The organism is Mycolicibacterium chubuense (genome assembly GCF_001044255.1).
Lineage (GTDB): Bacteria > Actinomycetota > Actinomycetes > Mycobacteriales > Mycobacteriaceae > Mycobacterium > Mycobacterium chubuense.
On the sequence record NZ_JYNX01000011.1, the window covers coordinates 1 to 55,415 of the forward strand.

A 55,415-nucleotide genomic window follows, 5' to 3' on the forward strand; every position below is an offset into this window, starting at 1 on the left:
CGCCGGGCCCGCCGCTGCCTGTGGGTCCGCCGGGGATCGCACCGCCCCCACCGTCGGCGCCGCCGCCACCGGTCGCACCGCCGGGAGCGGTTCCGGTGCCGCCGCCCGGAGCCGGGCTCGTGCTCATCGACGGCGCGGTGCTCGTCGACGTCGGGGCCGTGGTGGTGGCGCTGGTGGTCTCGGTGGTGCTCGAGGTGCTGGTCGATTCACCGCCGTCACCGCCGCCGCAACCCACGGCGAACACGAGCAGGGTCGCACCGCCGAACACGGCGAGAGCGGTCCTCGGATGGGATTTCATGGGCCACCTGACTGTCGAAGGGTGTCCCGCTGGTACCCGAGCGCCGTGCGCTCGAAACGCCCGGACGGTTCGTCAGGCCGAGGGCGCGTCGCTGTCGTCGCCCCGCGCCGACGGTGCCGCCGAGGACGTCGACGGCCCGGTGTCTCCCTGCGAACGCTCGACGCCGGCGGTCTGATCGTCGGCCGACGCGCCGGACGCGGCCTCACCGTCGTCGCCGGACGTCGACGGCGCCGGGGCGTCGGCATCGTCGGACGCGGCGGGGAGGTTCTCATCGGCGTGAGGCCTTCCGCTCGCAGGAGCGGCGGGGCGGTCGTCGTCCGGGGTGGCAGGCTCGGGATCGGCGGGCTCGCGATCGGCGGCCGGCGCTGTCACCGTCACCGTCGGCGATCCGAGGTCCGGGACCACGGCCGGACCTGCCACCGGCGTCGGCGACGCCGGGGCCGAGGAGGAGATGGTGTCGCCGATGCCCTGCAGCGAATGGATCAGGTAGTCGACCGGCCCGGAGATCTGTTCGGAGACAGGCGCTTCCACCATCTTGCCCAGCAGCCCGAAGTACTCGTCGTGCTGTCCGTCGACGCGGCCGTTGAGCAGTCCGTCGGCGATACGGGCCGGAACGTTGAGCAGCCCACTGACGGCGTTGACGAGATCGAGGTCGGCGAACGCCTTGACCACGTCGGTCATCGCTGCGCCGGCAGCGAGCACGCCGCTGACCACCGGAAGTGCCAGCCGGACCAGCATGCTGCTCGCGGTCTCGAACGGTTCCCCGCTGCCCACCACTTTCACCACGCCGGTCACCGGCTGGCTGATCGCGGCGACGACGGCGCGCACGAACGCGCCGGGATCGAGCGCGGCGGCCGCGTCGACGACGTCGGCCAGTGCTCTGTTCTGGTTGTCGGCGATGGCGCGCACGATGGGGAGGGGATCGGCGAGATACTCGCGGACCAGGTCATCGGCGTTGGACGCCGAGCGCTGCAGCACCTGCGGGTAGTACTCGAAGGGGCTGGGCGCTTTCTCGACCAGTACGGCCGCATTCTCCACGCGCACATCGGATTTCGCGGCCGGCTCGAGCGGGGCCACCGAGACGGCGCCGACACCGACGATCGCCACAGCCGCCGTGAGCCACGGACGGACGGACTTCGGCATGTCGCACCCCCTGCTGGCGATGACGCGTCGCGCTGCCCCCCGCATGTGGCGACCGGTGGTCATCTCTGCGCAAACTAGCATGTCTGCAGGTCAGAGGGCGATCGATTACCGCGTGTCGGGCGCGCGGGACGGCGTGTCGGCGGTGTGGCCCCGTGGCCGGCCCGAGTCGACGCGCCGCCCGGTACCCTTCGGGCCATGACCGCAGAAGCGATCAGAGGTATCCGATGAGTGGGGGGCTGTTCGCCCTGCTCGACGATGTGGCGGCGCTGGCCCGATTGGCGGCCGCCTCGGTGGACGACCTGGGCGCCGCGGCGGGCCGGGCGACGGCCAAAGCCGCAGGGGTCGTCATCGACGACACGGCGGTGACCCCGCAGTACGTGCACGGCATCACCGCCGACCGGGAACTGCCGATCATCAAGCGCATCGCCATCGGCTCCCTGCGCAACAAGATCGTCTTCATCCTGCCGGCGGCCCTGCTGCTCAGCCAGTTCGCGCCGTGGGCGCTCACCCCGATCCTGATGCTCGGCGCCACCTATCTCTGTTACGAGGGCGCCGAGAAGGTCTTCGGCCGTCTCCTCGGCCACGCGGCCCACGACACTCCGGCAGCGGCCGAAGGTCCCGACGCCGAACGCTTCATGGTGACCGGCGCGATCCGCACCGACTTCATCCTGTCGGCGGAGATCATGGTCATCGCGCTCAACGAGGTGGCCGACCAGTCGTTCTGGCCGCGACTGATCATCCTGTTCGTCGTCGCGATCGTGATCACCGCGGCGGTGTACGGGGTGGTCGCCGGCATCGTAAAGATGGACGACGTCGGGTTGAGCCTGACGCAGCGATCGAGCGGACTGGCCAAGAAGATCGGACGCGGCCTGGTGGCGGGAATGCCGAAGCTACTGAGCTTCCTGTCGGTCGTCGGCACGGCCGCGATGCTCTGGGTCGGCGGCCACATCCTGCTCGTCGGCACCGACACTCTCGGCTGGCACGCCCCCTATGGCCTGGTCCACCACGCCGAGGAGTACGTGCACCATGTCGCCGGCGTGGGCGGGGTGCTGGCGTGGCTGGTCAACACCGCCGCGTCGGCGGTGATCGGACTGATCGTCGGCGCGCTGGTGGTCGGCATCGTGTCGGTGCTGCCGTTCGGCAAGAAGAAGTCGCACGCCTGAGGCGTGCCGGCCGTCACTGCGGGAACGGCGCGAACCGCACGTCGTAACCGGTTTGGCGCCTCGCGAGTTGAGCAGCCCGCTCCGCCGCGGTGAAGGCGGGGGTGCCGGCCGGGAGCACGTCCGGAAGCTTCTCAAGCGGCACGAGCACGGCCCGCACGGTCGGTGAATCCGGCGAGGCGGGGTCCAGATCCTGGAAACGCAGCGACAGGGTGCCCCGGTTCAGTCCGCCCGTCGACACCCAGTTCTCGACGCCGGGGTCGGTCGGAGAGATCACCAGCGTGTACGTCCCGTCGGCGTTGGGCCGCGCCTGAGCGTTGTTCAGACTCGTCTGCTCGTTCCGGTAATCGCCGGTGATCGTCCACAGATCGGTCACGGGCACAGTGAAGTACCCGGCGTTGCCGGGATCGACGGTGACGACCAGCGCCTGGTCGTCGGCGATGTCGAAGTAGCCGGCACTCTGCAGTTGAGTGGCCAGGAATTCGGCGTTGCGCGACGGGTCGCGCAGCACGTTGGGGGTGACGCGCTCGCCCGTCTGCGGGTCGGTGGTGGCGACCTTGATGTAGGTCGCCTCGCGGGACAGGCCCAGCGCCATCACCACCGCGGTGAGCGTGCCGCGCAGGATCCGCGGCGGGTTCTTCATCGGCGGAATCACCGACACCAGCGTGGTGAGCAGACGGCTGCTGCTCACGGTCGGGCCGATCACCGGGATCGCGAAACCTCCCAGCTGGGCGAACAGGCTGTCCCGGGGCCCCGAGACCCGGTCGACCGACAGCTCCATCGGAGGCTGAGAGTTCCAGTCGGACAACGTGTTCCGCACCGCCACCAGGGTGGAGTCCGCGGTCAGCTGCAGGTGGTTGCGCTCGCCGGGTGCGGCCGGATCGCCGCTGAGCGTGATCGTGAACCTCCCGTCGTCGTCGATCTGCAGATCGCGCGCGCTCAGCACCGCCGCGGTCGTGCCCGACAACCCGGTCAGCACGCTGAACGTGGTGTCGGCGGGCATGTCGCCGGTGAAGCGTCCCGAGAGCACGTATGTCGAGGTCTTGTTGACCGCGGTGAACCGGTAGATCGTGTCCGGGTTGTCGTAGAGGATGCGCGAACCCGGCACCTCGTTGCCGTACCAGGTGTGCGGAGGCGCGACCTGCGCGACGACCGTCGGCCGCATCGGGTCGAGCAGCTGCTGCTGGAACGCCGCGCCCATCGCGTACTCGTCGACGGCCTTGTCGAGGCGGGCGAGGTTCTCGGCGTCGACGCCGCCGTCGTACTCCCGTTCGGCGGTGCGGAGCCAGGCCTTCCGGAGTACCCGCTTCATCACCTTCACCGGCAGGGTCTGGACGGTCTCGGCGGCCACCTGCTCGGCCTCCAGCTGCTGCTCGGTGCCCAACGGCGACGTGCTGCCAGCGGCGTCGATGCCGAGTTCGCGGCGCGCCGCCCCGGCCAGGGCCCACACCGCGGGAGACGCGTCCGGAGTGGCCGGCCGGGACGGTGCATCGTCGGCCGCCGTCCGGGTCAGCCGGGCGCGCGGACGCAGCGGGACGTCGGCACGGTCGGACTGCGTCCTGGCTTGATGCCTCTTCGGGCGACTCTGCGGGTCGGCGTCCCGGTCGGCGGTCCGTGGATTGGAGGCCGGCGTCGACGCCGCCGCGGTGTCGTCGGCGACTGCGACGCCGGGATGCTGGGCGATCGCCACGCCGATGCCGAGCGCGACGGCCAGTGCGCCGACCCGTCCGATGACCTGTGCCGACAGTTGCTGAGTGCGGGCCACGGCGGCGTCCTCTCCGAGCGTTGCGGGAGCCGAAGCCGCCGCAATCGACGGGCCACTCCCGCGGACACGGTAACGCCGGTCTTTGCCGGCGGGGCACCGAATGCGCGGAAAAGCAGGTCAGTCCTCGCTGCTGTCCCGGTCGGCGAGATAGGCCAGCAGACGCGCGTCGGCACTGGTGAAGCGGGCCGCCTCCTCGCCGCCGTCGCAGCGCAGCAGCGCGACCGTCACCGACTCGGCCGAGCGGGAGAGGACCCGCCACACCGCGCCCGCGTCCTCCCAGCGCTGCAGTTCGGCGACGCGGTCCATCACCTCACCCTGCCACCGTAGGCTCCGGGTGTGCACGCTGGTTCTGCCGTCGCGGCCGCGGCGACGTTCATGTGGCTGGGCATGGTGCTGGCGATCTCGTTCCTCGAGGCGCCGCTGAAGTTCCGCGCGCCGGGGGTCACCCTGCAGGTGGGACTCGGCATCGGGCGCCTGGTGTTCCGGGCGCTCAACGCCTGCGAAGCGGTGCTCGCCGTGGTGGTGATCGTCGGCCTGCTGGTGGGGCGCACGGCCGCGGACGCCGTCGTGGCCGCCGCCGTCGCCGTGGCGATGCTCGCCGTCCAACTGGTGTTCGTCCGTCCCGCGCTGACCCGCAGATCGGATCGGGTGCTCGCCGGCGCGGACGGGCCCCGCTCGCGCGCGCACCTGGTCTACGTCGGCGTCGAGGTGGTGAAGGTGGCCGCGCTGATGGTCACCGGCGTGCTGCTGTTCACCGCGGCAGCGTAGGCGACCCGGCCGCCGGCCACTGCGCTAGGCTCTGCGGTCACGATGAGTGACGTCCTGCCGATCCTGCCGCGCGAGCTGACCGACCTCGGTGACGACGTCCGTGCAGTGCCGGCGCCGCCGATCCCGGATCTGGCCCCGCCCTTCGCGATTCGCGCCGCCGACCCCGACGCGGACGCGGACATGATCGCCGAGTGGATGAACCGCCCGCACCTCGCCGAGGCGTGGGAGTACGACCGGCCGGCGCACTGGTGGCACGGCTATCTGCGGGCACAGCGGGCAGGCACGTACTCGCGCCCGCTGATCGGCAGCTACTCCGGTGTTCCGTACGGCTACGTCGAGGTCTACCGCGCAGCCAAGGACTCGATCGCACCCCGTTACGACGCCGATCCCTACGACCTCGGATTGCACGCCGCGATCGCCGACGTGGACGTCGTCAACCGCGGTTTCGGCCCGATTCTGTTGCCGCGGTTGGCCGCCAGCTTATTCGCGATCGAGACACGCTGCCGCAGAATCATGTTCGATCCGGACCATCGCAACACCGGCGCTCGTCGGCTGTGTGAGTACGCCAAATGCGAATTCCTCGGCGAACACCAGATGAGCAACCGGCGGATGGCGTTGTATGCCCTGCACCGCCCTACAGCGCCGCGTCCCTGACCATCTCGGCGTAACCGTCGACGTCGGGTTTCATCCCCGCGGCCACCAGCTCCCACAGCACCTCGTCGGTGCCTCCGCCGACCCGTGCCAGCTTCATGTCCCGCCACCACCGACCCAGCGGCGTCTCGTCGACCAGGTATCCCGAGCCGCCGAACAGATGCATGCATTCGGAGAGCACCTCTTCGCCCAGTCGTGCGGCGGTCACCTTCACCGCCGCCGCCGCACGCAGATCGAGCCGGCCGGCCGCGGCGATGCCGTCGAGGCCGTGCCGCAGGAGGTCCACGCGCGCCTGCAGGTCGGCCATCCGCATCCGCAGCGCCTGATGCTCGAACAGTGCCGCTCCGAACTGCTTGCGCGCCAGCATGCGTGCGTGAGTGACGCCCAGTACCCGCTGACACGACGACGCCACCTGCCCCGCGATCGACATGCGTTCGTGGGCCAGCCCCCACGAGATCGCGGCGAGCCCGGTGCCCGCCCGCGCGACCAGATGATCGGCGGGCACCCACGTGTCGATGTGCACGGCCGCCGTATCCAGGGGGCCCGCACCGACCTTGCGCCACGGGGTCTGCACGTCGACCTGCGTGGTCGGGACCGCGATCACCAGCACGTTGCCGTGCCTGCTGGCGGGGTCGGCGTCGACGCTGCGCGCCACCACCATGATGTGATCGGCGATGGGGGACAGGGACACGAACTTCTTGATGCCCCGGATCGCGAAACCCTCGCGCTCGCTGCGCACCTCGGTCTCGACGATCTGCAGGTCCGAGCCTCCGGACTCCTCGGAGGCGCCGATACACAGCACCGCCTCGCCGTCGATGGCCTGTTCGCAGATCCGCTGCAGGTGAGCGGATCTGCCGAAGCGGCGCAGGATCGCGATCGCCGAGTCGTGCAGGCTGACGCCCACCCCGATGCCCGCCGAACCGAGGCGACCCAGCGCGAACGCGAGCGCATTGAGCCGGGCGACGTCGGGATGCTGGCCGCCCTCGGCGGGCCCCCACTTTCCACGAAAGACTCCGTGGGCGCCGAGATGTTCGATCAGCTCCCGCGGGAACCGTTCGGCGGCTTCGGCTTCCGCGGTCCACGTGGTCACCTGGCCGTCGAAGACCCGGCCGAGGAGGGCCTGGTAGCCGGCCAGGTCAAGGTCGAGGTGGGTGGTCATGCGCGGGCCGCCTCGAGGTTCTGCCGGACCTGGAGCCGCCGCAGCTTGCCCGACGACGTCCGCGGCAGTGTGCCCGGCGCGACGAACACCACCTCGGCCGGCACCACGCCACACTGGGAGGCGACGCGTGCCACCACGTCCCGGCGCGCCGCGGCTTCGTCGGGTCCCCTGAACTCCGCGGCGATCAGCAACCCCTGACGTGCCCCGTCCGCGCCGACCGCCACCACGGCGCCGTCGCGCACGCCGCGCACCTGTGCGGCGATCCGCTCGACCTCCGTGGGGAAGATGTTGCGGCCGGCGACCGTGATGAGCTCTTTGACCCGTCCGCACACCACGAGCCCGGCGTCGTCGAGATAGCCGAGGTCCCCGGTGCGAAACCACCCGTCCATCGGCTCCTGCCCGAGGTAGCCCGACATCATCGATGTGCCGGAGATCTCGATCTCGCCGACCTCGCGGTCCCCGCTCGTGGCGTGGTCGCCCGGAACGATACGTATCCGCATCCCGGGGATGGGCTGCCCCAGGACGGCGTGCCGGCGCACGGATCCCGTTGCCGGGTCGACGGTCTCGTCGACGATCAATCCCGTGCCGGGGACAGGTGCGGTGACCGCGCACGTCGCCTCGGCCAGACCGTAGGACGGTGCCGCGGCGCTGCCGTCGAGTCCGAAGCGGGCCAGTTCGGTGAGGAACAGCTGGTAACCCTCGCAGTCGATCGGCTCACCGCCGTTGAGGGCGAAGCGCACCCGGCCGAGGTCGACGTCGGGGATCCGGCGGGCGTACCTGCCGATCACCGAGTAGGCGAAGTTCGGGGCGGCGGTGAGGGTGGCCCGGCTCTGCGACAGCCACGTCAGCCATCGGAACGGTGAGGCGGCGAAAGCGGCCGTCGGAGCGAGCCATATCTCGGTACCACTCATCATGCCGCTCAGCAGGAACACCAGCCCCATGTCGTGGTAGAGCGGCAGCCACGTGCATCCGACGTCCTCGGTGGGCCGCACGCCCACGTGGTCGATGAGCCCCGTGACATTGGCCCGCACAGCGTCGGGGGAGAGCGCAGCGGTGCGGGGCACACCGGTCGACCCGGCCGTGCCCTGCAGCACCGCGGGGGTGCCCGCAGGCGCCGTCGCCGGCGTCAAGCTCGTCGACCGCCTGGCGTGTCCGGCGGCTGCCACGTCACCGATGGCCTGAGAACTGTTCGTGTGCAACAGGTCTCGCTGGGATCCATGGCTGAAGACCTGCGAGACGCCGATCCCGGTGAACCGCTCGAGGGTGGCCGAGGCCCACTGCCCGTCGTCGGCGCCGCGGACGGGCCCGGGAAGGATCGACAGCGCACGGCCGGCCAACCAGGCGCCCTGGATGGCGGCGACGAACTCCACGGTGGGCTCGCCCACCAGTCCGACGGCGCCGCCGGGTCCCTCGGCGATGCGTTCGGCGACGTTCTCGGCGCGGGCGTGCACCTCCTGCCAGGGGTGGCGGATCCACTGCCCGCTCGCGCGGTCGAGCAGGACGAGGTCGTGGGCCGACCCGGTCATCGCCTCGGTGAGCGCGGTGGCGAGGCTGCTCACCGGCCCGCGGGCGCCTTCGCCGCGATCGCCGCCTCGAGATCGCCAACCGTGTTGCAGGACAACAGATCCTCTTCTGACAGGGCGATCCCGAGCTTGTCCTCGATCGCCACCATCCCGACGGCGAAGGCGACGGAGTCCAGCCCGACGTCGTCGATGAGCCGGGACTCGGGCGTCACGCGGCGGGTGTCGATGTTCAGGTCGTCGCGCAGGATCTCCTCGAGGGCCGCGCTGACGGCGTGCGGGGATGACGTGTCCATGCGCCGGGACGTTACACCCAGAAGTTAAGCAAGGCTATGCTTACCTCGTTGGCCTCAGTCGAGGGTCAGGCTGCCCCTACGCTTGTCGCCGTTCACCGCGATCAGTGCGGGGACCGGTTCGCAGGTGACCACGCCGTGCTCGGCCGTGACCGCGTCGACGATCCCGTAATCGGCGGCCATGGTCTCCGCGGTGTCGACGAGGACCGTCGTGACCGGCACCCGGCGGCCCAGCTGCAGGAAGCGGTCGCCGTGCGGGCGCTGCGATCCGCGGAAGCCCCAGAGGCCACGCAGCGCTGTCGCCCCGCCGGCGTGGTCGGTCGCCCGCAGGCGTGCCATCAGCGCCCGGTGCACCGGGCGTCCCTCGTGACGGGTGTCCTCGGAGGTGTGCACGGTCAGCTTCTGCACCGGCCAGCTGCGCGGGGGAGTCGCCAGGGTGCGGCCGTCGATCTTGCACACCACGACGGGTCGCAGACTGAACAGCGGAGAGGCCAGCATGCCGGTGAGCTCGTCGACCGCGGCGAGTGCCTGGGTGCGCGTGCCGATGCCGGTGATGAGGACCGGCACGTCGGTGTTGTGGCTGAAGAAGCGAGCCCGACGGCGCTCGCCGGCGACCGTGCCGTCGACGCCGAGGAACACGTCGGCGGCGACGAATCCGAGGCGATGCAGCACCTCACACACCGCCACGTACCCGGGGACGCCGGCGACCGGTTGCTTGCGGCCGAGATACAGCGACAGACGCACCCACCCGTCGAGGTCGGCGGGGAGTGATCCGGGCAGCAGCCAGGCGCGTTCGAGCGTGATGAGGCCACGTCGGGTCAGGCCGACCGCGGCGTCGGCGAGTGTGCGGATCCGGTCGGGGAGGTCGACGGCGGTGACGGTCACCGGCGGATCCTCCGACAGGGTCAGCGAGCGGTCGGTGCGCAGGACGTGGGTGGTGCCGAAACCGGCGATGCCGCGCAACATCATGCTGGCGGCGACGCCTTCCCGTTCGAACAGGTCGAGCATGGCGTCGGCCAGGAAGCGCTCGCCGCTGCGTTGCCGTTCGGCGAAATAGGCTGTCAAAGAGAGGATTTCGGTCACATTCCGGCCCCCAGATGTTGTCCCAGCCAGGCCGCGAGGAGACCCAGCGCGACGCTGACCCCGATGTTGGCCGCCGCCGAGACGAGCTGCCGTTCCTCGGCGAGCCGCTGGGTTTCCAGCATCCAGGTGGAGAACGTGGTGTACGAGCCGACGAACGCGGTGCCGGCCAACAGCGCCAGGTGCGGGCTCAGAGCCAGTCCGCCGAGGAAGCCCAGCAGGAATGCGCCGCTGATGTTGACGGCCAAGGTGCCGAAAGGGAAGGGCCGCGACACCCGGCGCGACACCGCCTTGTCGACGGTCAGCCGGGCGACCGCGCCCACGCCGCCGATCAGCATGACGCCCAGCCACACCAGTGCCGTCGTCATCGGCGGGTCCGCACCCGGCGCACCAGCGCCGTGGCCAGATACACGGCGGCCAGACCCGCGACCAGACTCGCCGCGGTGTAGGCGACCGCGAGGCCGTAGTGACCGTGCTCAAGCATCTTCACGGTCTCGACCTGCATCGTGGAGAACGTCGTCAAACCGCCGCACAAACCGGTGCCCAACAGCGGCCGCCGATAACTCGACACCGGCAGGCGTTCGAGCAATCGGGTGACGAACAGGCCGAGCAGGAACGCGCCGACGATGTTGACGGTGAAGGTCGGCCAGGGCCAGCGGGCCGGGTCGGACACCGCGAGTTCCTCGAGGCCGGCCCGGGCCAGCGTGCCCACCGCGCCGCCGGCGAACACCGCGGCCAGTTCGCGCCGGTCAAGGGGCATGGCCGAAAGTATGCCGATTGCTCACCGGTCCAGTGTTCTGTGGGGGCGGCTGACGGGGCAGAATCGAACCCATGGCGGCGAACCCCCGTGCCGGTAAGCCGGCGCAATCCGAAGACCTCATCGACATCGCTTCGGTGGTGACGTCCTACTACACCGTGATTCCCGATCCGGACGACATCGACCAGCAGGTCGCCTTCGGTACCTCGGGCCACCGCGGATCAAGCCTGGACGCGGCGTTCAACGAAGCCCACATCCTGGCCACCACGCAGGCGATCGTCGAGTATCGGGCTGCGCAGGGCACCACCGGACCGCTGTTCATCGGCCGGGACACCCATGCCCTGTCGGAGCCGGCGTGGGTGTCGGCGGTCGAGGTGCTGGCCGCCAACGACGTCGTCACGATGATCGACTCGGCCGGTCGGTACACCCCGACGCCGGCGGTGAGCCACGCGATCCTGTCGTACAACCGCGGTCGCGACACGGCGCTGGCCGACGGCATCGTCGTGACCCCGTCGCACAATCCGCCGCGCGACGGCGGGTTCAAGTACAACCCACCCAACGGCGGCCCGGCCGACACCGACGCGACGAAGGTGATCGCCGCGCGGGCCAACGAACTGCTGCGCGACGGGCTGCGCGGGGTCAAGCGCGTCCCGCTGGCACGGGCGATGAGCAGCACGCAGCGCCACGACTATCTGGACGCCTATGTCGCGGACCTGCCCAACGTCGTCGACATCCACACGATCGCGGCCGAGGGCATCCGCATCGGCGCCGACCCGCTCGGCGGGGCCAGCGTCGACTACTGGGGTGCGATCGCCGAACGGCACAACCTCGATCTCACCGTGGTCAATCCGCTCGTCGACGCGACATGGCGGTTCATGACGCTCGACACCGACGGCAAGATCCGGATGGACTGCAGTTCGCCGAACGCGATGGCGTCCCTCATCGCCAACCGCGACTCCTATCAGATCGCGACCGGCAACGACGCCGACTCTGACCGGCACGGCATCGTGACCCCGGATGCGGGGCTGCTCAACCCGAACCACTATCTCGCGGTCGCGATCGAGTACCTGTTCACGCACCGGCCGGAGTGGGCCGCGGAGACGGCGGTCGGCAAGACGGCGGTGAGTTCGTCGATCATCGACCGGGTGGTCGGCGGGTTGGGACGCAAGCTGCTCGAGGTGCCGGTGGGCTTCAAGTGGTTCGTCGACGGATTGGTCGGCGGCACCATCGGTTTCGGCGGCGAAGAAAGCGCCGGGGCATCGTTTTTGCGCCGCGACGGTTCGGTGTGGACCACCGACAAGGACGGCATCATCCTGGCGCTGCTGGCCTCGGAGATCCTCGCGGTCACCGGATCGACGCCGTCGCAGCGGTACGCCGAACTGGCCGACAAGTACGGTGCGCCGACGTATGCCCGCATCGACGCGCCCGCCAACCGGGAGCAGAAGGCGCGGCTGGCGAAGCTCTCGCCGGAGCAGGTCAGCGCGACCGAACTGGCGGGCGAGCCGATCACCGCGAAGCTGACCACCGCTCCGGGCAACGGCGCTGCCCTGGGCGGACTCAAGGTGACGACGGAGAACGCGTGGTTCGCCGCCCGGCCGTCGGGCACCGAGGACGTCTACAAGATCTACGCCGAATCCTTCCGCGGCCCTGAGCATCTCGCCGAGGTGCAGGAGGCTGCCCGGGAAGTGGTGTCGGCGGTCATTTCGTGAGTTCGGTCGCCGACGGCGACTGTCGGGAAGCGACCAAGCCGCGGCTGCCGCGCGAGGTGTGGGTGCTCGTCGCCGCCAACGTGGTGGTGGCGCTGGGCTACGGCGTGGTGGCTCCGGTGCTGCCGCAGTACGCCCGGCACTTCGGCGTCAGCATCAGCGCGGCGACGTTCGTCATCACGGCGTTCGCGGTGATGCGCTTGGTCGGAGCACCGCCGGCGGGTCTGCTCGTGCAGAGGCTGGGGGAGCGACGGATCTACATCAGCGGACTGCTGATCGTCGCCGTGTCGACCGCGGCCTGTGCGTTCGCCCAAACCTATTGGCAGTTGTTGATTTTCCGGTCTCTCGGCGGGGTGGGATCGGCGATGTTCACGGTGTCGTCACTCGGGCTGTTGATCCGTATCTCCCCGCCCGACGCGCGGGGCCGGGTGTCCGGGCTGTTCTCGTCGGGGTTCATGGTCGGCTCGGTCGGCGGGCCGATTCTGGGCAGTCTCACGGTCGGGCTCGGCCTGTCGGCGCCGTTCGTCATCTACGGCATCGCGCTGTTGGTCGCGGCGGCAGTGGTGTTCGTCAGCCTGCGCAACTCCACGGTGGTGGGCCGGTCTGACGACGACGACGCGACGCCGGTGTCGTTCCGGACGGTGATTCGGCACCGGGCCTACCGTGCCGCGTTGTTCTCGAACTTCGCGACCGGGTGGGCGTCCTACGGGCTGCGGATCGCGCTGGTGCCGCTGTTCGTCGTGGAGGTGCTCGGCCGGGGGCCGGGTGCGGCCGGGGTGGCGCTGACGGCGTTCGCGGTGGGCAACATCTCCGTGGTCATTCCCAGTGGGTACCTGTCGGATCGCCTGGGCCGGCGCAAGCTGTTGATCTTCGGGCTGAGTCTGGCGGCAGTCTCGACCGCGCTGGTGGGTTTCACCACGTCGTTTCCGGTGTTCCTGGTGGCGGCCTACGTCGCCGGCGCGGCCACCGGCATCTTCGTGTCGCCGCAGCAGGCCGCGGTCGCCGACGTGGTGGGAAACAAGTCGCGAGGCGGGACGGCGGTGGCGACGTTCCAGATGATGGCGGACTTCGGCTCGATCGGCGGATCGCTGCTGGTGGGTCTCATCGCGCAGTACACGTCGTTCGGGTGGGCGTTCCTGGTCAGTGGGATCATCCTCGGGGTGGCCTGCATCGGATGGGTGTTCGCGCCCGAAACCCGCCCGCGCGTCGCCCGGGAGCGCACCGAGGTCCGCCCGCTCGGCCCGGAGGCCGGCGGAGAATGCCCGTGACCTGGGATTTTGAACGGCAACCCGTCGTGGTGTAGCTTCGATGAGCACAACAAGGGGCTATGGCGCAGTTGGTAGCGCACCACACTGGCAGTGTGGGGGTCAGGGGTTCGAATCCCCTTAGCTCCACTTCGATAACGGTAAGGGTCACCCTCTCAGACCCGGCGCGGTGATCGTGGCAATCAGCCCTGTGCGTCCGGAGATCACGTCACTTGGACCTGCCGACGCTGCTGCTGGCTCCCCGGTACCGTGCACCGCAACAGCAAGTGTGAACCCCTGACAGGGTCCTGCTGAGGTCACCTGGTGCCGTAGCAACCCACAGACTGGTCTCAGATCTGAGATGCGGTTACGTCTTACCGTCAGACCATGCTCAAGCGCTGGCCTGACACTTTCGCCCGCTGGTATGACGCTCAGGACATTTTCATCAGATTCGTGTTCTGGCAGAGCTTGATCTCCCTGACCATCCTGACGTCGGTGCTCAGCGCCCCGCTCATCACCTACGTGTTCGAGGGTGAGTGACTTCAGACCGCAGAAGATAGCGTCGGTCCATGGGGAAGCTCAAAGGGTGGGGAGATTCTTTTGCTCGCTGGTATTACGCCCAGGGGAAGGGCACACAGTTCGCCCTCTGCTTCGGCCTGTTCTCGATGATCGTCCTCGGCTTGGTGCTGATCGCACCGATGAAGCCGGAGGCGAAGGAGGTGGAAGTGTGGTGTTCACCCGACGGCTCATTCAAGGTCTTCCTCAGTCCCGATGATCCTCGATTGCAAGCTGTAGGGCCAAACGGGGAGCTTGGGCTTGGTGTCAGTCTGTGCGACCTCACCATGTGACCCCAGAAGCGGAAAGCCCCGCCCTGTAATCCCGGACGGGGCATTTCTGCGTTGCGGGCCCAGCGGCTGATGCCGTGCGCCAAGGAGACCTCGCAAAAGCCCTCGGTGCCGGCGCCGCCACGATGCCGCGATGGTCGATCACGTAGCGGGTTCTGGCGCGGACAGGGGTCAGACCCTTTGGCGAAACACGGCGTGGGCTCGCGTAGGTTCTAGAAGACCCAGCCCGAGAACACACCCAACGAAAGCCGTCATGCCCGAGGATCACACCACAGACGTTCCGCCGAACCACCTTTCCATCGATCCACGCAGCCCCTTCTACGACGAAGAGGTGCTCCGTCGTGATGTGGGTGTCCGCTTCAACGGCGTCGAGAAGACCAACGTGCACGAATACAACGTGGACGAGGGCTGGGTGCGGGTCGAAGTCCCTACGGCCAGGGACCGCCGCGGGAATCCCATGGTCGTGAAAGTCAGTGGCACCGTCGAGCCCTACTTCCGCTCGCCGGAGTGAAGCGCGCCTGACGCGTCGGTGATCAGTGGCGGCCTTCAGGCCGCCCGGCCGTCCGGGGGTGCGGGTCCACCGGGTTCTGCGGGGTCGTCGGCCGAGGTGGGTGGTTCAGCGTCGGTCGGTTCGACCGGCTCGCCTGGTGGCGCGGGCGGGGCGGTTGCCGGTGGTTCGTCGTCGGGTGGGCGCAGCAGCACCTCGGGGCGGTGGTGGGTGTTGACGCGGGTTTGGCCGGTGTCGAGGTGCGGTGGTGGGGTCCATTCGACCTCGTGACGCCCGTTCATCGCGGTGCTCCAGCCGCCTTTCTTAACCGCGCGGTTGTCCGGGGGGCAGGCCAACCCGAGGTCGTTGATGTTGGTGTTCCCGCCGGCGGCCCAGTCGCTGGTGACGTGATGCGCCTGGGTGCCGTAGGCGCCGACGGTGCAGCACGGTTTGGTGCAGCCGCCGTCGCGGGCGATGAGCATGATCCGCTGCGCGGGGGACGCGACCCGTTTCGTGCGGAACAGGTCCAGCGCCGACCCGGTGGCCCGGTCGAACACGGCGAGGTAGTGGTTGGCGTGGCCGGCCATCTTGATGACCTCGGCGATGGGGAGGCGGGTGCCGCCGCCGGTGACGCCGATCCCGGCCCGGGATTCGAGGTCTTGGAGGGTGGTGCGGATGATCACCGATACCGGTAACCCATTCAACTGACCGGCCTCGCCGCTCATCAACGCGATGCGTCCGACGGCGAGCAGGGCGTCGTGTTGGCGTTGGGCCAGGCTGCGGTGATCGTTGTCGATCTGGGCTTGGGTGGGGGTGCCGGAGGTGCACGGCTGCGGGTCGTCGGGGTTGCACATGCCGGGTGCGGCGTATTTGGCGAACAGCACTTCCCACACTGCCCACGCTTCGGGGGTGAGCCGGGCGGTCAGGTCGGTCATGGCGTCGCGGCGCTGCGCGTGTTTGGTGACTCCGCGTTGGCGGGCGCGGTCGTGCTCGTCGGGGGCGGGGCCGTCCTGATCGAGCTTGAACAACGTCAGGTCGGCGGCGTCGCGCAGCTCTTTGGGTCCCACCCCGACCGCGGTGCGGACCAGGTCGACCTCGAACTGGTCGCGGGTGGTGGTGTCGACGAAGCCGGGGAGTTTGTCGACGGATTTGCGGATCACCTCGACATGCTCGGCGTTGATCAACCCCAGCTGTTGGGCGACCGCGGTGGCATGCAAGACCGGCGGCAGCGGGGGTCCGGTGACGGGTTGGCGCGGCGCCAACAGCGCGGCGTCGGTGAGGCGGCGGTGGGCTTCGCCGGTGGAGATGCGCCACCGGATGGCCAGGACGTCTTTCCAGTTCTTGGCGCCCATCTGCTGCGGGGTGGTCTCCACCTGCAGCCGCGCCAACAGCCGGTGCCGCAGCGCGGGCAGCCGACACCTCACCGTCTCCAAATCATCGAGCACGTCGACGAGTTCGGCGCGGGTCGCCAGGTCGGCATCGCAGGCGGTCAGTTCGTCGACGGCGGCCACCAGCGCGGCCACCGCGGCTCGCAGATCCCCCGTCGACATGATTCGAACATACATTCGATCACCGACAAATCCACTGACTCAAAACTTTCTGTCAGGGTCGCCGAGCCGAGGGGTGCCTAGTGATTCAGCGATCCTGGCAGCCAGTCGACGCCGATCTCGTCGCAGATCGGCGGAATGATGATCAGCGCCCCACGTGGGCTGCAGAACGGCGTTCCGGGCGGCGGTCCCGGCGGCGGTGGCGCCGGTGTGAACACCGGAGCGGGACCATCGGCGTAGATCCAGCTGTCGAGCGCATCCCCGTTCAGCGCAACCATTTTCACGTTTCCTTTTCCGGATGGGACGGTGTACCACGTGTGGCAGGTGTTCATGTCCCAGCGGATCATCGGAAACGGCAACGCCTGACCCGGGCACCAGTTGTTCGCCGGAGGACTGAACGGCTGAGCCTCGGCCGCGCCCGCGGTGACGAGGAGGGCGGCTGCTGCGGCGGCGGTCGTCGCCACCAGTCGTCGGACGTTCATGCGGTCTTCCTTCGTCGGCCGACGTCGTCGCGTGTCGGAGTGCACCGAGTACACGGCGTCGTGGCGGCTACCGATCCCAGGATTATGTTCCCGAACAGGCCCCGCTGCGGCCGGAATGCGCAGGCTGCAGCGCGATCGACGTCGGACTGCAGAACTCGCGGGGTTTGCCGACCGATTCCTTCGTCGGGTAATACGATGTCGCCTCGGGGAAAGGCGGGCCGTGTGCGATGAACGCTTCGGGTATCGGTCGGGTGGGGGCGCTGGCGGTCTTCTTAGGAGTCGGGGCCGCGGTCCTGATTCCCTGTGCGGTGGCGTCGGCGGCTCCTGACTCATCCACCTCCGCGTCGCAGTCGGCGGCGAGTGACCCGACGCCGCGCACCCATGCGCGCACAAGGCCGGCGGAGGAGACCGATGCCGTCTCTGTTCGATCGACGACGTCACGAAGCGACAGAGATGGCCGGCGGCGAACCCGCGAAGCCAGGGTGCAGGCGCGTGAAGAGCGGCGCCAGGCGGCGCAAGAACGTCGACTGACGGCGGAACAACCATCCGAGTCGGAACACGTTGCGCCGCAAACCCAGACGTCCACCATCTCCGTCAAGCGCACCCCGCTGTCGGACCGGACCGCCGCGCGGGCGCACCGTGATCCTGTCCCTCCCGGGGTGGTGAGCCTCGCGCTGACATCCGCGCTCGAGATCGCGGTCGCGGTGTCGGCGTCGATCCTGAACTTCGCGCCGCCCAGCCCGACGGCGGCGCCGCCGAGGCTGAAACTCCACGGATACAGCCTGGTGCCCAGTTCCACCGAAGAGGTCACCTCGTTCTACGGGCAGTGGACATATCTGCCCGGCGCGCCGAGCCTGGTGCAAGGCACCCAGCACTTCGACATCGTCGACCCCCGCACGAAGGACACCGTGGGGGATTTCGACGCGCTGGTGAGCAGGGGTAACGGCTACAACTACACCTCGCTGCTCGTCACAGCCAACGACGGCACCGATGTCGGCACCGCGGCCGGGCAGGTGCCGCCGGTCGGCTCCCTGATCGCGACCTTCCGGTTCGGGCCCGTCGGTTGGGCGTACTCCGACATGCCCTCGCCGTCGGGGAACGTCATCTCACTGGCCTTGGTGACGCCCTTCGGGAACATCCCGCTGCGCAGTACATTCGACGGCGCCAAGGGCATCGCCGACCACACAGTCGACGACAGGCCGGTCAGGCTCACCAACGGCTACAGCATCGCGCCGTCCGATCCGCTCGGCGAAACCATCACGGCGACAAGCGGAGTGCTTCCACTGTGGACCTCCGTGCAGGGCCACCAGGTGTTCGGGATCTTCGACCAGACTGGCACGCAAGTCGGAAGCTTCGACGGGGTCTTCACCACCACCTCGGACATTCTCGGCACCTACACGCAGGCCATCCTGGTGACCGACAACGACGGCGTCAACGTCGGCACGGGCGCGGGGCAGGTGCCCCCCGTCGGCTCCGTCTACAACGTCGTCTACGCCGGTGCCGACACCGACTACGTGCTCTACACGTCGATGCCATCGGCGGGTGGCGATGTCGTCACCGTCGAGCAGGTGAACTCCGGCACGGTTCAGACGAGCCCGCGAACGTTCATCGACGCGTCGGAACCGCAGTCGACGCAGCCGCTGTCGATCTCGCGCGGCCTGACCCTTGTTCCTGTGTCACCGCTACAGCGCACGGGAATCAACGGTCTGCCACCCAGGGAAGTGCAATACCAGGGCTACCAACAGTTCGACGTTTACGACGCAAGGGGCGCTCGCATCGGAAGCGTCGACGCAACAGTCTTCACCCAGCACGATCTGTTCGGCATCCAGAGTCGGGCCGTCCTGGTCACCGACGTGACCGACGGTGTCGCCGGGATCACGCGGGGCGACGTGCCGCCCGTCGGATCGGTGTTCAACGTGATGTTGCTGGGAGACAGTGGATTCGGGACCGTGCAGTCTGTTCTGCCCACGCCGTCGCGAGACGTGAAGACGTTCGCGTTCGCGACGCCACTGGGCGAGATCCCGGTGTTCCATGCCCGCAAGCGGGTGCCTGATCGCATCGACGTCTCGTTTTTCGACCCCTTTGTCGAGGTCTGAGGGGGTCGTCGCTCAGCCGGCGTGCTGGTCCGCGACGTCCAGCGCGGCGTCGAGGATCCGAAGGCCTTCTGCCACTTCGTCATCGGTGACGTTGCACGGCGGCACCGCGTGGATGCGGTTGAAGTTCGCGAACGGCAGCAGACCGCCGGACTTGCACGCCGCCAGCACCGCCGCCATCGCAGGGCTGCTCCCGCCATAGGGCGCGAGCGGCTCGCGGGTCGCCTGATCGGCCACCAATTCGATCGCCCAGAAGACGCCCAGTCCGCGGACTTCCCCGACGCTGCGGTGCCGGGCGGCCAGTTCGCGCAGACCCGGACCGAGCACGTCGGCGCCGATGCGCGCCGCGTTGCCGACCATGCCCTCGTCGTCCATCGCGGTGATGGTGGCCACCGCGCAGGCGGTCGCCAGCGGATGACCCGAGTACGTCAGGCCGCCCGGATAGGCGCGGTCGGCGAACGTGGCGTAGATCGCGTCGTTGATCGCCACGCCGCCGAGCGGGACGTAACCGGATGTGACGCCCTTGGCGAAGGTGATCAGGTCCGGGACGACGTCGAAGTTGTCGATCGCGAACCACTTCCCGGTCCGGCCGAAGCCGGCCATCACCTCGTCGGCGATGAACACGATGCCGTAGCGGTCACAGATCTCGCGCACGCCGGCCATGTATCCCGGCGGCGGCACCATGATGCCCGCGGTGCCGGGCACGGATTCGAGGATGATCGCTGCGAACGAGTTCGGGCCCTCCATCTGGATGAGCCGCTCGAGATGCTCGAGCGCCCGCTGCGTCTCCTGCTCCTCGGTCTCGGCGTGGAACGCCGAACGGTAGAGGAATGGACCGTGGAAATGCACGACGCCGCTGCTGGCATAGTCGTTCGGCCAGCGGCGCGGATCCCCGGTCAGATTGATCGCGGTGTCCGTGCCGCCGTGATACGAGCGGTACCGCGACAGCACCTTGTACCGGCCGGTGTGCAGCCGGGCCATCCGGACCGCATGCTCGACGGCGTCGGCGCCGCCGTTGGTGAAGAAGATCCGGTTGAGGTCACCGGGGGTGCGCTCGGCGATCAGCCGGGCTGCTTCCGAGCGCGCGTCATTGACGTGCTGCGGCGCGACCGTGCACAGCGTCGCGGCCTGCTCGGCAATGGCCGCAACGACTTTCGGGTGCTGATGGCCGATGTTGGTGTTCACCAGCTGCGACGAGAAGTCCAGCAGCCGGTTGCCGTCACCGTCCCACAGGTAGGAACCCTTGGCGGCGAGAACCGTCATCGGGTTGATCTGTTCCTGCGCCGACCACGAATGGAAGACGTGCTTGCGGTCCAGCTCGTAGGCGCGCCGCCCCCGCGCGATCGCGGTGTCGATGTCCTCGCCGGTGGGAAGGCCGCTCAAAGTCGTTGTCATCGTGAGGTTTCCTGAAGACTCAGTTGGTGGGGAAGCCGAGGTTGAGGCCGCCGTGGCTGGGGTCGAGCCAGCGGGCGGTGATGGCTTTTTGGCGGGTGTAGAAGTGGATGCCGTCGAGGCCGTGGGCGTGGCTGTCGCCGAAGAGGGAGGCTTTCCAGCCGCCGAAGCTGTAGTAGGCCATGGGTACGGGGATGGGGACGTTGATGCCGACCATGCCGACTTCGACTTCGTTTTGGAAGCGGCGGGCCGCACCGCCGTCGTTGGTGAAGATGGCGGTGCCGTTGCCGTAGGGGTTGGTGTTGATCAACTCCAGGGCTTGGTCGTAGGTGTCGACGCGTAGGACGGAGAGGACGGGGCCGAAGATCTCGTCGGTGTAGACGCTCATGTCGGGGGTGACCTGGTCGAGCAGGGTGGGGCCGAGCCAGAATCCGCCGGGTTCGCCGGCGGGGGTGACCTGGCGGCCGTCGAGGACGACTTTGGCGCCGGCGGTTTCCCCGGCGTCGATGTAGCCCGCGACTTTGTCGCGGTGCGCGGCGGTGACCAGGGGTCCCATGTCGGCGTTGCGGGTGCCGTCGCCGGTGGTGATGGTGGCGGCGCGTTCGGCGATTTTGGCGACGAGGTCATCGGCGATGGGGCCGACCGCGACGGCGGCGGAGATGGCCATGCAGCGTTCACCGGCGCTGCCGAAGCCGGCGTTGACCATGGCGTCGGCGGCCAGGTCGAGGTCGGCGTCGGGCAGGATCACGGCGTGGTTCTTGGCTCCGCCGAGGGCTTGGACGCGTTTGCCGGCGGCGGTGCCGGTGGTGTAGACGTACTGGGCGATGGGGGTGGATCCGACGAACGACACGCTCTTGATCTTCGGGTTGGTGAGCAGTTCGTCGACGGCGGTTTTGTCGCCGTGTAGGACGTTGAACACCCCGGCGGGCAGCCCGGCTTCTTTCCACAGCGCGGCCAGCCACAGCGAGGCGGAGGGGTCTTTCTCGCTGGGTTTGAGGACGACGGTGTTGCCGGTGGCGATGGCGATGGGGAAGAACCACATCGGGACCATGGCGGGGAAGTTGAACGGGAGCGGAGGGGTCTTTCTCGCTGGGTTTGAGGACGACGGTGTTGCCGGTGGCGATGGCGATGGGGAAGAACCACATCGGGACCATGGCGGGGAAGTTGAACGGGGAGATGATGGCGACCGGGCCCAGGGGTTGGCGCAGGGAGTAGACGTCGACTTTGGTGGAGGCGTTCTCGGTGTAGCCGCCTTTGAGCAGGTGGGGGATGCCGCAGGCGAACTCGACGACTTCCTGACCGCGGGACACTTCGCCNCGTCGACTTTGGTGGAGGCGTTCTCGGTGTAGCCGCCTTTGAGCAGGTGGGGGATGCCGCAGGCGAACTCGACGACTTCCTGACCGCGGGACACTTCGCCGAGGGCGTCGGAGACGACTTTGCCGTGTTCGGCGGTGATGATCTCGGCCAACTCGGTCTTGCGCTCGTTGAGCAGTTCGCGGAACCGGAACAGGATCTGGGTGCGTTTGGCCAGCGAGGTGTCCCGCCAGGCGGGGAACGCTGCGGCGGCGGCGTCGATCACGTGGCGGGCGTCCTCCACGCTGGCCAACGCGACCTGCCCGGTCACCACCCCCGTCGCCGGATTCGTCACCGGCGCCGTAGCACCACTAGAACCAGCAAAAACCTCGTCATTGACCCAATGGGCAATCTGCGTAGCCATACGTCCAGCCTCGCGCGCCCGCGAGCCCTTCGCCAGATGCAGAGTGTCAACGAAGGAGGACTCCGCATTACACTGTGTCAATGCCGTTGACCGTCGGTGAGGTGATCGGACTGCCCGCGGTGCAGCGCGGTGCGCCCGAGGTGCTCAGCGCGCGACGATGGGACGAGCCGATCCGGTGGGTGCACAGCAGCGATCTGGCCGACCTGTCCAGTCTGCTCCAGGGTGGCGAGCTGGTGCTCACCACCGGCGCGGCACTGGCCCGCTCACCGCGAAAGTATCTGCGGGGCTTGGCCGATGCGGGCGCCCTCGGCGTCGTCGTCGAAGTAGGTTCGGAGGTGGAGGAGCTGCCGGCCGGTGTCGGCGGCATCGCCGACGATCTCGACCTCGCCCTGGTCGCTCTGCACCGCACGGTCCGGTTCGTCGACATCACCGAGGCCGTACACCGCCGCATCGTCGCCGAACAGTACGAGGAGGTCGCTTTCGACCGCCGCGTGCACGAGACCTTCACCGATCTCAGCATGAAACGGGCCTCGCTCAACGGGATCGTCGACGCGGCGGCGCGCATGCTCGACGAGCCCGTCGTCCTGGAGGATCTGTCGCATCAGGCGCTGGCGGCCTCCACCGGCATCGCTGCCGATCTGCTCGACGACTGGGAGCGCCGGTCCCGTCGCCACACCGGACGGGGGGACACCGCCGAGCCCTGGACGGTCACCGGCGTCGGGCCGCGATCGCAGCAGTGGGGGCGCCTGGTGGTACCCCGGGCGCCGGCCGACGCGCTGCGCACCACGATGGTGCTCGAGCGCGCCGCGGCCGCGCTGGCCATGCACCGGATGATCGAACAGGACAGGACCGGTCTGCAGCAGCAGGCCCAGAGCGGCCTCATCGACGACGTGCTGCGCGGCCGCATCACCGACGAGCGCGACGCGGCGGCACGGGCACAGGCGTTCGGGCTGCGTCGCTGCGCCCAGTACTTTCCGGCGGTGGTGCGCGCCGCGCGCGTGGCGCCGTCGGCCGATCCGGTCGCCGACCATCGCCGCAACATCGCCTTCCTCGACGCGGTGGCGCACACCGTGAAGGCGGCCGGCCACTCGGGGCTGTTCTCCCGGCGCGGCGATGCCGAGGTCGGAATGGTGCTGGCGCTCAAGGACTCGCGCTCGGTCGATCGTGCGCTGGAGTCCCTGGGCAACCGGTTGCGCGAGGAGGTGCACCGGGTCGACGGGGTCACGACGTCGGTGCTGGCGCTCGGCCCGCCGGCCGAGCAGATCACCGACGCCGTCGCCGGGTTGGCCGAGGCGGCGCACATCGCCGAGGTCGCCTCGGCGCTGCGGCCGGGGGAGCGCCCCTACTTCCGCGCGTCGGACGTCCGGCTGCGCGGGCTGTTGTCGCTGCTCCGTGACGACCGGCGTGTGCAGCGGTTCGCCGAAACGGAATTGAAGGCCGTGCTGTCCGACGATTCGGGGGCGACGCCGTCCGATCTCGAGGTGCTGCGGGAGTATCTGCGTCTCGCCGGCAACAAGGCCGCGCTGGCGCAGCGCCTGCACATGAGCAGGCCCGCACTCTACAAGCGCCTCGCCGCCATCCGCGACGCCTTGGGCGTCGACCTCGACGACGGGGAATCGATGACGTCGCTGCATGTCGCGGTGATGGTCGTGGACGCCGCCGCGGCGGAGCGCAGCCGCTAGCCCGACGCGAGTGACCGCGACGGCCGCCAGGCCACGAACCCGATGATCAAGCCGGCGAATGGAATCGCGGCCAGCACCGTGCTCAGTGCCGCGCTGCCGCCGGTGACCAACGTGAAGTTCGACAGCACCAGCCACAGGCTGGCCAGCAGCCCGAGCACGGCCAGCGCGGGCGCGACGCGCGTCGACCACAGGCCGCCGGCCGCGCGGTCGCGGTGGCGCAGAAAGAACACCAGCACCGCGATGGAGGTGGTCAGCATCAGCACCACCATGCCGACCGTCGCGACACCGGCCATCGAGCCGAACACCCCGACCAGCGGGTCGATACCGAGGATCGCCAGGATGCCGACGATGATTGCGGCAGTGACGGTCTGGACGACCGAGGAGAACGACGGCGACAGGTGGTCGTCGTGCACCGCGGCGAGGCGTGCGGGCAGCAGTCCCTTACCGGCCAGCACGAACTGGTAGCGGGCGATCACGTTGTGGAACGACAGCACGCAGGCGAACAGGCTGGTGAGCAGCAGGACGTTGACGATGTCGCGCCCGACCGTGCCCAGCGTGGCGCCGGTGGTGTCGAGCAGCATGTTGCCGTTCCCGTCCAGGGTCTGCTGCGCCACCGCCGTCACCTGGTCGGGACCCAGGGCGACCACGAACGCCCACACGGTGATCGCGTAGAAGGCGCCGATGATGATCACGGCGGCGTACGTCGCCCGCGGGATGGTCCGCTCCGGATCGCGCGCCTCGTCGCGGAACACCGCGGTGGCCTCGAAGCCGATGAAGCCGGTCAGCGCGAACAGGATGGCGATCCCGATCGTGCCCTGGGTGAACACCGCCGGGTCGAAGGACGCGAACGTGACACCGGCCGGGCCCGGTTTGGCGACCATCACCACGTCGAGGATGACCACGATGCCGATCTCGAGCGCCAGCGCGACGCCCAGCACCTTGGCGCTCAGCTCGATGTGCCGGTAGCCCAGGACCGCGACGATCGCCAGTACCGCGAAAGAATAGACCGGCCAGGGAATCTGGGGTCCGTGATAGTGCGCGACGGTGTCGGCGATCGCCCAGCCGATGTAGCCGTAGATGCCGATCTGGATCGCGGTGTAGGCGATCAGCGCGACGACCGCGATGCCCTTTCCCATCCGCTCGCCGAGACCGACCGTGACATAGGAGAAGAAGGCGCCGGCCTCGGGGACATGGGGTGTCATCGTGACGAATCCGATGCTGAACACCAGCAGCACCAGCGCCGCGATGACGAATCCGACGGGCGCGCCGGCGCCGTTGCCCAGGCCCATCGCGAGCGGCATGTTGCCGCCGATCACGGTCAGTGGTGCGGCCGCGGCGACGACCATGAACACGATGCCGACGGGTCCGAGATGTCCGGTGAGGCGCCGGGTGTCCGGTGTGGTGGAGGCGGTCATGAGGTCTCCTGCAGTCGAGGGATCGAAAGTGCTTGGCAGAGCAGGGCGTGGTCGAGCGCGTGGGCGGTGACGCCGTTGCGGCCGGTCATGGTCGTCGCGGCCACCATCGCGTTGACGATGGCCTCCTCGGTGGCCTCGATCGTCAGATCGAAGAGCCGGGTCATCAGTTGCGGCGCCACCATCCGCACCGCCACCTCGGGGTACGCCGTGCCGGCGTCCTCGTCCCACGCGTAGGGCGGGATTCCGCGGTTGCCGGTCGAGAAGGCCAGCATCAGGTCGCCGCTGTACTGTTCACCGGTCCCGCCGAGCCGGCTGACCGCCAGCGCCGAGCGCTGTGCGAGCCGCGTGCACTGATGGGGGAGCAGTGGAGCGTCGGTCGCGACGATCACGATGATCGACCCCGACCCCGGCTCGTAGCGGTCGGGCAGCTCGGGCAGTGGCACCGCCGCGGGCCCGATCGCCTCTCCGACTCCGATTCCGTTGATGCGCAATCGTTCCCGGCGCCCGTGGTTGGCCTGCACCAGCACTCCCACGGTATAGCGGCCCAGCGTGGTCTCGGTGGTGCGCGACGAGGTGCCGATGCCGCCCTTGAAGCCGTGACAGATCATGCCGGTGCCGCCGCCGATGTTGCCCTCGGCGGGTCGTGCGGTCGAGGCGTCCGCGAGCGCGGAGCGGACATGCTCGGGCCTGACGTGAAATCCGTTGATGTCGTTGAGCAGGCCGTCGTAGGTTTCCCCGACCACCGGCAGCGACCAGTAGAGACCCTCACCGCGGGCGCGCACCTGCGCGGCCACCAGTTCGTCGCGCACGACGCCGACGCTGTGGGTGTTGGTCAGGGCGATCGGCGTGGTGAGTTCGCCGGACTCCCGGATCCACTCCAGTCCGGTCAGTTCGCCGCTGCCGTTGAGGCGGTGGGAGCCGGCGAACACCGGCTCGGTCCAGATGTCGTCGTGCGGGATGACGACGGTCACGCCCGTGTGCACGGCCGGCGGGCCCGCGGCGTCCAGCGTCGTGTGCCCGACGCGCACGCCGGCTACGTCGGTGATCGCGTTGGCGGCTCCGGTGGGGTGGTCCCCGATGACGATGCCCAGATCTCTGGCCCGCATGCTGCGCTCGTTTCCGTTTTTTTCCGTAGTGGAAAAGAACTATGCGCCCGTGTGCGGCGCCGCGCAAGGGGAGGAGCAGAATCGGTGCGGCACGGACCCGGCGCGCAGGAGGTGAGGACACCGTGGGGCGGCCCAACACACAGGCGCAGCGACGCCGCGACATCATGGACGCGGCGATCTCGCTGATCGAGCGCCACGACCTGGCCGCGCTCAAGCTCGCCGACGTCGCCGCGGAGATCGGGCTGACCACGAATGCCGTCCGGTACTACTTCCGGGACATGGCGCAGCTGCTGTCCGAGCTCGCGCTGCGCTCCGACGTGCGCTTCTACGACGAGCGGCGCCGCCTCGGGGAGCAGACCGACAATCCGGCCGCGCAACTGGCGATGACGATCGCCGCCGGACTGCCCACGGGCGCCGACGACGCGGAATGGCGGGCGATCTGGCGCGCGGTGCTCGCCGCGGGGTTCGAGCTCGACCAGCGCCGCGACGTCCAGGGCATCTATCACCGGCAGGTCGGTCTCTACGCCGATCTGCTGGAGTCCGGCGCCGCCGCGGGAGCGTTCGCGCTGACCGCGCCCGCCCGTGACATCGCGATGACGCTGATGGCGATGGAGGACTACCTCGGCTACCGCATCGTCGCCCGGGACCCGCAGCTGGACCGGGCCACGGCGCTGCGGCTCATGCGCCAGTACGCCGAATCATCAACGGGTGCAACGCTTCCCGACGTCGATTGAACGGCGTGGGGTCAGCTTCGGTGGTAGGCCGATTCGATGCGGGACCGCATCGAATCGACCTGGTCGGGATCGGGGGGCGCCTTCTCGAGGATCGGCAGCACCGGTTCGTTCGTCAGCACGAACGTGGTGTTCCCGCGGTTCCAGATCTGCAGGGACGGATCGTTCAGGTCGACGCCCTCGTAGTGCGGATGGATGAACAGCTTGCCCAGATCCGCGTTGCGCACCGCATCCGTGTTGCCCTTGTCCTGCGGTGAGTCGGCGAACCCGTCGTAGCGCCGCGCGACGTCGACGATGTGCCAGGGCGTGTCCGTCGGCGTCGCCAGCCCGGTGGTGCGGCTCGTCGGGTGACCGACCTTCTCGCCGCCCGAGGCGCGCAGCGGGTTGCCGAACAGCACGAACGTGAGGCGGTCCGGGCCGGGAACCGTCGGATCCTGCGCGTGCTGCCGCATCCACTCCGACGCCACCTGGGCGCCCTGGCTGTACGCCAGCACGATGAGGGTGCCCGGCGTCGCGCGGATCGCTTCGTCGATGTTGGCGACGCCGGTCGGGATGGACGCCTTCGTCAGATCGCGGGGATAGTCGATCACGTTCATCGTGTACGGCGGCCTGCTGAAGGCACCGCCGAACTCCTCGGGCATGCCGTTGCGCAGGTGGAGGTCGGCGCCGGGCAACGCGAGAACCGTCGCCCCGGCCGGGATGCCCAGTCGGGTCCGGGCCTCTGCCGACAGGGTGGACGCCTGTCGCGACTGCGGCGCCGCCCACCGGTGGGCCAGACACCCGGAGCTCAGCAGGAGAACCACCACGATCACGAGGGTGGTGGCGCTGCGTGTCACGCTGCGATGCCGAGACGCGCGCACAATTCCAGGAATGTTGCCGCGAAGGGATTCTCGGCGGTCTGCTCGCGCAGAAGCGGCCAGTCGAGCTGCTCGCGGACCGAGCGCACCACGGGGAACAGGGGTGCGAAATCGCAGTGATGTTCGTGCAGGGACCTCAGCTTCTGGAGCATCACCTGCGTGGGAGTCAGCACCGGCATCGACAGGGCGAGTACATCCAGGGTGACCGCGTCGGCGATCATCGCCGCGTCGACGGGCACGCGGTTGATCTGATGCAGCACGTCGACGAGGTCGGGGCCGTCGATGCTGAGCGCGGCCTTGAACAACCAGTCCTCCGGCGGTCGGCGGATGTCGAAGCCTGCCTTGATCAGCGTGCTCGCGGCGGCCTCGACGTCGCGTTCGGCCACCACGAAGTCGACATCGTGCAACGGTTCGGGCGCTCCGTGCGCCCAGAGCGCGTAGCTGCCGGCCAGCGCGAAGTCCGGTCCGTCGGCCTTGAGCGCCGACGCGGCCCGGCGCAGCGCGTCGCGCAGATCATCATGGGTCATTCGCATCACCGTGGGTTTCGACTGCAGGGTGGGTAGTGGGTTACCCATGAAGCTGGTGACCTTCAACATCCTGCACGGCCGCACCGTGGGCGCCGGGGTGGATCTGGACCGCTTCGCCGACACGGTCGCGGGTCTGGATCCCGACATCCTGGCACTTCAGGAGGTGGATTCGGTTCAGGAGCGGTCCGGACTGGCAGATCTCACGGCGCTGGCCGCCGAAGCGATGGGCGCGCGCAGTCACCGCTTCGTCGCGGCGATCGCGGGCACGCCGGGCGCCACGTGGATGGCGGCCACGGGTGAGGAACAGCCCGGCACCGCGGCCTACGGCGTCGCGCTGCTGTCGCGGTACCCGGCATCGAACTGGCAGGTGGTGCGGTTGCCCCGCATCCCGTTCCACTTTCCGCTGTACCTGCGGGCCCCCGGCCGGGTGCAGGTCATCCACGAGGAACCACGTGCCGCGGTGATCGGCCACTTCGACACCCCGCTCGGTGACCTGACCGTGGTGAACACCCACCTCTCGTTCGTTCCGGGCTGGAACCGCTATCAGCTGCGGCGGCTGCTGCGCGACGTGCGGGGGCTGCCGTGGCCCCGGGTCGTCACCGGGGATCTGAACATGTCGCCGGCGGCCGCGCGCCGTCACTCGGGCCTGCGTCCACTGGCTTCCGCGGCGACGTTTCCCGCCGACACACCCACCCAGCAGCTCGACCACGTCCTCACCGACGACCCTGGGCTGCACGCCGGGGCCTGCCGGACACCGGCGGTGGCGATCTCTGATCACCGCCCGCTGGTGGTGGATCTGCACCGGAACTGACCGCGCAGAAGAGGGACTTTCGTCCCATTCCACGGTGACCCAGTCCTCCGGACCTGCGACTTCGCCGGCGATAGCGTCGACGTACGAGGTGGTGTCCATGATCCGGACGCCGCCGGTCAGGTGAGGAGGCATCCCATGTCCACCCAACCCGCACCGCTGGGCATCGTCGTGGGCGTCGACGGTTCCGCCGCGTCCCGCGTCGCGGTCGACTGGGCGGCGCGCGACGCCGCCAGCCGCCGCGTTCCATTGACGCTGGTCCACGTACTTCCCGGGGCGGCCATGCAGTCCTGGATCCAGGTTCCGCTGCCGCCCGCCTATCTGGAGGACGAGCAGAAGGCAGCCAAGGAGGTCCTGACCGACGCGGTCGGGGTGGCGAAAGCGGCCGCCGGCGACGAGCTGTTCTGCATCAACCAGAAGATCGTGTCCGGACAGGCTGTACCCACCCTTGCCGACCTGAGCAAGGACGCCGAGATGATCGTCGTCGGCAGCCGGGGACTCGGGAAGTGGGAGCGGCGGCTGCTGGGCTCGGTCAGTTCCGGTCTCGTCCACCATGCGCGGTGCCCGGTCGCGGTGATCCACGACGAGGATCCGCTGATCCCGCATCCCGCACAGGCGCCCGTGGTCGTCGGGGTCGACGGGTCGCCGGCCAGCGAGCACGCCACCGCGATCGCGTTCGACGAGGCCTCGCGTCGCGGTGTCGACCTGGTTGCGGTGCACACCTGGAGCGACGCCGGATACGAGCTGCCCGACGATGTGTGGACCGAGATCCAGCCCGAGGAGGACATGCTGCTGGCCGAGCGTCTCGCCGGCTGGCAGGAGCGCTACCCCGACGTGACGGTGCGCCGGGTGGTCCGCCGCGATCAGCCCGCGCGCCGCCTGCTCGAGGAGGCCGCCAAGGCCCAACTGCTGGTCGTGGGCAGTCACGGCCGGGGCGGATTCGCCGGCATGCTGCTCGGCTCGGTGGGCTCGCAGGTGGTGCAGTCCGCGCGGATGCCGGTGATCGTCGCCCGCGGTTCCTGACCTAACCGCGGGTGAGCGCCGCGTACCGGCTGAGGTGGTGATCGGTCGAGCCGAACTCGTACTGCAGCGCGGTCAGCCGCTTGAAGTAGTGCCCGATGGCCAGCTCCTCCGTCATGCCCATACCGCCGTGCAGCTGGACCGCCTGCTGGCCCACGAAGCGTGCCGCCCTTCCGACGGTGGCCTTCGCCGCGGACACCGCTCGCGCCCGGACGGCGTCCTCGGCGTCGAGCCGCAGGATCGCGAGACACACGGCGGCTGCGGACTGTTCGACCTCCATGTACATGTCCACCATGCGATGCTGCAGCACCTGGAAGCTGCCGATGGGCTGACCGAACTGCTGGCGCTGCGTGCAGTACTCGACGGTGTCGGCGAGCACCTTGCGCATGGCGCCGACCGCCTCGGCGCACACCGCCGCCGCGCCGTCGTCACGCGCGCGGGCGAGGGACGGCCACGCCGCGCCCTCGCCGCCGAGCAGGGCGGACGCGGGCAGCCGCAGACGCTCGAGCGTGAGGTCCGACGCCCTCCGGTCATCGATGGTGCGGTAGTGATGCATCTCGAGAGCTGTTGTGGCCGAATTGATCTCGATGACAAACAGCGATATGCCGTCGGCGTCGGCCTGGTCCCCGGAGGTGCGTGCGGTGACCAGCACATGGTCGGCCAACGGCGTGCTCGCCGACACGATCTTCGACCCGGTGAGCACCCAGTCGTCGCCGTCGCGCTCGGCGACGGTCGACACGTGCCGCCAGTTGCCTCCCGATGTCGGTTCCGTGGCGGCCAGCGTGACCACGGTGCTCCCGGACACGATCCCGTCGAGCAGTGCGGTGGCGACCTCGCCGCCCGCGCGGCGCAGAAGTCCTGCGGCCACGACCGCGGTGTCGACGTACGGTTCCACCACCAGTGCGTGGCCCAGCGCCTCGGCGATGATCATCATCTCGACCGGGCCGCCGCCGATGCCGCCGCAGTCCTCGGGCAGCGCCGCTCCGAGGATGCCGAGGTCCTCGGCGAACGCGCGCCAGATCTCCGGTTGCCAGCCGGTTCCGGTCTTGGCCGCGGCCCGGCTCTTCTCGAGGTCGTAGCGGGTGGCGAGGAATCGCGTCAATCCGCCGCGGAGCAGTTCCTGCTCGTCGTTGAGTGTGAAGTCCATCTGTCGTCCCCCTAGAGCCCCAGTGCGGCCTTGGCCAGGATGTTGCGCTGAATCTCGTTGCTGCCGGCGTAGATCGAGCCGGCGCGGTCGTTGAAGTACCGCAGCGGCGCCACCGCCTGCCACGGTTCCCCGCTGACGTATTCGTCTGCGGGCGGGTCGAAGTCGGCGATCGGACCGCCGGGAGAGGTCGCATGCGGCTGATAGACCCGGCCCCGCGGTCCTGCGGCCTCCATCGCGAGCTCGGTGATCGACTGGCTGAGCTCAGTGCCGAGCACCTTGAGCATCGACGACTTGGCGCCGGGATTGCCGCCGGCGGCAACGACGGCGAGGACCTGGTACTCGAGGATCTCGAGGACCTCGGTGCGGATCCGCGCGTCGGCGAGCTTGCGGGCGAACGCCGGGTCGTCGAGCAGCCGTCCGCCGTCCGGCCCGGGTTGATCGGCTGCCGCCGAGGCGATCTCCTCGGCCATCACCTGCAGTGCCGGCGCCGCCGACCCACCGCCGCGCTCGAATTCCAACAGGTACTTCGCAACGGTCCAGCCGTCGTCGACCTCGCCGATGACGTTGGCCTTGGGTACACGCACCTCGTCGAAGAACACCTGGTTCTGCACCTCTTCGCCCGACGTCATGACCAGGGGCCGGATTTCGACACCCGGTGACGTCAGGTCGATCAACACGAACGTGATGCCCCGCTGCTTCTTCTCGCCGCGCGTGGTTCGCACGAGGGCGAACATCCAATTCGCCTCGCGCGCATGGGTGGTCCAGATCTTGCTGCCGGTGCACACCAGGTCGTCGCCGTCGTCACGGGCCGCCATCGACAGCGCCGCGAGGTCCGAACCCGCCTCGGGTTCGGAGTAGCCCTGGCAGAAGAAGACCTCGCCGGTCAGGATGCGCGGCAGGAAGAAGTCCTTCTGTTCCTCGGTGCCGAACCTGATGATCGCGTGGGCGACCATCTTGATACCCATCGGCGACAGCGTGGGGGCGCCGGCCAGGGTCGACTCCCTGCTGAAGATGTAGTGCTGGGTCAGACTCCAGTCGCATCCGCCGTGTTCGACCGGCCACGCCGGGGCTGCCCAGCCCTTCTCGTGCAGGATCCGCTGCCACTCCATGCTGGCCTCGTGGTCGGCGTAGACGCTCGTCATCAATCGGCCGGCACGCCGCAGACCCGGGGTGAGCTTCTCCTCGAGAAAAGCGCGCACCTCGTCACGGAAGGCGAGATCGGTCGGTGACCACTGCAGATCCATCGTTCTCCTTATCAGCCGGACGCCCCACACAGAGTAAACCTAGTTAGTTAGGTGTGGAGACGGCCGGGTTTTCGCCGCGGTCTGCGGGATGCCGCCGATGGTAGGTTTGTTGGTGTTGCCACACCTTGTGACGGCAAATGTCTGTACGACGTCGGTGGCCCATGGCAGCCCTTATGCGTCGGCAGCCCTCGCAAGGCCGGTGTACTGGCAAACTAAAGGCGGATAACCGTGGAAGCAGAATTGGCGTGGGACGACGTCGTCGACGTCGTGTGTACCGACGCCGGCTACGCCGGCATGATCTGCGCTATCGCGACGTCCGAACACGGCGGTGACGTGATGGTGGCCGGTCAGCAGCGGCGCACCCGAACATGGTTCGACACGCTGCGCGGCGACGCCGCGACCACAGCCTACGTGGCCGAACTGGCCGGTGACATCGACCTCAAGCGGCTGGCGGTCGAGGACACCGCCCTGCCCGTCCGCGCGGTACGGGCGCACCGGGAAGCGCCGACGAACCGGCGGCGACGCACCATCCCGGCCTTCGACGGCGGGCGTCTGCGCCGGTGGGCCGCCGATTGCATCGCCTCCCCGACGGGCTACCTCTACACCCGGGTCACCGACTGGCCCTCCGACACGGTCCAGTCGGCCGACGGCGACCTCCTCGAGGTGGCCGCGCTCGATGTCGCCGCCGCGCGCACCGACGCCGAACTCCTCGACGAACTGACTGCGCAGGCCCGCGCCCACCGGGTGCGCGTGCAGCCCGTGGACGCCGTCGCCCGCCTGGTGTTCGAGGACACCGTGGTAACCGGGGTGGTCTTCTCGACCTCCGACGGGCCGCTCGCCATCCGGGCCCGTCACGGTGTGCTGATCTGCGGCGGCGCCCCCGGGGGGCCGGCCGGCCCCGTCGCCGCCGGGCTGCGGCCGGCGCTGGTCGGCAGGACCGCCAGCCGATTCGGCCGTGCCGAACTCCTCGCGCAGGAGTGACTCAGAACTGCACCGGAATGCGGCCCTTGGCCAGGAGTGACTCCATCGCGGCGCCGGCGATCGGGCGCGACAGCAGGAATCCCTGCGCGCGATGGCATCCGTGCCGCAGCAGCGTCAGCGCCGCGGCCTCGGTCTCCACGCCCTCGGCGACCAATTCCAGACCGAACGCCTCGGCCAGCGCGATGATCGCCCGGACGATCGCCAGATCGCCTGGATCAGAACCCAATTCGCGAACGAAGCTGCGATCGATCTTGAGGGTGTCCACCGGCAGCGACTTCAACTGCGACAGGGCGCTGTAGCCGGTACCGAAGTCGTCGATCGCGACCTGGACGCCGGCGGCTTTGAGCCCCGCGAGGGTGATGCGGGTGGTCTCGATGTCCTGGACGACGACGCTCTCGGTGATCTCCAGACACACCGAGCCGCGAGCGAGGTCGAACTCGGCCATCGTGCCCGCGACCGTCTCCACGAAGCCGTCGGTCACCAGCTGCACCGGGGACACGTTGATCCGCATCACCGCGTCGGTGCCGACACCTCGGGAACGCCAGGCGGCGAACTCGGCGCACGCAGTGCGCATCACCCAGCGACCGAGTTCGCCTGCCATGTTGATCGACTCGGCGACCCCGATGAACGCGTCGGGCGCGAGCAGACCGCGCGTCGGGTGCTGCCACCGGACCAGGGCTTCGCACGCAACGATCTCGCCCGTGCGCATGTCGACCTCGGGCAGGTAGTGCAGAAGCAGGGCACCGTTCTCGATGACGGTCTGCAGGTGCAGTTCGATGTCGTTGCGGAACTCGTTCTTCATCGACATGTCGTCGGTGAAGACGGCGACCTGGTTGCCGCCCGAGCCCTTGGCGGTCAGCACAGCCTGGTCGGCCCGGCGCAGCAGGTCCGACGTGCTGTCGCGACCGGGGACGCCCAGCGCCACGCCGATGCTGACCGTCCGGGTCAGCATCTCGCCGTCGATCGACACCCGTTCGCGCAACACCGATTGCAACCGGTGCGCCAACGCCTCCGCGGCGTCGGCGTCCATCGGGGTGGTCGGCACCACCACGAACTCGTCGCCGCCGAGCCGGGCGATCAGATGGGGCCCCTCGGCGCCGCGGCGCAGGCGCTCGGCCAGCACCCGGATGAACCAGTCGCCGGCGGTGTGGCCCAGGTAGTCGTTGATCGCCTTGAGCCGGTCGAGGTCGAAGAACAACGCCGACACCGGGCCCGGCTGGCCCTCGGCGAGCCGCGCGTCCAGGTGGCTCAGCAGCGCGCGACGGTTGTACAGACCGGTCAGGTCGTCGTGTTCGGCCAGATACCGCAGCTGCTCCTCGGCGTCGACGCGGGCCTGGACCTGAGCGAACAGCGATGCGATCGCCTTGAGCGCGTTGAGTTCGGCCTCCGTCCAGTCGCGGTCGCCGAACTTGACGAAGCCCAACACACCCGAGGTCACCTCGCCGGAGAGCAACGGAACGCACGCCATCGACGTGGCGGGGATCTGCCGGCCCTCGTTGATGGTGCGCTGGTAGTCGTCGGTGGACGGCTCCGGCCGGAAGACGACGGGTTCCTTCTGATGCTCGGCGAGGGCGAACACCGGATCGGCATCCTGGAAGTAGACGACCGCGAGCGGATCGGGATCGGGTATCCCCGGACGCACCGGCCACTCGGCCACCAGCACGGACGCGTGCAGGGTGTGGTCGTTACGGCGCAGGAAGCTCACATCGACGCCGAAGTACTCGACGAGCTCGGCGAGGACACCCTGGCTGACGTCGACCGCGGTCGCCGCGGTCGCACCCATGAGCCGGGTCGCGACCGATGTGACCACCAGGTCCAGGCTCTCGGGCAAGCGACTCGCTCCGTATCCGCATCAGGTCATCGGTGATGAGTGTTCCCCCTCGCCGCGACGCCGACTCGTCACCGACGGGCTCGGTGCCCGGGAGAGCCTCAGGACCAAGGCCAGTGATTCCTCGGCGTGCGCGGATACCAACTGCCGGAAAGTGTATTGCAGGTCGACGAGCGCATCGGCGAAGCGGGGCGACAGCGCGGTGAACTCCTGCCGGTCGGTTGCATAGAGAAACACCGGGGAGACCGGCTGGACGCCCAGCCCCTGCTCCTGCGCCTCGATCCACACCGCCTCCACCGCCGATCCGGCGCGCGCGTAATCGGCCAGGGAACGGCCCTCGACCGTGACGACGCCGAGCGCCGCGGCGGCGGCCACCTTCGTGAAGCTGTCCTCGCCGAGCGCGCCACCGGCGTCCCAGCGGGCGAGGTGCCCCATCACGTCGCCGCGGCGCAGGATGTCGAGCAGCACGACGTCGGCGTCGTCGAGCTCGAGGCTGCGCACGTCGATGCCGGTGTCCGGACGCGGATCCCCGGGCCACCGCAGCTCGTCGAACATCTGCGCGTGCAGCATCGGGGTCAGGTAGCGGATCCGATCCGCCGCCGCGAGAAGGGATGCCGCGCCGCTCAGGTCGTTCGGATCGGTCAACAGCCGTAGCCGCGCGCCCTCGGTCTCGGCGGCCGCGGTCAAAGCGGCGACGGTGTGGTCCTCGAGGGCGGTGCGGGTGCCCTGGTGCCTGTTGGTCTCCCGCCGCAGCATCGCATCGAAGAGACCGGCCAGCCGCGGATCGTGGTCGCCGGCGGCCAGCGTCACGTCGGCACTCAGCGGGTACCGCTCGTCGCCCGCCCGAAACTCGACGTGGGCGCGGTATCCGCGCGCCGCCGCGGCGACCCGCGCGTTGAACGCCGCGGCCCCCACGGCGACAGCGCTCCCGCGGAACCCCACGTCCATGGCCGACGTGAGCGCCGGGTCGAGATGAATGCTCACCGCGTCCGGACGTTCCTCGATGCGCCAGGGCTGACTGTTGCCGCCCGAGGGCGCGCGCCCGGCGGCATCGGCGACGGCGGCGATCACGTCATCGGCCGGTCGGGGGCCCCGGCCGGCCGGCGCCGCGTCCTGCGGGCGCCCCTGATCCTCGGGCTCGGTGATCCCGTCGAGCAGCGCGGGAATGTCGATCCGGACCCGTCCCGACGGCAGCGGTTCGCCGAGTCCGATCCGGCGGACCGCTTCGGCGACCGACGCGGCGCCCACCGCCACCTCGGAGGACAGCTGCGGCCACGTCGTCAGGGTCGAGCCGACCTCGACGAGCGAGGCCGCCATCCGGGACGGCAGGGTGGCCGCATCGATCACCCGCAGCACCCGGGGCACCTTCTCCTTGGTGCTCAGTCCCGCCAGCTGGGCGGCGTCGATGTCGCCCAGCAGCCCGTGCAGTACCGGCCGGGTGGGCTCGGCGTCGAACCGTTCGACGTCGAGCAGGCCACCGCTGCTGGTCGCCATCAGCACCGGAATGCCCCGGGCCCGCGCCGCGGTGCGCACCAGCACCTTCGCGTCGAGCGAGTCGCACTCCTCGACGAGGACGTCGAGCCCGTCGAGGAAGCCGTCGACGGTGTCGGCGGTGAGTCCGGCCGGTTCCACGGTGACTGGCAGATACGGGTCCAGTTCGGCCAGTCGCCGGGCGCACACCACCGCCTTGTTCACGCCCACGTCGAGCACGGTCGCCGGGACCCGGTTCAGGTTCGACAGGTCGATCTGGTCGAAGTCGGCCAGGCGCAGCTCCCCGCACAGGCCCTGGGTGGCCAGCGTGTGAGCGATGGCGTGTCCGACGCTCAGGCCGACGACGCCGACGCGCAGGCGCGCGAGGACGTCGAGTTCGTCGGGTGCGATGAGGTTGCGATTGCGGTCGAGGCGCAGCAGACGGTACGCGCGGGGGCCCAGGACCGCGGCCACCGTGCGACGCCACGGGTAGTACGCCCACCGGGGCGGCTCCTCGGCGATGTCGGCGGTGACGGCCGGGCGCAGGGCGGCCAGCTCCGCGCGCTGCTGCGCCACGGTGTCGACGATCTCGGTCCCCGGGTCGCGGCGCAGCTCGGCCAGCCGCGCGGCGTCGCCGGGGACCGTGGTGTCGAAGACGGTGGCGGTGTGGACGTCGGTCATCCCCGCTGCCACGCGCCGGCCCCGACGGCGAGCTCATCGGCGTCGGCAGCCGGCGGCATCATGCCGCGCTGGTCGGCCAGGAACGCGGCGAGCTGGCGCGGATGCGCGTGATTGGCGAATGTCAGGCGGTCCCACCACGCCAGCCGCGTCTGGTATCGGACATCCGGATACGGGGTCGCCGGGATCTTGGTGGCCAGCACACCGCCCGAGGACAGCCATCGCTTCAGCACGTACGACGCGGCCGTCGCCACGATGAACTGGATGCCGAGCAGATCCATCGCATGCAGCGGGGTGCGGGCGATGGCGTTCGTCAACCGGCGACTCTCCTCGACGTCGTCGGTCACCCACGCCGTCTTCATCTCCGCCACGCCGAACGGCAAGCGGTCGGCCACCATCTTGCGCACCGCGCTCTCGCCCGGCTGGCCCGCCCATTCCTCGATTGCGTGGCACTCCTCGACAGACTTATACGGACCTTTGGCACGCAGTCCGCCCACGACTCGGCCCGCTCGATTGACGCATGCGGCGAAAAGAGCGGTGTCGTCCCCGCGGCGCAAGGCGCCGACGTCGATGGCAGTACCGATGCCGTGCTGTTGGTAGCTGTGAAATGCGCCGTCGATGTAATCGGCCCACAGCTCCCGCTCCACCGACGGGCGCGCGTAAACGATGGTGCACTCCGTGGCCGGGTCCCAATAGTGCGGGCTGGCGTCCAGGCGGGAGGTGTCGTCGTCAGCAAACGCGAACTGGGGGAACGTCATTTTCGTCCATTCGTCAGGCAGCGCAATGGCGGGGGCGGGTACTGCGCGGGGCGTGCAATAGCGTGCACATTGTTGAGTATCTCGCCCTCACTCACAGGAATTCCAGCTAGCGAAGGGAACTCGACCGGGAATTCAAGCGTCCGCAACGGTAACGATCTGGTCACGATCTCGCTCGCGATCGCAATGGCAATCTCGGACTTCCCGGTTGATGCAGGTCATAAACGGGATGTGGTAGCCACGGCGAACTCACAAGGCCCTTCGGCGGCGGTTCGGCCACCTGTTCCATAAGCGTCCTGATCTTTGCTCCCGGTGCCCCCCGCGGGGGCCGCCCAGCCTGCGTGATCAGCGCTCGGCGCTGCCGGCCCCATCGGTTACCCCCCGGTAACCTGCCGGTTCGGTCGGCGCGCGCTCGGGTCGGGCAATGCGTCGCCTGCGGAGCTGCTGCCGGCCGGCGCGGGCCGCCGTCGCGGTCGCCAGTCATGCAGGACCGCGCGCGTCGCGATGACGCCGGGCAACGATCCGATCAATGGAACGAATGGGAAGTGGGTTTGCCAAATCTGCACAGGCGCGTGAATATCGAGGATGAATACGCGCCATTTCCGCGATAATGCGAGCGAACGGGAATGCAATTCGCGATCTGCGGCAGCGCTTATGCCGGCGGCGCGATCGGAGGCGGCGAGCAACGAAATGGCACAACCATTCGTGACGGTCGATTGCGGGAGGAATGACGGCATGATGTGTCACGTTCGCGCGCTGTGTTCGCCGTCGGTGCGGACGCGGAGGACCGCTGTGGCACTGTGAGGACCGCACGTGACGGCGCGTCGAAGGAGACACTGGTGAAGAAATTCAACGATCTAACCGAGTTCGTGGCGGCCGAAGGCACCCAGCTCGGCCCCACCGAGTGGCTCGAGATCACGCAGGAGCGCGTCAACCTGTTCGCCGACGCCACCGACGACCATCAGTGGATCCACGTCGACCCCGAGCGGGCGGCCGGCGGACCCTTCGGCGGCACCATCGCGCACGGGCTGCTGACCCTGTCGCTGCTTCCGCACTTCACGCATCAGCTCTACACGGTGGACAACGTCGCGATGGCGATCAACTACGGATACAACAAGGTCCGGTTCATCACGCCGGTGCGGGTCGGAGCACGGTTGCGGGCGCGCGCCGTCATCTCGGCCGTCAGTCAGCTCGAGAACGCCGTGCAGGCCACGGTGAGCACGACCGTGGAGATCGAGGGATCGGAGAAGCCGGCGGCGATCGCCGAATCCATCGTGCGTTTCATCGGCTGACCCGTCTATGTCCGTCAGGTCATCGCTGAGTTGCCTTGGCGGCCTTCACCAGACCGCCTCCGATGATGAGCCGCTGGATCTCGCTGGTGCCCTCGTAGAGCCGGAGTAGGCGCACGTCCCGATAGATGCGCTCCACCGGGACGTCGCGCATGTAGCCGGCGCCGCCGTGGATCTGAACGGCCAGATCGGCCACGCGGCCCACCATCTCGGTGCAGAACAGCTTCGCGGCCGAGGGGGCCAGCCTGCGGTCCTCGCCGGTGATCCACAGCCGGGCGGTGTCGCGCACCAGCGCGCGGCCTGCCATCACCCCGGTCTGCTGGTCGGCGAGCATCGCCTGCACCAACTGGAAGTCCCCGATCGGTGTGCCGCCCTGCGTCGCGGTCGCCGCGTAGGCCACCGATTCGTCGAGGGCACGCTGGGCGGTGCCCACCGCGAGCGCGGCGATGTGCACCCGGCCGCGGGCCAGGGAGGTCAGCGCCGCCCGGTAGCCGATGTCCTCGGCGCCGCCGACCAGCGCGTTCTGACCCACGCGGACGTCGGCGAACGTGACATCGGCAGTCCAGGCGCCTTCCTGTCCCATCTTCTTGTCCTTGGCTCCCACGGCGACACCGGCCGTGTCGGCGGGGACCAGGAACACCGCGATGCCGGCCCCGTCGGCATCGGCCGGGCGGGTCCGGGCGAACGTCACGAACAGATCCGCCGTGGGCGCGTTGGTGATGTACTGCTTGCTGCCGTTGATGATCCACCCGTCGCCATCTCGAACAGCCTTGGTGCGCAACCCCGATGGATTCGATCCGGCGCCCGGTTCGGTCAGCGCGAACGATGCGACGACGTCACCTGTGGCGATGCGCTCCAGCCACGTGGACTTCTGTTCCTCGGTGCCGTAGCCGACGAGGACCTGTCCCGCGATGCCGTTGTTCGTGCCGAACATCGAGCGCAGGGCCAGAGAGGTGTAGCCGAGTTCCATTGCGAGTTCGACGTCCTGGGCAAGGTCCAGGCCGAGGCCGCCCCACTCCTGGGGGATGGCATACCCGAACAGGCCCATCTTCTTGACCTGCTCACGCAGGTCGTCGGGCACGCGGTCGTCGGACAGGATCTCCTGCTCGCGGGGGACGACGGCGGTGCGGACGAAGTGCCGGGTCTGCGCCAGGATCTCGCGGAAGTCCTCATCGCTGACTTCGGGGGTGCTCATCGCAGTGTCCTCCTCACAGGGGTGCTGACCGCAAATATCGTATATGAAATACGATGAGCCCCGATCGGGTCCCGACGAGGTGAGGATGGATTGCAGTGGCACTACTGGCTGGTCAGACCGCGGTGGTCACCGGGGGAGCGCAAGGCTTGGGTCTCGCCATCGCGCAGCGGTTCGTCGACGAGGGCGCCCGGGTGATTCTCGGCGACGTGAACCTGGACGCGACACAGGCGGCGGCCGACTCCCTCGGAGGCGACGACGTCGCACGCGCGGTGCGCTGCGACGTGACGGATTCCCGAGAGGTCGACGCGCTGGTCGCGGCCGCGACCGAGCACTTCGGCGGTCTGGACATCATGGTCAACAACGCAGGCATCACCCGGGACGCCACCATGCGCAAGATGACCGAGGAGCAGTTCGACCAGGTGATCGCGGTGCATCTGAAGGGCACGTGGAACGGCCTGCGGGCGGCGGCGGCGGTGATGCGGGAGAACAAGCGCGGGGCGATCGTGAACATGTCGTCCATCTCCGGCAAGGTCGGCATGGTCGGGCAGACCAACTACTCGGCCGCCAAGGCCGGCATCGTCGGGATGACGAAGGCGGCCGCCAAAGAACTCGCCTATCTCGGCGTGCGGGTCAACGCCATCCAGCCCGGACTCATCCGTTCGGCGATGACCGAGGCCATGCCGCAACGCATTTGGGACTCCAAGGTGGCCGAGGTGCCGATGGGGCGCGCCGGGGAACCCGACGAGGTGGCCAAGGTCGCACTGTTCCTGGCCTCCGATCTGTCCTCGTACATGACGGGCACCGTCCTCGAGATCACCGGCGGGCGCCACCTCTGATGCGCGAGGCGGTGATCTGCGAGCCGGTTCGCACGCCGATCGGGCGGTACGGCGGCATGTTCCGTGATCTGTCCGCCGTCGACCTCGGCGTCGCCGCGCTGCAGGGGCTGCTCGAGCGGACCGGTGTGGCGCCCGAGGCGGTGCAGGACGTGATCGTCGGGCACTGCTACCCCAGCATGGAGGCGCCGGCCATCGGCCGGGTCATCGCGCTCGACGCCGGGTTGCCCGTCACGGTGCCCGGGATGCAGATCGACCGGCGGTGCGGCTCAGGACTGCAGGCGGTGATCCAGGCGTGCCTGCAGATCGGCAGTGGCGCACAGGAACTCGTGGTCGCCGGCGGTGCGGAGTCGATGAGCAACGTGGTGTTCCACTCGACCGAGATGCGCTGGGTCCCCCCGCGCGGCGGCATCACCGTGCACGACGGACTGGCCCGCGGCCGGACCACCGCGGGCGGCAGACATCACCCGATACCCGGCGGCATGCTCGAGACCGCGGAGAACCTGCGCCGCCGGTACGACATCTCGCGGGAGGAGCAGGATGCGCTCGCCGTTCGGTCGCATCAGCGGGCGGTCGCCGCACAGAACGACGGCCTGCTCGCCGAGACGATCGTTCCCGTGACGGTCCGCAGCCGCTCCGGTGAGAGCCTGGTCGACACCGACGAGCATCCGCGCGCCGACACCTCCGTCGAGAAGCTCGCGGCACTGAAACCTGTTCTGCGCAGCGCTGATCCGCAGGCCACGGTCACCGCCGGGAACTCCAGCGGACAGAACGACGCGGCCTCGATGTGCCTGGTGACCACCCCGGAGAAGGCTGCGGAACTCGGACTCACCCCGCTGGTGCGGCTCGTGTCGTGGGCGGTCGCCGGTGTGCCGCCCGAGGTGATGGGGATCGGACCGGTGCCGGCGACCCAGGCAGCGCTGCGCCACGCCGGCCTCGAACTCGCCGACATGGACCTCATCGAGCTGAACGAGGCGTTCGCGGCGCAGGCCCTCGCGTGCATGCGCGAATGGTCTTTCACAGCAGAGGATCTGGAGCGCACCAACGTGCACGGCTCGGGCATCTCGCTCGGGCACCCCGTCGGCGCGACCGGAGGCCGGATGCTCGCCACACTCGCGCGGGAACTGCACCGTCGGCGGGGCCGGTACGGCCTGGAGACCATGTGCATCGGTGGCGGTCAGGGACTGGCCGCGATCTTCGAAAGGGTGGACGCATGACCAAACTCGCGCAGACACTCGGGCTCACCGAGTTCCAGACTGAGATCATCGCCACCGTACGGCAGTTCGTCGACAAGGAGATCATTCCGGCCGCACAGGAGCTCGAACACACCGACACCTATCCGCAGGCCATCGTCGACGCCATGCGCGAGATGGGGCTGTTCGGCCTCATGATCCCCGAGGAGTACGGCGGACTCGGCGAATCCCTGCTGACCTATGCGCTGTGCGTGGAGGAGTTGGCGCGCGGCTGGATGAGCGTCTCGGGCGTCATCAACACCCATTTCATCGTCGCGTACATGATCCGTCAGCACGGCACCGACGAGCAGAAGCGCCATCACCTGCCGCGGATGGCCACCGGCGAGACCCGGGGCGCGTTCTCGATGTCCGAGCCCGAGCTGGGTTCCGACGTCGCGGCCATCCGGACCCGGGCCACGGACAACGGCGACGGCACCTACACCATCGACGGCCAGAAGATGTGGCTCACCAACGGCGGGAGTTCCACCCTGGTCGCCACGCTGGTGCGCACCGACCTGGGCGCGGACAAGCCCCATCGCAACCTGACCGCCTTCCTGATCGAGAAGCCCACGGGTTTCGGGGAAGTGGCGCCCGGGCTGACCATTCCTGGCAAGCTGGCCAAACTCGGGTACAAGGGCGTCGACACGACCGAGATGGTCTTCGACGGGTACCGGGCCGCGGCGGCCAACATCCTCGGTGCCGCCCCGGGACAGGGCTTCGCCCAGATGATGGACGGCGTCGAAGTGGGTCGGGTGAACGTCGCCGCCCGCGCCTGCGGAGTCGGCATCCGGGCCTTCGAGCTGGCCGCGCGGTACGCCCAGCAGCGCAGTACCTTCGGCAAGCCGATCGCCGAGCACCAGGCCATCGCGTTCCAACTGGCCGAGATGGCGACGAAAGTCGAGGCGGCTCATCTGATGATGGTCAACGCTGCCCGGCTCAAGGACTCCGGGGAGCGCAACGACGTCGCCGCGGGAATGGCGAAGTACTTCGCCAGCGAGGTGTGCGCGGAGGTGACGCAGCAGAGCTTCCGGATCCACGGCGGGTACGGCTACTCCAAGGAGTACGAGATCGAACGGCTGATGCGCGACGCCCCGTTCCTGTTGATCGGCGAGGGAACCAGCGAGATCCAGAAGAACATCATCAGCAAGCGGCTCCTCGCCGACTACCGGGTGTAGTCGGTGAGCACCTTCGATTTCGCGGTCAGGCCGCAGCTCGCCGAGGACGTGGCCCGGATCGTGCGGCAGCGGGTCTTCGATGGAACCTATGCCGCCGGCGCGTATGTCCGGCTCGACCAGCTCGCGGCCGAACTCGGCGTCAGCGTGACCCCGGTGCGCGAGGCGCTGTTCGAACTCAAGGCCGAAGGGCTGTTGGATCAGCAGCCCCGTCGGGGTTTCGTGATCCGGCCGGTGACGGTGCGTGACGTCACCGATGTGGCGCAGGTGCAGGCCCATATCGGCGGCGAACTCGCTGCGCGCGCCGCGGCCGCGATCACCGATGCCGCGCTCGACGAGCTGACCGCCATCCAGTGCGAGTTGGAGGCCGCCTACGCCGCCGGCGACGGGGAACGGGCCGTGCGGTTGAATCACGACTTCCACCGGGCGATCAACGTGGCCGCCGACTCGCCGAAACTCGCGCAGCTGATGTCGCAGATCACCCGGTACGCGCCCGAGGCGGTGTTCCCGACGATCGACGGTTGGCCCGAGGAGTCCAATCGACACCACCGCCGGCTGCTGGATGCCCTGGCGGCTCGGGACGAGGACGGGGCCCGCACCGCTATGTCGGAGCATCTGGCCGCGGGCGCGGCTCCGCTGATCGAGCATCTCACCCGGCGCGGCGTGATCGCCTGACCTCGGGCCCACTGCAGCCGGCGCTACAGTATCTGCTACTTTTGTAACGTCCGTCAGATGCGTCCGCCTGCCCGATCCCGAGGTCGAAACATGCCCACTCCCGTCATCGTCGGCGCCGCCAGGACGGCCATCGGCCGATCCTTCAAAGGCACGCTGGTCAACACTGCGCCCGAAACGCTGATCACCACGGTGCTGCCCGAGGTGGTGCGGCGCTCCGGCGTCGACCCGGCGGATGTCGACGACATCATCTTTGCCGAATCCCATTACGGCGGAGGCGATCTCGCCCGCTATGCGGCCACCGCGACCGGCCTCGAGCATGTGCCGGGACAGTCGGTGAACCGGCACTGTGCGGGTAGCCTCACGGCGATCGGAAACGCGTCGGCGCAGATCGGCTCCGGAATGGAGCGGGTGCTGATCGCCGGCGGCGTGCAGTCACTGTCGATGACGCCGCTGGTGAACTGGCGCATCCCCGGCCCCGAGCTGAGGTTCGAGGAGCGCTGGATGCCGCCGACGCACGTCGAGACACCCGACGCGCCGGCCAAGGACATGTCGATCACGGTCGGCTGGAACACCGCACAGGCCATCGGCATCACCCGCGAGGAGATGGACGCCTGGGCGGCGCGCTCGCACCAGCGCGCCGTCGCGGCCATCGACGCCGGCAAATTCGTCGAGGAGATCATCCCACTGAAGGTGACGCAGTTCGACGGCTCGGTGACCGACTTCAGCGTCGACGAGCATCCGCGCCGCGACACGACCGTCGAGAAACTGGCCGGGCTCAAGGTGCTCCATCCCGAGATCGAGGGATTCTCGATCACCGCCGGTAACAGCAGCGGTACCAACGACGCCGCCGCCGGGGTCGCGCTGGTCGAGGCCGACTACGCCGCGGCGAACGGGCTCACCGTGATGGCGACCGTCCGAGCCTGGGCCGCTGCGGGTGTCGCCCCGAGAGACTGCGGACTCGGCGCGCTGAAATCGATCGACAAGGTGCTCGACCGGGCGGGCCTGAAGGCCGCCGACGTGGCGCTGTGGGAGATCAACGAGGCGTTCGCATCGGTGCCGATCGCGGCGTGCCGCGAGTTCGGCCTCGACGAGGAGTTGGTCAACTTCTCGGGCAGCGGCTGCAGCCTCGGCCATCCGATCGCCGCCTCCGGCGCCCGGATGGTCACTACGCTGGTCTACGAACTGCAGCGCCGCGGCGGTGGCATCGGCGTCGCCGCGATGTGCGCCGGCGGCGGGCAGGGCGGCGCCGTCGTCGTCGAGGTCTGACCTCGGGGCGACACCACACGAAAGGTCAAGGGAGACAGTGGCAGAAGAGGTTCTCACCGAACGCCGCGGGCGCGTTCTGATCATCACCATCAATCGCCCCGAGGCGCGCAACGCGTTCAACCTCGCGGTGGCCCGGGGCCTGGCCGATGCGATGGACGAACTCGATGAGAGCCCCGATCTGTCGGTGTCGATCATCACCGGCGCGGGCGGCAACTTCTGTGCAGGGATGGATCTGAAGGCGTTCATGGCCGGCGAGGTGCCCGCAATCCCCGGCCGGGGCATCGGCTTCACGGAGCGGCCGCCGCGCAAACCCGTGATCGCCGCGGTCGAGGGTTACGCGCTGGCGGGCGGCACCGAGATCGTGCTGGCCACCGACCTCGTGGTGGCGGCCAGGAACGCGAAGTTCGGCATCCCGGAGGTCAAGCGCGGTCTGGTGGCCGCGGGTGGCGGACTGCTGCGGCTGCCGCACCGCATCCCGTACCAGAAGGCACTGGAACTCGCCCTGACCGGAGACAGCTTCACCGCTGAGGAGGCCGCGCAGTGGGGCTTCGTCAACGTGCTCACCGAACCCGGCGAGGCGCTCGACGGCGCCCTGGCGCTCGCCGATCGCATCACCGCGAACGGCCCGCTCGCGGTGGCGGTCACCAAGGAGATCATCATGAAATCCGCGGACTGGAGCGAGAGCGAGATGTGGCGCAGACAGGGCGAACTCATCGCTCCCGTGTTCTCGTCCAAGGACGCCATGGAGGGGGCGACGGCGTTCGCCGAGAAGCGCAAGCCCAACTGGACCGGCACCTGACCGGTCCGCTCAGCGCGGGTCGATCAGATCCCGCAGCCGCTCCGCCGGGACCACCCCGGCCCCGCCCGATCTGACCCGGTCGGCCAGGGTCCGGTCCGAGGTGGCGACCACGACGTCGTCGGGGCGGGCCTGCGCACCGACCAGCCGGACGATCTCGTCGTCCGCGGAGTTCGGGCCTGCCGTCGGAGCATGCGCGATGGTGATGACATCGGATTCGATCGGGGGGACGGGCGGCTGCTCGAAGACCACCGTGACGTCCAGCTGCTCAGCCAGCGACCACCGCTCGAGGCGGTGGACCAGACCCGTCATCGCCCGGTGCCGGTCGCGCCACCACCCGTCAGGCCGCGTTCCGATCACGTTCATGGCATCGACAATCCAGCGCACCCCCTCCAGGCTATCCGGGCAGACCTCGGGAAGGGCTTTCGTCCATGACCGTGCATCACACGACGACGTTCTGCCGGATCTGCGAGCCGCTGTGCGGCACAACGCCCCGCTGCTGATGCGCGGCGACCGTGGTCCGCGCGGTCTGGTCAACGTCGACGAGGTCCGGGTGAGCTCGCCGCGCGGCCAGATCCGGATGCGGCTGACCGGAGTGCCGGTTCGGCTGGACGTGGTCTGGCCCCGCATCGACCTTGGGGACCACTGCGGTTGACAGATCCGCCGGTCCGTGTTGCTGGCTGCAGCGGCGCCGGAATCTCCCGAAAAACCCGCCGTGTCGATTTGCTCCCGGATTTTGGGCGGTCAGCTAACCTTGCCGCAGGTAGAGATATTACGTAGTAGTCAATATCAAGGCCGCGTCGGGGGAGAAGCTGTGAGCGGCCTGGCAGAAACTTGTGTCCCAACCGAGATCTGCCCAAACCGCTGACAGCCTGTGTAGGGCACGGTAACTTCCACAGAGAAACGTCGACGTAGTAAGTTTCGTTTGCTGCAATTGCGGAGCCGCCCCATGGCTCATAGCCTGTGACCTGCTAGCGCTACCATCTCGCCACCACTTGACAGGGGGATCGGCTCATGACGCTTCCAACTCTTTACTTCTCTAGGCCGGCCTCCGTGTTGCCTGAGAAGGCGATGGACAACGACGAGGTGCTCAGCATCGTTCGCGAGCAGTTCACAGGGCCCGCATCGGAATGGGACGGCGTCGAGCAAACCATCCGATACGTCTTCGACCGGTGCAACACCAAGACGCGCTACCTGGATCAGAGCACGACCTTGTCCCCGGGCGAGTTTGCGTCTCAGGCCGCGATCGCCTGCCTCGAACAGAACGGGGTGGCGGCGACCGACCTCGACCTCCTCGTCTACGGCGGGATCGCCCGGGACAACTTCGAGCCCGCCACCGCGGCCGAGGTGGCAGGCCGGATCGGCGCCCGGCCGCTGCATGCGACCGACGTGACGTGCGCGTGCGCCGGGCTGATCGAAGCGATGCACACCGTGGCGGGCTACTTCGCGCTGCACCCGGAGATGAAGACGGCGCTTATCTGCTCCGGCGAGCTCACCCGCGACCGCATCACCTACGACATGGGTTCGCTCCAGGACGTCGCGGTGTTCGCGGCCGGCCTGACCCTGGGCAACGCCGCGACAGCGCTGCTGGTGTCGCGGGAGCCGCTGGCCGGCGGGAGCGCGCGCCTGGAGGGCATCTTCCACAAGACGCTGTGCGAGCACTACGGACTGTGCAAGACCCCGGTCGACGGGCATTTCACGTCGAAGTCGAAGGAACTGTTCGCCCTCTCGGTGCACGTGCCGCCGGCGATCCGGGAGATGCTCGGTGATCTCGGATGGTCCTCGGAGGAGGTCGACCACTACGCCTTCCACCAGCCCAGCGAGGCCGTGCTCGAGCGGGTGTTCACCGAACTGGGCGCCCGCCCGCAGGCCTGCGTCCATACGCACTCACTGTTCGGCAACACCGCGAGCACCGCCTGGGCGCTCGCGCTCGAGTACCGACTCGAACACGGCACCGTGGAGCCCGGGGACAAGATCGTGATGGCAAGTGCCGCAGCCGGTTTCACCATCGTCGGTGCTGCCGCCGTCTGGGAGGGCTGAATGAGGCGCTACCTCCGCGTCTACCGGGTCATCAACAAGACGTTCGGTCTGTGGCTGCGGCCGCTCGGCACGTTCCTCATCCTGCAGGTGCGGGCAGGCCTCTCCGCCGTGACGATGGGTCTGGACCGGATCGTCTTCCCGAAGTACCGCGAGGAGCCGCTCGACCGACCCATCTTCATCATCGGCAATCCCCGCAGCGGTACCACGTTCCTGCACCGTTTCCTGTTGGGGACCGGGGACCTGGCCGCGTTCGAGCTGTGGGAGATGCTGTTCCCGGCGATCACCGCGCGCAAGCTGCTGGGCCGTATCGTGCCCCGGCTGGACCGGCTCTCGCCCGCGCGCTATCACCCGTCCGATGTGCACGACACCAGCCTGCGCGGCATCGAGACCGACGATCCCGCGTGGTTCTTCCACACGCTCGACGGACCGTTCGCCTGGGCCTACTTCCTGGCCTGGCAGGACACCTGGGGCAGCGATCTGTCCCGCCGGTGCTTCGGCATCGACGGCGTCAGTGAGCAGGAGAAGGAACGCTTCTTCCGTTACTACGAAGAGCTCTGGCGAAGGAATCTGTACTACAAGAAAGATCGCCGCATCCTCGCCAAGACGAGCATGTTGACGTTCCGGCTCGACGAGGTGCTCCAGCGCTATCCGGACTGCAAGCTGGTCTACATCGTCCGGGATCCGGTCGAGGTCATCCCGTCGGGGATGTCGCTGATCGCGAGCGTGCTCGAGAACGGCTACGACGCGTTCAACCGCACCAGTGCCGAGGACCAGGAGCGGTGGGTGGAGAACCTCTACCAGGCCTCCTGCGCCATGCTGCGGGTGTTCTACGACGCCTACACCTCCGGCGCGATTCCCGAGAAGAACCTGTGCGTGGTGCGCTATCCCGACCTGATCCACAACCTGGAGCCGACCATCGCGCGGATCTGCGAGTTCGCCGAGATCGAGCCCACCGCATCCTTCCTCGACGAAGTGCGCGCCCAGGCCGAGAAGCAGCGGTCGTACAAGAGCAAGCACCAGCACGCGCCGGACCGGTTCGGCCTGAGCGCCGAGCGGATCCAGAACGACCTGGCCTATGTCTACGACGCCTTCGACCTGCCGCGGCGGGTCGGCTGAGACGACCGAGGGGCGACCAGGGTATGGACGGCGCCCAGCAAAAATGCGAAAGTTTTCTGGATGACGTCGGAAACAGGCGATCGAGGCCGTCCCGACTTGTATAGTTTCGGTCACATGTCGCTGGTAGCCCCTGGGGGATTGCAATGAATGCTGGTTCGTACGTCGGTCGCATCGGTGGACTGGCTGTCGCGCTCGGAGTAGGCGCGGCGGTGTTCACCGGCCACGGAGTCGCTTATGCCTCCACCGACTCGGATTCGTCCGCCTCGGGCGGCGCATCCGGAGCGAGCGGCGCCTCCGGCACGACATCCGAGTCGTCCGCCACCTCCGGCACGCAATCGACCGGCAAGTCCGACACCGACACGTCGTCGTCCGACAAGGGCTCGAGCGACAAGGGTTCGAGCGACAAGCCCGACGCCGACACCGATGTCCCCGGCACCGGCAAGAAGGACCGCCACACCCTCTGGTCGGACCTGTTCGGCGGTCACAAGCCCAAGCCGGGCACCGAGACCGATGACCCCGATGCCACCCCGGACCCGTCGGACGGCACGGACGAGACCCCGTCCGACGGCACCGACGAGACCCCGCAGCAGGGCGCCGACGACCCGGCCGCGACCGGCAAGACCCCGCCGAAGAAGCCGCGGTGGTCGTGGAAGCCCGCCGAGGATTCGGCACCCGCCTCGACCGACGACACCAGCACCGTCGACACGACCCCGACCAAGAAGCCGCTCAAGTCCCTGCTGGCCAGCATCACCGTGGACGCACCGGAAACCACCAAGACGGCCTCCACCCTGGTGGACGTGTCGACGGCCGCGATCACCCCGGAGACGACCACGGCGGAGGTCCCGACGGACACCGCAGAGGCGACGGACACCACGGTGTCGCAGGGCCCGTTGGCCACCCTGTTCAAGCGTTTCCTCGACATCTTCAGCGGCAACGCGCCGACGTCGCCGGCGGCGAATTCGCCGTTCGCCTGGGTGGCGGCCGCGGCGTCGCGCCGTGAGCTCGCCGCTGCGCAGACCGACGACCCGACGATGTACTGGAACGGCTACGAGGTGGTTCCCGTCGGCGAACCCAACATCACGCAGTTCTACGGCGAGTACACGATGGTCCCCGCCTTCCCGGGCATCGTGCAGGGCACACAGGACTTCGACCTGGTGGACGAGAACGGCACCACGGTCGCCACCATCCACGGTCTGGTGACCTACAACAACGACGTCGGCTCCGGCAACCGGCTGCTGCAGATCCTCGTCACCGACGCCGATTTCGGGGACGGCGTCGAGTACGGAACGGACTTCAAGGACATCCCGCGTCCCGGCTCGGTGTTCGCCAGCGTGAGCAACGGCAAGTACGGCAACGTCTACTCCGCTCTGGACAACCCCAACGGGGACGACGTCGTCACCTACAAGTTCGTGACGTCCAGCTTCTCGCTACCGCTTAACCCCGACCCGTTCCGGATCAAGTTCAGCTCCGCCGACTTCCTGTACGACAACGAGGGAGTGAACCGGCCGATCTACACACAGGACGGCTACTACATCAAGCCGATCACCAACACGACCCCGTGGACGGCGTACGCGGCCTATCAGCCGCTGTTCAACGCCATCCAGGGAGCGAACACGTTCGGCGTCTACGACGCCGACACCGATCAACTGATCGGAACCTTCGACGGCGTCGTGACCGTCACGTCCGACTTCTGGGGCACCACCAGCGAGGCCATCCTCGTCACCAAGGCCGAGGGCGACCTCGTCGGTGTCGGGGCCGGCCAGATTCCGCCGGAAGGCACGATCTACAACATCATCTACTGGACCGCGGATCCCGGCGACTACCTGCTCTACTACGCCAAGCCGGACGAGCGGCCGAACTCGAACGTGATCAAGACGATCCTGGTCGATACGAAGAAGTCGGGCAGGGTGGACACCCTGGATCTTCAATTCCGCTTCGACGCGGCCGCACCCCCGGTCCGGACGTCGCTGGACGTCCCGGGCCGCAACGGCACCGGGTACAGCCTCAGGCCCGTCGGGGACTTTGAGTACTCCGGGGTCAACGGCCTCCCGCCGCGCGAGGCCATCGTCCAGGGCTATCAGCAGTACGAGGTCTACGACTCGGACGGCAACTACCTCGGCAAGGTGAACGCCGACGTGACCAAGCAGTGGAACCTGGCCGGCAACAGCTCGGAGGCCGTCCTCGTCACGGGCATCGTCGACGGGGACGCCGCCCCGGAGGCGGGCAAGGTGCCGCCGGTCGGTTCGGTGTTCAACTTCAGCTACACCGGCACGACCGGGTTCGGTGAGGCGTACTACGCGCTGCCCACGGAGTCGGGCAAGAGCAAGATCTCGTTCCAGTACGTGACCCCGTTCGGCGGCATCCCGGCGTTCAAGAACTACGACGCGGCCAAGGAGCTCGGCGACTACAACTACTACAGCCCGTTCGGCGGTAGCCAGAACCTGAACCTGCTCAGCGCATCCGGCGCCGAGTCCGGTGCGCTGCTCGGCGCCAGCCAGCCGCTGTGCGTGCTCGACGGCTCGGCCTGCGAGGTCTGAGCCTGACGTTTCGCTCGACAACAGCGGTGCGATCGCCTGAATCAGGCGGTCGCACCGCTGTTTTCGGGGCTCAGCGTCCGCTGATCGCCTGCTCGCGGGCCCAGCGGTAGTCGGCCTTGCCCGCTGGGCTGCGTTCGATCACAGGCCGGAACACCACCGCCTTCGGCAGCTTGTAGCGCGCGATCACCTGTGCCGCATGGTCGATGAGCTCCTCCGCCGATGCGTCCCCGCCGTCGGCAAGGGCGACCACCGCGACGACCTCCTGGCCCCAGCGCTCGCTGGGCCGCCCGGCCACCACGACGTCGGCGACGGCGGGATGCGACGCGACCGCCGACTCCACCTCCTCGGCGAAGATCTTCTCGCCCCCCGAATTGATCGTCACCGAATCGCGGCCGAGCAGCTCGATCGCGCCGTCGGCGAGGTGGCGGGCGCGGTCGCCGGGGACCGAGTAGCGGACACCGTCGATGACCGGGAACGTCGCGGCCGTCTTCACCGGGTCACCCTTGTAGCCCAGCGGAACATATCCGCGCTGCGCGAGCCAGCCCATCCCGTCGTGGCCCGGTTCCAGCAGGGCGCTGAGATCCTCTGCGGCGACGGAAGTGTCGGGCCCGGCAGTGAAGGTGCCCGTCGACACCGCGCCCTGACCCGACATGTGGGTCATCTGCGCACCGGTCTCCGAGGAGCCCACCCCGTCGACGACCATCAGGTTCGGCTTCGCGTCGATCAGCCGCTGTTTGGCGGTCGGCGTGAGTTGCGCTCCGCCGTTGGCCACCACCGCGAGCGACGACAGATCGGCCCCGGTGCGCTCGAACGCATCGGCCAGCGGCCGGGCCATCGCATCGCCGACCACGGTGACCGCCAGGACCTTCTCCCGCTCGACCGTGCGCACGACGTCGTCGACGTCGAGATGGTCGGTCACCGCGGAGAACACCACGGACTGCCCGGTGGTCATGGCCGTCAGGACGGCCCACTGCGCGGCACCGTGCATCAGCGGCGGCAGCACCATCAGCGTGGTGCCGGGGGATTCCGCGCACCGGGTGGCGATGTCGTCGTAGGAGCGGGCGGCCTCGCCGGTGTAGAGGCTGCGGCCGCCGAACGAGGTCATGAAGATGTCGTGCTGGCGCCACAGCACACCCTTGGGCATGCCGGTCGTCCCGCCGGTGTAAAGGACATAGAGATCGTCGGGCGACGGCTCGACCGGCGGCGGGTCGGCCGGACCTTCCCCGACGATCGACTCGTAATCGATTGCACCGGGCAACAATTCGTTGCCCGAGTCGTCCGCGATCTGGACGAGCACGCGCAGCGCCGGAAGGTCGGGGAGCACCTCGGCCAAGCGCGGGGCGAACGCGGAATGGTAGAGCAGCGCGGTGGCGCCCGAATCCGACAGCAGGTAGTGCAGCTCGCTCTTGACGTAGCGGTAGTTGACGTTGAACGGGGCGACGCGGGCGCGCCACGCGCCCAGCATTCCCTCCACGTACTCCGGGCCGTTGTGCGCGTAGATGCCGAGCAGATCCTGGCCCACCTCGTGCCCGGGCAACTCGCTGCGCTCGGTGTGGCACCCCAGCCCCTGGGCGTGCAGGAACGCCGCAAACCGGTTCGACCGCTCGACGATCTGGGCATAGGTCAGACGCCGGTCGCCCTGGATGATGAACTCGCGGTCACCGATGACCCGGACGACCGCGTCGGCGGCGCCGGGAACGGTGAACTCATTCGGCTGAGGCATGCGTTGGACTCTAGACCGACCCGGTATCCGGAGTGAACACCTGCGGCCGAGTTGTATGGTCAGTGGCGGGCCGTCCCCGGTTGGAGGTGTCGCGATGACCCGTACCGCCCGCGACGTGGTGGAGCAGTACAACCTCGTGGTCTGGAATCGGCGCGACGTCGCGCTGGCGGGGGAGCTCCTCGGCGAGACGGTGATTCGGCACGAGGTGGGTGAGGCCGTCACGCTCACGCACGACCAGGCGGTCGCGCGCGTCGTCGATCATCTGGCGATGTTCGAGACGATCCGCTTCGACCTGCACCTGGTGGTGGCCGGCGACGACGGCGAGCATGTCGCGGTCGTCTACCAGTCACCCATGCGGCTGACGGACGGCACGGAGACCACCATCGGGAGTATGGAGATCTTCCGCGTCGTCGATGGCAGGATCACCGAGGTCTGGAACTGCGGCTACAAACAAGGAGTCTGGGCGTGACGGATACGAGCGACGCGACCCCGGGAGGTCGTCGGGTGCTCGACGAGCTGGGGTTCTATCTGCTGGCCGGCGCCGGCGGCGACGGTCCCGCCGGGTTGATGGACGAGGCGCGCCGCGGCGAGGAACTCGGCTTCGGCACGGGGTTCATCTCCGAGCGCTGGAACGTCAAGGAAGCCTCGTCGCTGACCGGTGCCGCGCTGGCCGTCACCTCGCGGATGCGGATCGCCACCGCGGCCACCAACCACAACACCCGGCATCCGCTGATCACCGGGTCGTGGGCGACCACGATGCACCGGCTCTCCGGGGGACGGTTCACCCTCGGGATCGGGCGGGGCATCGCAGCGATGTACAACGCGTTCGGCGTGCCGGCCGTGACGACCGCGCAGATGGCGGACTTCGCGCAGGTGATGCGCAGGCTCTGGAACGGCGAACTGGTTTTCGGCCACGACGGCCCGATCGGCGAGTACAACCTGCTCTTCCTGGACCCCGACTTCCGCGAGGACATCCGGCTCGCGATCGTCGCGTTCGGCCCGCAGACGCTGGCGCTGGGCGGACGGTTGTTCGACGACGTCATCCTGCACACCTACTTCACCCCCGAGACGCTGCAGCGCGCCGTCACCACCGTGAAGGGCGCCGCCGAGCAGGCGGGCCGTGACCCGGCCGACGTCCGGGTGTGGTCGTGCTTCGCGACGGTGGGGGACCACCTGCCCGAGGAA

At 68.9% G+C, this 55,415-nt stretch carries 52 protein-coding genes, 1 tRNA gene and 3 pseudogenes (1 of these 56 running past the window's edge); 28 read left to right on the forward strand and 28 right to left on the reverse strand.

Going from position 1 to position 55,415, the window contains the following annotated elements; genetic code table 11:
* Together MCHUDSM44219_RS29890 and MCHUDSM44219_RS01495 are read right to left on the reverse strand one after the other, a co-directional pair.
* Positions 1-298: pseudogene (locus tag MCHUDSM44219_RS29890) on the reverse strand (hypothetical protein); the annotation flags it as partial.
* Between the two features lie 72 nt (positions 299-370).
* A complete protein-coding gene (locus tag MCHUDSM44219_RS01495; RefSeq protein WP_048416459.1) occupies positions 371-1,441 on the reverse strand; it encodes a hypothetical protein in 1,071 nt (356 codons plus the stop codon).
* 224 nt (positions 1,442-1,665) lie between these two features.
* Here MCHUDSM44219_RS01495 and MCHUDSM44219_RS01500 point away from each other — a divergent pair, with 224 nt between their 5' ends.
* Positions 1,666-2,604, forward strand: coding sequence for a DUF808 domain-containing protein (locus MCHUDSM44219_RS01500; RefSeq protein WP_048416460.1), 939 nt, complete (start codon positions 1,666-1,668; stop codon positions 2,602-2,604).
* A 13-nt stretch (positions 2,605-2,617) separates the two neighbouring features.
* On the opposite strand, the gene MCHUDSM44219_RS01505 is transcribed toward MCHUDSM44219_RS01500, so the two are convergent.
* Together MCHUDSM44219_RS01505 and MCHUDSM44219_RS01510 are read right to left on the reverse strand one after the other, a co-directional pair.
* The gene (locus MCHUDSM44219_RS01505; protein ID WP_048416461.1) at positions 2,618-4,366 is read right to left on the reverse strand and encodes a DUF1214 domain-containing protein; all 1,749 of its coding nucleotides are present in this window, start codon (positions 4,364-4,366) and stop codon (positions 2,618-2,620) included.
* Positions 4,367-4,483: 117 nt separating this feature from the next.
* On the reverse strand, positions 4,484-4,672 hold the full coding sequence (locus MCHUDSM44219_RS01510) for a hypothetical protein (protein ID WP_048416533.1): 189 nt from the start codon (positions 4,670-4,672) through the stop codon (positions 4,484-4,486).
* 30 nt (positions 4,673-4,702) lie between these two features.
* Here MCHUDSM44219_RS01510 and MCHUDSM44219_RS01515 point away from each other — a divergent pair, with 30 nt between their 5' ends.
* Together MCHUDSM44219_RS01515 and MCHUDSM44219_RS01520 are read left to right on the forward strand one after the other, a co-directional pair.
* Positions 4,703-5,134 (forward strand): hypothetical protein, encoded by a 432-nt coding sequence (locus tag MCHUDSM44219_RS01515; RefSeq protein ID WP_048416462.1) that lies wholly within the window; start codon positions 4,703-4,705, stop codon positions 5,132-5,134.
* Positions 5,135-5,176: 42 nt separating this feature from the next.
* Positions 5,177-5,788: a GNAT family N-acetyltransferase gene (locus MCHUDSM44219_RS01520; protein WP_048416463.1), complete on the forward strand. Its 612-nt coding sequence runs from the start codon at positions 5,177-5,179 to the stop codon at positions 5,786-5,788.
* Here the strand turns inward: MCHUDSM44219_RS01520 and mbtN are convergent.
* Genes mbtN through crcB (MCHUDSM44219_RS01550) form a run of 6 tightly spaced genes read right to left on the reverse strand, consistent with a single transcriptional unit; the run spans position 5,769 to position 10,597 of the window.
* Positions 5,769-6,944: a mycobactin biosynthesis acyl-ACP dehydrogenase MbtN gene (mbtN, locus tag MCHUDSM44219_RS01525; RefSeq protein ID WP_048416464.1), complete on the reverse strand. Its 1,176-nt coding sequence runs from the start codon at positions 6,942-6,944 to the stop codon at positions 5,769-5,771. The genes MCHUDSM44219_RS01520 and mbtN overlap by 20 nt on opposite strands.
* Positions 6,941-8,503: a long-chain-fatty acid--ACP ligase MbtM gene (mbtM, locus tag MCHUDSM44219_RS01530; RefSeq protein ID WP_048416465.1), complete on the reverse strand. Its 1,563-nt coding sequence runs from the start codon at positions 8,501-8,503 to the stop codon at positions 6,941-6,943. The genes mbtN and mbtM overlap by 4 nt, the downstream gene beginning before the upstream one ends.
* On the reverse strand, positions 8,500-8,760 hold the full coding sequence (locus MCHUDSM44219_RS01535) for a mycobactin biosynthesis acyl carrier protein MbtL (RefSeq protein WP_048416466.1): 261 nt from the start codon (positions 8,758-8,760) through the stop codon (positions 8,500-8,502). The genes mbtM and MCHUDSM44219_RS01535 overlap by 4 nt, the downstream gene beginning before the upstream one ends.
* 54 nt (positions 8,761-8,814) lie before the next feature.
* Positions 8,815-9,822, reverse strand: coding sequence for a DUF190 domain-containing protein (locus tag MCHUDSM44219_RS01540; protein WP_236695314.1), 1,008 nt, complete (start codon positions 9,820-9,822; stop codon positions 8,815-8,817).
* Positions 9,823-9,836: 14 nt separating this feature from the next.
* Complete coding sequence (gene crcB, locus MCHUDSM44219_RS01545; protein ID WP_048416468.1) at positions 9,837-10,205, reverse strand: fluoride efflux transporter CrcB; 369 nt, start codon at positions 10,203-10,205, stop codon at positions 9,837-9,839.
* Positions 10,202-10,597: a fluoride efflux transporter CrcB gene (gene crcB, locus MCHUDSM44219_RS01550; protein ID WP_048416469.1), complete on the reverse strand. Its 396-nt coding sequence runs from the start codon at positions 10,595-10,597 to the stop codon at positions 10,202-10,204. The genes crcB (MCHUDSM44219_RS01545) and crcB (MCHUDSM44219_RS01550) overlap by 4 nt, the downstream gene beginning before the upstream one ends.
* Positions 10,598-10,668: 71 nt before the next feature.
* Here crcB (MCHUDSM44219_RS01550) and pgm point away from each other — a divergent pair, with 71 nt between their 5' ends.
* From pgm to MCHUDSM44219_RS01575, 6 genes are all read left to right on the forward strand, one after another.
* Positions 10,669-12,303: a phosphoglucomutase (alpha-D-glucose-1,6-bisphosphate-dependent) gene (gene pgm / locus MCHUDSM44219_RS01555; protein WP_048416470.1), complete on the forward strand. Its 1,635-nt coding sequence runs from the start codon at positions 10,669-10,671 to the stop codon at positions 12,301-12,303.
* Positions 12,300-13,568: an MFS transporter gene (locus MCHUDSM44219_RS01560; protein WP_048416471.1), complete on the forward strand. Its 1,269-nt coding sequence runs from the start codon at positions 12,300-12,302 to the stop codon at positions 13,566-13,568. Before pgm ends, MCHUDSM44219_RS01560 begins: the two co-directional genes overlap by 4 nt.
* 53 nt (positions 13,569-13,621) lie before the next feature.
* Positions 13,622-13,694 (forward strand) — tRNA-Ala (locus tag MCHUDSM44219_RS01565).
* A 237-nt stretch (positions 13,695-13,931) separates the two neighbouring features.
* Positions 13,932-14,084 carry a hypothetical protein gene (locus tag MCHUDSM44219_RS29895; RefSeq protein ID WP_157868740.1) on the forward strand — a complete coding sequence of 51 codons (153 nt, stop codon included), beginning with the start codon at positions 13,932-13,934 and terminating at the stop codon, positions 14,082-14,084.
* Positions 14,085-14,113: 29 nt separating this feature from the next.
* Positions 14,114-14,392 carry a hypothetical protein gene (locus tag MCHUDSM44219_RS01570; RefSeq protein WP_048416472.1) on the forward strand — a complete coding sequence of 93 codons (279 nt, stop codon included), beginning with the start codon at positions 14,114-14,116 and terminating at the stop codon, positions 14,390-14,392.
* Positions 14,393-14,642: 250 nt separating this feature from the next.
* The gene (locus MCHUDSM44219_RS01575; protein WP_048416473.1) at positions 14,643-14,900 is read left to right on the forward strand and encodes a DUF3297 family protein; all 258 of its coding nucleotides are present in this window, start codon (positions 14,643-14,645) and stop codon (positions 14,898-14,900) included.
* Between the two features lie 35 nt (positions 14,901-14,935).
* On the opposite strand, the gene MCHUDSM44219_RS01580 is transcribed toward MCHUDSM44219_RS01575, so the two are convergent.
* Together MCHUDSM44219_RS01580 and MCHUDSM44219_RS01585 are read right to left on the reverse strand one after the other, a co-directional pair.
* A complete protein-coding gene (locus MCHUDSM44219_RS01580) occupies positions 14,936-16,441 on the reverse strand; it encodes an HNH endonuclease signature motif containing protein (RefSeq protein ID WP_048416474.1) in 1,506 nt (501 codons plus the stop codon).
* A 62-nt stretch (positions 16,442-16,503) separates the two neighbouring features.
* On the reverse strand, positions 16,504-16,905 hold the full coding sequence (locus tag MCHUDSM44219_RS01585; RefSeq protein WP_048416475.1) for a hypothetical protein: 402 nt from the start codon (positions 16,903-16,905) through the stop codon (positions 16,504-16,506).
* A gap of 662 nt (positions 16,906-17,567) precedes the next feature.
* Between MCHUDSM44219_RS01585 and MCHUDSM44219_RS01590 the strand changes: the two genes are divergently transcribed.
* On the forward strand, positions 17,568-19,001 hold the full coding sequence (locus MCHUDSM44219_RS01590) for a hypothetical protein (protein ID WP_131722266.1): 1,434 nt from the start codon (positions 17,568-17,570) through the stop codon (positions 18,999-19,001).
* A gap of 12 nt (positions 19,002-19,013) precedes the next feature.
* On the opposite strand, the gene MCHUDSM44219_RS01595 is transcribed toward MCHUDSM44219_RS01590, so the two are convergent.
* The 4 genes and pseudogenes from MCHUDSM44219_RS01595 to MCHUDSM44219_RS28620 form a co-directional block, all read right to left on the reverse strand.
* Entirely contained in the window at positions 19,014-20,393 is a 1,380-nt protein-coding gene (locus MCHUDSM44219_RS01595) for an aspartate aminotransferase family protein (RefSeq protein ID WP_048416477.1), read from the reverse strand.
* Between the two features lie 19 nt (positions 20,394-20,412).
* On the reverse strand, positions 20,413-21,432 hold the full coding sequence (gene mmsA / locus MCHUDSM44219_RS01600) for a CoA-acylating methylmalonate-semialdehyde dehydrogenase (RefSeq protein WP_413783571.1): 1,020 nt from the start codon (positions 21,430-21,432) through the stop codon (positions 20,413-20,415).
* 40 nt (positions 21,433-21,472) lie between these two features.
* Positions 21,473-21,706: pseudogene (locus MCHUDSM44219_RS30620) on the reverse strand (aldehyde dehydrogenase family protein); the annotation flags it as partial.
* A 1-nt stretch (position 21,707) separates the two neighbouring features.
* Positions 21,708-22,107: pseudogene (locus MCHUDSM44219_RS28620) on the reverse strand (aldehyde dehydrogenase family protein); the annotation flags it as partial.
* 80 nt (positions 22,108-22,187) lie between these two features.
* Here MCHUDSM44219_RS28620 and MCHUDSM44219_RS01605 point away from each other — a divergent pair.
* A complete protein-coding gene (locus MCHUDSM44219_RS01605; protein WP_048416478.1) occupies positions 22,188-23,789 on the forward strand; it encodes a PucR family transcriptional regulator in 1,602 nt (533 codons plus the stop codon).
* Here the strand turns inward: MCHUDSM44219_RS01605 and MCHUDSM44219_RS01610 are convergent.
* Together MCHUDSM44219_RS01610 and MCHUDSM44219_RS01615 are read right to left on the reverse strand one after the other, a co-directional pair.
* Complete coding sequence (locus tag MCHUDSM44219_RS01610) at positions 23,786-25,204, reverse strand: APC family permease (RefSeq protein WP_048416479.1); 1,419 nt, start codon at positions 25,202-25,204, stop codon at positions 23,786-23,788. The genes MCHUDSM44219_RS01605 and MCHUDSM44219_RS01610 overlap by 4 nt on opposite strands.
* Complete coding sequence (locus tag MCHUDSM44219_RS01615) at positions 25,201-26,310, reverse strand: DmpA family aminopeptidase (RefSeq protein WP_048416480.1); 1,110 nt, start codon at positions 26,308-26,310, stop codon at positions 25,201-25,203. Before MCHUDSM44219_RS01615 ends, MCHUDSM44219_RS01610 begins: the two co-directional genes overlap by 4 nt.
* Positions 26,311-26,432: 122 nt before the next feature.
* Here MCHUDSM44219_RS01615 and MCHUDSM44219_RS01620 point away from each other — a divergent pair, with 122 nt between their 5' ends.
* Positions 26,433-27,044: a TetR/AcrR family transcriptional regulator gene (locus MCHUDSM44219_RS01620; RefSeq protein WP_048416481.1), complete on the forward strand. Its 612-nt coding sequence runs from the start codon at positions 26,433-26,435 to the stop codon at positions 27,042-27,044.
* An 11-nt stretch (positions 27,045-27,055) separates the two neighbouring features.
* Here MCHUDSM44219_RS01620 and MCHUDSM44219_RS01625 read toward each other — a convergent pair whose 3' ends face one another.
* Together MCHUDSM44219_RS01625 and MCHUDSM44219_RS01630 are read right to left on the reverse strand one after the other, a co-directional pair.
* A complete protein-coding gene (locus MCHUDSM44219_RS01625; RefSeq protein WP_053081159.1) occupies positions 27,056-27,877 on the reverse strand; it encodes a PE-PPE domain-containing protein in 822 nt (273 codons plus the stop codon).
* A complete protein-coding gene (locus MCHUDSM44219_RS01630) occupies positions 27,874-28,425 on the reverse strand; it encodes a hypothetical protein (protein WP_048416482.1) in 552 nt (183 codons plus the stop codon). The genes MCHUDSM44219_RS01625 and MCHUDSM44219_RS01630 overlap by 4 nt, the downstream gene beginning before the upstream one ends.
* Positions 28,426-28,471: 46 nt before the next feature.
* Between MCHUDSM44219_RS01630 and MCHUDSM44219_RS01635 the strand changes: the two genes are divergently transcribed.
* Positions 28,472-29,236 (forward strand): endonuclease/exonuclease/phosphatase family protein, encoded by a 765-nt coding sequence (locus tag MCHUDSM44219_RS01635; RefSeq protein WP_048416483.1) that lies wholly within the window; start codon positions 28,472-28,474, stop codon positions 29,234-29,236.
* Between the two features lie 135 nt (positions 29,237-29,371).
* On the forward strand, positions 29,372-30,256 hold the full coding sequence (locus tag MCHUDSM44219_RS01640) for a universal stress protein (RefSeq protein ID WP_048416484.1): 885 nt from the start codon (positions 29,372-29,374) through the stop codon (positions 30,254-30,256).
* A 1-nt stretch (position 30,257) separates the two neighbouring features.
* On the opposite strand, the gene MCHUDSM44219_RS01645 is transcribed toward MCHUDSM44219_RS01640, so the two are convergent.
* Positions 30,258-31,400: an acyl-CoA dehydrogenase family protein gene (locus tag MCHUDSM44219_RS01645; RefSeq protein WP_048416485.1), complete on the reverse strand. Its 1,143-nt coding sequence runs from the start codon at positions 31,398-31,400 to the stop codon at positions 30,258-30,260.
* Between the two features lie 11 nt (positions 31,401-31,411).
* Positions 31,412-32,644, reverse strand: coding sequence for an acyl-CoA dehydrogenase family protein (locus MCHUDSM44219_RS01650; RefSeq protein ID WP_048416486.1), 1,233 nt, complete (start codon positions 32,642-32,644; stop codon positions 31,412-31,414).
* A gap of 228 nt (positions 32,645-32,872) precedes the next feature.
* Here MCHUDSM44219_RS01650 and MCHUDSM44219_RS01655 point away from each other — a divergent pair, with 228 nt between their 5' ends.
* Positions 32,873-33,625 (forward strand): FAD-binding protein, encoded by a 753-nt coding sequence (locus MCHUDSM44219_RS01655; RefSeq protein ID WP_236695315.1) that lies wholly within the window; start codon positions 32,873-32,875, stop codon positions 33,623-33,625.
* A 1-nt stretch (position 33,626) separates the two neighbouring features.
* On the opposite strand, the gene MCHUDSM44219_RS01660 is transcribed toward MCHUDSM44219_RS01655, so the two are convergent.
* From MCHUDSM44219_RS01660 to MCHUDSM44219_RS01670, 3 genes are all read right to left on the reverse strand, one after another.
* Positions 33,627-35,408: a putative bifunctional diguanylate cyclase/phosphodiesterase gene (locus MCHUDSM44219_RS01660; protein ID WP_413783572.1), complete on the reverse strand. Its 1,782-nt coding sequence runs from the start codon at positions 35,406-35,408 to the stop codon at positions 33,627-33,629.
* Positions 35,409-35,477: 69 nt separating this feature from the next.
* A complete protein-coding gene (locus MCHUDSM44219_RS01665; protein WP_048416489.1) occupies positions 35,478-37,604 on the reverse strand; it encodes an Rv1355c family protein in 2,127 nt (708 codons plus the stop codon).
* A complete protein-coding gene (locus MCHUDSM44219_RS01670; RefSeq protein WP_048416490.1) occupies positions 37,601-38,359 on the reverse strand; it encodes a hypothetical protein in 759 nt (252 codons plus the stop codon). The genes MCHUDSM44219_RS01665 and MCHUDSM44219_RS01670 overlap by 4 nt, the downstream gene beginning before the upstream one ends.
* A gap of 836 nt (positions 38,360-39,195) precedes the next feature.
* Here MCHUDSM44219_RS01670 and MCHUDSM44219_RS01675 point away from each other — a divergent pair.
* Positions 39,196-39,648 carry a MaoC family dehydratase gene (locus tag MCHUDSM44219_RS01675; RefSeq protein WP_048416536.1) on the forward strand — a complete coding sequence of 151 codons (453 nt, stop codon included), beginning with the start codon at positions 39,196-39,198 and terminating at the stop codon, positions 39,646-39,648.
* 19 nt (positions 39,649-39,667) lie between these two features.
* On the opposite strand, the gene MCHUDSM44219_RS01680 is transcribed toward MCHUDSM44219_RS01675, so the two are convergent.
* Positions 39,668-40,840, reverse strand: coding sequence for an acyl-CoA dehydrogenase family protein (locus MCHUDSM44219_RS01680; RefSeq protein ID WP_048416491.1), 1,173 nt, complete (start codon positions 40,838-40,840; stop codon positions 39,668-39,670).
* 95 nt (positions 40,841-40,935) lie between these two features.
* On the opposite strand from MCHUDSM44219_RS01680, the gene fabG reads away from it, so the two are divergent.
* The 6 genes from fabG to MCHUDSM44219_RS01710 all read left to right on the forward strand — a co-directional run bounded on the left by fabG (position 40,936) and on the right by MCHUDSM44219_RS01710 (position 46,817).
* The gene (gene fabG, locus MCHUDSM44219_RS01685; RefSeq protein WP_048416492.1) at positions 40,936-41,676 is read left to right on the forward strand and encodes a 3-oxoacyl-ACP reductase FabG; all 741 of its coding nucleotides are present in this window, start codon (positions 40,936-40,938) and stop codon (positions 41,674-41,676) included.
* Positions 41,676-42,890: an acetyl-CoA C-acetyltransferase gene (locus MCHUDSM44219_RS01690; protein WP_048416493.1), complete on the forward strand. Its 1,215-nt coding sequence runs from the start codon at positions 41,676-41,678 to the stop codon at positions 42,888-42,890. The genes fabG and MCHUDSM44219_RS01690 overlap by 1 nt, the downstream gene beginning before the upstream one ends.
* Entirely contained in the window at positions 42,887-44,080 is a 1,194-nt protein-coding gene (locus MCHUDSM44219_RS01695; protein WP_048416494.1) for an acyl-CoA dehydrogenase family protein, read from the forward strand. The genes MCHUDSM44219_RS01690 and MCHUDSM44219_RS01695 overlap by 4 nt, the downstream gene beginning before the upstream one ends.
* Positions 44,081-44,083: 3 nt before the next feature.
* Positions 44,084-44,752: a GntR family transcriptional regulator gene (locus MCHUDSM44219_RS01700; RefSeq protein ID WP_048416495.1), complete on the forward strand. Its 669-nt coding sequence runs from the start codon at positions 44,084-44,086 to the stop codon at positions 44,750-44,752.
* A 90-nt stretch (positions 44,753-44,842) separates the two neighbouring features.
* On the forward strand, positions 44,843-46,018 hold the full coding sequence (locus tag MCHUDSM44219_RS01705; RefSeq protein ID WP_048416496.1) for a thiolase family protein: 1,176 nt from the start codon (positions 44,843-44,845) through the stop codon (positions 46,016-46,018).
* A 37-nt stretch (positions 46,019-46,055) separates the two neighbouring features.
* On the forward strand, positions 46,056-46,817 hold the full coding sequence (locus MCHUDSM44219_RS01710) for a crotonase/enoyl-CoA hydratase family protein (protein ID WP_048416497.1): 762 nt from the start codon (positions 46,056-46,058) through the stop codon (positions 46,815-46,817).
* Between the two features lie 9 nt (positions 46,818-46,826).
* Here the strand turns inward: MCHUDSM44219_RS01710 and MCHUDSM44219_RS01715 are convergent, their stop codons facing one another.
* Entirely contained in the window at positions 46,827-47,201 is a 375-nt protein-coding gene (locus MCHUDSM44219_RS01715) for an NYN domain-containing protein (protein ID WP_082161979.1), read from the reverse strand.
* A 91-nt stretch (positions 47,202-47,292) separates the two neighbouring features.
* On the opposite strand from MCHUDSM44219_RS01715, the gene MCHUDSM44219_RS29900 reads away from it, so the two are divergent.
* The 4 genes from MCHUDSM44219_RS29900 (at position 47,293) to MCHUDSM44219_RS01730 (ending at position 52,507) form a co-directional block, all read left to right on the forward strand.
* Complete coding sequence (locus tag MCHUDSM44219_RS29900; protein WP_157868741.1) at positions 47,293-47,469, forward strand: hypothetical protein; 177 nt, start codon at positions 47,293-47,295, stop codon at positions 47,467-47,469.
* Positions 47,470-47,867: 398 nt separating this feature from the next.
* Positions 47,868-48,854 (forward strand): 3-oxoacyl-ACP synthase III family protein, encoded by a 987-nt coding sequence (locus MCHUDSM44219_RS01720; protein WP_162232081.1) that lies wholly within the window; start codon positions 47,868-47,870, stop codon positions 48,852-48,854.
* Positions 48,855-49,970: a sulfotransferase family protein gene (locus MCHUDSM44219_RS01725; protein WP_048416500.1), complete on the forward strand. Its 1,116-nt coding sequence runs from the start codon at positions 48,855-48,857 to the stop codon at positions 49,968-49,970. It abuts the gene before it with no gap.
* A 143-nt stretch (positions 49,971-50,113) separates the two neighbouring features.
* On the forward strand, positions 50,114-52,507 hold the full coding sequence (locus MCHUDSM44219_RS01730; protein WP_048416501.1) for a hypothetical protein: 2,394 nt from the start codon (positions 50,114-50,116) through the stop codon (positions 52,505-52,507).
* Between the two features lie 70 nt (positions 52,508-52,577).
* Here the strand turns inward: MCHUDSM44219_RS01730 and MCHUDSM44219_RS01735 are convergent, their stop codons facing one another.
* A complete protein-coding gene (locus MCHUDSM44219_RS01735) occupies positions 52,578-54,230 on the reverse strand; it encodes a medium-chain acyl-CoA ligase Mig (protein WP_048416502.1) in 1,653 nt (550 codons plus the stop codon).
* Between the two features lie 94 nt (positions 54,231-54,324).
* Between MCHUDSM44219_RS01735 and MCHUDSM44219_RS01740 the strand changes: the two genes are divergently transcribed.
* Positions 54,325-54,699 carry a nuclear transport factor 2 family protein gene (locus tag MCHUDSM44219_RS01740; protein WP_048416503.1) on the forward strand — a complete coding sequence of 125 codons (375 nt, stop codon included), beginning with the start codon at positions 54,325-54,327 and terminating at the stop codon, positions 54,697-54,699.
* Positions 54,696-55,415, forward strand: partial view of a TIGR03857 family LLM class F420-dependent oxidoreductase gene (locus MCHUDSM44219_RS01745; RefSeq protein WP_082161981.1) — the 5' portion only. The gene runs 354 nt beyond the window's last position; the window shows 720 of its 1,074 coding nt (coding positions 1-720); the start codon lies at positions 54,696-54,698; its stop codon lies beyond the right edge, outside the window. Before MCHUDSM44219_RS01740 ends, MCHUDSM44219_RS01745 begins: the two co-directional genes overlap by 4 nt.

What these genes read in the sequence shown, in the direction of transcription:
- MCHUDSM44219_RS01495 (WP_048416459.1), bottom strand. Translation starts at nt 1,441, where the DNA reads ATGCCGAAGTCCGTCCGTCCGTGGCTCACGGCGGCTGTGGCGATCGTC.
- MCHUDSM44219_RS01500 (WP_048416460.1), top strand. Translation starts at nt 1,666, where the DNA reads ATGAGTGGGGGGCTGTTCGCCCTGCTCGACGATGTGGCGGCGCTGGCC.
- MCHUDSM44219_RS01510 (WP_048416533.1), bottom strand. Translation starts at nt 4,672, where the DNA reads ATGGACCGCGTCGCCGAACTGCAGCGCTGGGAGGACGCGGGCGCGGTG.
- MCHUDSM44219_RS01520 (WP_048416463.1), top strand. Translation starts at nt 5,177, where the DNA reads ATGAGTGACGTCCTGCCGATCCTGCCGCGCGAGCTGACCGACCTCGGT.
- mbtN (WP_048416464.1), bottom strand. Translation starts at nt 6,944, where the DNA reads ATGACCACCCACCTCGACCTTGACCTGGCCGGCTACCAGGCCCTCCTC.
- MCHUDSM44219_RS01535 (WP_048416466.1), bottom strand. Translation starts at nt 8,760, where the DNA reads ATGGACACGTCATCCCCGCACGCCGTCAGCGCGGCCCTCGAGGAGATC.
- crcB (WP_048416468.1), bottom strand. Translation starts at nt 10,205, where the DNA reads ATGACGACGGCACTGGTGTGGCTGGGCGTCATGCTGATCGGCGGCGTG.
- crcB (WP_048416469.1), bottom strand. Translation starts at nt 10,597, where the DNA reads ATGCCCCTTGACCGGCGCGAACTGGCCGCGGTGTTCGCCGGCGGCGCG.
- pgm (WP_048416470.1), top strand. Translation starts at nt 10,669, where the DNA reads ATGGCGGCGAACCCCCGTGCCGGTAAGCCGGCGCAATCCGAAGACCTC.
- MCHUDSM44219_RS29895 (WP_157868740.1), top strand. Translation starts at nt 13,932, where the DNA reads ATGCTCAAGCGCTGGCCTGACACTTTCGCCCGCTGGTATGACGCTCAG.
- MCHUDSM44219_RS01570 (WP_048416472.1), top strand. Translation starts at nt 14,114, where the DNA reads ATGGGGAAGCTCAAAGGGTGGGGAGATTCTTTTGCTCGCTGGTATTAC.
- MCHUDSM44219_RS01575 (WP_048416473.1), top strand. Translation starts at nt 14,643, where the DNA reads ATGCCCGAGGATCACACCACAGACGTTCCGCCGAACCACCTTTCCATC.
- MCHUDSM44219_RS01580 (WP_048416474.1), bottom strand. Translation starts at nt 16,441, where the DNA reads ATGTATGTTCGAATCATGTCGACGGGGGATCTGCGAGCCGCGGTGGCC.
- MCHUDSM44219_RS01585 (WP_048416475.1), bottom strand. Translation starts at nt 16,905, where the DNA reads ATGAACGTCCGACGACTGGTGGCGACGACCGCCGCCGCAGCAGCCGCC.
- MCHUDSM44219_RS01595 (WP_048416477.1), bottom strand. Translation starts at nt 20,393, where the DNA reads ATGACAACGACTTTGAGCGGCCTTCCCACCGGCGAGGACATCGACACC.
- mmsA (WP_413783571.1), bottom strand. Translation starts at nt 21,432, where the DNA reads ATGTGGTTCTTCCCCATCGCCATCGCCACCGGCAACACCGTCGTCCTC.
- MCHUDSM44219_RS01605 (WP_048416478.1), top strand. Translation starts at nt 22,188, where the DNA reads ATGCCGTTGACCGTCGGTGAGGTGATCGGACTGCCCGCGGTGCAGCGC.
- MCHUDSM44219_RS01610 (WP_048416479.1), bottom strand. Translation starts at nt 25,204, where the DNA reads ATGACCGCCTCCACCACACCGGACACCCGGCGCCTCACCGGACATCTC.
- MCHUDSM44219_RS01615 (WP_048416480.1), bottom strand. Translation starts at nt 26,310, where the DNA reads ATGCGGGCCAGAGATCTGGGCATCGTCATCGGGGACCACCCCACCGGA.
- MCHUDSM44219_RS01630 (WP_048416482.1), bottom strand. Translation starts at nt 28,425, where the DNA reads ATGACCCATGATGATCTGCGCGACGCGCTGCGCCGGGCCGCGTCGGCG.
- MCHUDSM44219_RS01635 (WP_048416483.1), top strand. Translation starts at nt 28,472, where the DNA reads ATGAAGCTGGTGACCTTCAACATCCTGCACGGCCGCACCGTGGGCGCC.
- MCHUDSM44219_RS01640 (WP_048416484.1), top strand. Translation starts at nt 29,372, where the DNA reads ATGTCCACCCAACCCGCACCGCTGGGCATCGTCGTGGGCGTCGACGGT.
- MCHUDSM44219_RS01645 (WP_048416485.1), bottom strand. Translation starts at nt 31,400, where the DNA reads ATGGACTTCACACTCAACGACGAGCAGGAACTGCTCCGCGGCGGATTG.
- MCHUDSM44219_RS01650 (WP_048416486.1), bottom strand. Translation starts at nt 32,644, where the DNA reads ATGGATCTGCAGTGGTCACCGACCGATCTCGCCTTCCGTGACGAGGTG.
- MCHUDSM44219_RS01660 (WP_413783572.1), bottom strand. Translation starts at nt 35,408, where the DNA reads ATGGGTGCGACCGCGGCGACCGCGGTCGACGTCAGCCAGGGTGTCCTC.
- MCHUDSM44219_RS01665 (WP_048416489.1), bottom strand. Translation starts at nt 37,604, where the DNA reads ATGACCGACGTCCACACCGCCACCGTCTTCGACACCACGGTCCCCGGC.
- MCHUDSM44219_RS01670 (WP_048416490.1), bottom strand. Translation starts at nt 38,359, where the DNA reads ATGACGTTCCCCCAGTTCGCGTTTGCTGACGACGACACCTCCCGCCTG.
- MCHUDSM44219_RS01680 (WP_048416491.1), bottom strand. Translation starts at nt 40,840, where the DNA reads ATGAGCACCCCCGAAGTCAGCGATGAGGACTTCCGCGAGATCCTGGCG.
- MCHUDSM44219_RS01690 (WP_048416493.1), top strand. Translation starts at nt 41,676, where the DNA reads ATGCGCGAGGCGGTGATCTGCGAGCCGGTTCGCACGCCGATCGGGCGG.
- MCHUDSM44219_RS01695 (WP_048416494.1), top strand. Translation starts at nt 42,887, where the DNA reads ATGACCAAACTCGCGCAGACACTCGGGCTCACCGAGTTCCAGACTGAG.
- MCHUDSM44219_RS01705 (WP_048416496.1), top strand. Translation starts at nt 44,843, where the DNA reads ATGCCCACTCCCGTCATCGTCGGCGCCGCCAGGACGGCCATCGGCCGA.
- MCHUDSM44219_RS01725 (WP_048416500.1), top strand. Translation starts at nt 48,855, where the DNA reads ATGAGGCGCTACCTCCGCGTCTACCGGGTCATCAACAAGACGTTCGGT.
- MCHUDSM44219_RS01730 (WP_048416501.1), top strand. Translation starts at nt 50,114, where the DNA reads ATGAATGCTGGTTCGTACGTCGGTCGCATCGGTGGACTGGCTGTCGCG.
- MCHUDSM44219_RS01735 (WP_048416502.1), bottom strand. Translation starts at nt 54,230, where the DNA reads ATGCCTCAGCCGAATGAGTTCACCGTTCCCGGCGCCGCCGACGCGGTC.
- MCHUDSM44219_RS01740 (WP_048416503.1), top strand. Translation starts at nt 54,325, where the DNA reads ATGACCCGTACCGCCCGCGACGTGGTGGAGCAGTACAACCTCGTGGTC.